Genomic DNA, 56,059 nt, shown 5'->3' on the forward strand with positions numbered 1-56,059 from the left:
GTGCGTCTCGTGCGCGGGTCACATATCGTGACCAAGCGGCTTTATGATCACGACAAATGCTATTTCTTCCAAGGAACGGACGGGCGCATCATTTTCGCCATTCCTTACGAGACGGACTACACCCTGATCGGCACAACCGATGCCGAACACGCGGACACGTCGGTAAAACCCCATTGCACAGATGAGGAGCGAGACTATCTGCTCCGCTTCATCAATGGCTACTTGTCCAAGGACATCACGGCGGAAGATGTTGTCTGGAGCTATTCCGGTGTGCGCCCTCTCTATGATGATGGGGCTTCGTCGGCGACGGCGGCCACGCGGGACTATACGTTGAAAGTCGATGCCAATGGCGCGCCGCTCCTGAACATCTTCGGGGGCAAGATCACGACCTATCGGCGTCTGGCCGAGAGCGCGCTGGAGAAGATCGGTGGGCATCTCAAGGTGGAAGCCCCGTGGACGGCCGGTGTGGCGCTGCCGGGGGGGGATTTCCCGGTGGATGGTGTCGACGCGCTGATCTCGGAACTGCAAGAGGCGCATCCCTTCCTGACCGATCGCTGGGCCCGCAGACTGATACGCGCCTATGGCACGGACGCAAAAACAGTCCTTGAAGGGTCAAGTGCTGCCGCGGATCTGGGCGAGGATTTCGGAGCAACCCTGACCGCGCGTGAGATCGACTATCTGATGGATGTGGAATACGCGCGCACGGCGGAAGACGTCATCTGGCGGCGCTCGAAACTTGGCCTGCGGCTGACGACGGCACAGGTCAGCGCTATCGAGGCCTACATGGATACGCGCCAGGCGCAAGCGGGAGCGGCCTAGTCAGGGCTGGTCAACCGCGCGACTTGCACGCAGATTGAGGGCAAACAGGGAGGGACACATGCGCTATATTCTGGCGATTGATCAGGGAACCACGTCGAGCCGGGCCATTTTGTTTGACGACAAAATGCGCGTGGCCGCCATGGCGCAGGAAGAATTCACGCAGCATTACCCGGACTCGGGCTGGGTTGAGCATGATTGCATGGATCTTTGGTCCACCACGGCGGCAACCTGCCGCGCGGCCATGGAAAAAGCGGGGCTCAAGGCCAGCGATATCGCGGGTATCGGGATTACAAACCAGCGTGAGACAACGCTTGTCTGGGATCGCAAGACCGGCAAACCGATCCACAACGCGATTGTCTGGCAAGACCGGCGGACCTCTGACCTCTGCCAGACGCTGAAAGCGGAGGGATATGAGCCGCAGGTCACGGAGAAGACAGGGCTTCTGCTCGATCCCTATTTCTCAGGCACCAAGGTTGCCTGGCTGTTGGACAATGTCGAGGGCGCGCGGGCGCGTGCGGAAGCGGGCGAGCTGATCTTCGGTACGGTGGACAGCTGGATCATCTGGCACCTGACCGGCGGCACAACCCATGTCACGGATGCCACAAATGCCGCGCGGACGCTCCTTTATGACATCCGTCAGGGCCGCTGGTCGTCCACCATGTGCAAGATGCTGGGCATTCCGATGTCCATGCTGCCCGAGGTCAAGGATTGCGCGGCAGACTTTGGCGAGACGCGGGCCGATCTCTTCGGCGCCCAGATACCGATTTTGGGCATTGCGGGCGATCAGCAGGCGGCCACGATTGGTCAGGCCTGTTTCAAACCCGGCATGCTCAAAAGCACCTACGGCACCGGCTGTTTTGCGCTTTTGAACACAGGCGACACGCCGGTTGTATCTGAAAACCGGCTGCTGACCACCATCGCCTACCAGATGGATGGCAAACCCACCTACGCGCTTGAAGGCTCGATTTTTATCGCGGGCGCAGTTGTGCAATGGCTGCGTGATGGGGTGCAGATGATCCGGCAGGCGCCCGAGACGCAGCCATTGGCGGAGACGGCGGATGCCAGCCAGAATGTCGTGATCGTTCCCGCCTTCACAGGGCTTGGCGCGCCATATTGGAATGCCGAATGCCGCGGGGCTGTCTTTGGTCTGACGCGTAACTCAGGGCCCGCCGAATTTGCCCGGGCGGCGCTGGAAAGCGTGGGCTATCAGACCCGCGACCTGCTGGAAGCGATGCAGGCTGATTGGGGCGCGTCCGGGGAGACCGCCTTGCGCGTTGATGGCGGGATGTCAGCGTCTGACTACACGATGCAGTTTCTCGCGGATATCCTCGGCGCTCAGGTGGATCGCCCCAAGGTTCTGGAGACAACCGCCATGGGCGCGGCGTGGCTCGCGGGCCAGCGTGTGGGGATCTATCCCGGTATGGATGAGTTCGCACAAACATGGGCTTTGGAGCGCAGTTTCGAGCCGGCGATGGATGGGGCCACGCGGGACGACAAGTATGCAGCGTGGAAGCGCGCGGTGTCAGCCACTTTGGCTTTTTGATGAAGGAGCCAGGGGCTCTGCCCCCGGACTCCCAGGATTTATTCAGCAAGAGGAGGAGGGCTATTGCGCGGCTGCGGGCACCAGTCCTGCAATCTCTTCGATCAAAGCCACGATATCATCCACGCCTTCGCCATGTTTCAGCGCGCTGAAGATAAAGGGTTTACCGCTGCGCATACGCGTGGCGTCGCGCTGCATGACATCGAGCGATGCACCCACATGGGGCGCGAGATCGGTTTTGTTGATGATCAACACATCTGATTTCGTTATTGCAGGGCCGCCTTTGCGCGGGATTTCCTCTCCGGCAGCCACGTCGATCACATAGAGCGTCAGATCGGCGAGTTCGGGGGAGAAGGTGGCAGACAGGTTGTCGCCCCCGCTTTCGATCAGGATGATCTCCAGATCAGGGTGGCGTGCGCGCATATCCGCGATGGCGGCGAGATTGATCGAGGCGTCTTCGCGGATCGCTGTGTGAGGACAGCCCCCCGTCTCCACACCCATCACACGGTCATCCGGCAGGATCTGGAGCCGCATCAGCGCTTCGGCATCTTCCTGCGTGTAGATGTCATTGGTGATCGCCGCGACGGAATATCTGGACTTCAGCGCGCTGCACAGCCGCGCTGTCAGCGTTGTTTTGCCTGCGCCCACGGGGCCGCCGATGCCAATCCGCAAAGGACCATTGAGAGCTGTCATGACCGAAACATCCTTGAATAGAGCGTGCTGTGTTGCATTGCGTGAATGTCAGAGACCAGAGGCGCCGTGCCCAGCGAGTGGCGCGTCGCGCCTTCGGTCTGCTGTGCGATGTCGAGACATAATGGATTCATGCCCTGCAATATCTTTTGCCCCTCGGTCTGGCCCAGCGGAATGAGGCGGATCGCAGCGGAGACGAGGTTGGCGGCAAAGCTGTGCAGCGCCATTTGAACCACTGGTGTGAGGGGCATGCGCGTTGCGCGCGCCGCTTGGCCCAGAGCAACCGGATAGGTCAGGCCCTGCGGCATCTCGGTCCAGACCGCAGCGATCGTCTGGCAGAGCGCGTCCCCCATTTTCTCTGTCTCAAGAAGGCGCGTCTCGGACGGCTGCAAGGCGCGGTTCAGCTCATCGAGCGGGCCGGGATCAACGGTGGCTGCCGCCAAGCGGATCATGACCGCATCATTGCGCCCTGCGCCATGGTGCAACACGCCTTCCAACCACCCGGCAAAGCTGGCGGCGTCCTGCACAGCCCCTCCCTGAACAGCGGCCTCCAGCCCATGGGAATAGGCAAAGGCGCCTACGGGAAAAGCGGGGGACATCCATTGGCTCAACGTGAGCAGCTGGTCTGATGTAAGCTCAGTGGGCATGGGAATGGGTGCGCCCATGCCCATAGGCGCCGCCCTCAGGCGTGAAGGGCTCGGTCACCTCGCGAAGCTCTGCCCCCAGTTTTGCCAGCATATCCTGAATGACGTGATCGCGCTGGATCAGCAGCCGCTCTGTCTCGATCTGGCAAGGGGTGTGGCGGTTGCCAATGTGCCATGCCAGACGCACGAGATCCTGTCCTTTGATTTCCAGCAAGGCCTCTGGTGCGGCCAAAATACCAACACGTGTCCCGCAGGGCAGTTCAACGGCATCGCCGTGATCCAGCGAGCTTGTTTGCGCCAGATCGACAATGAATTGCACGCCTTTGGCCGACGTCATCTTGCGCCGCCTCAGAAAGCGGTCGTCATACGTTAGAGACACGGTGTCCGAGACGTCATGGCAGTGCCGGATCAGCGTTTGGGTTGCGGGTAGGGGCGTGTCGCTCATCTTTAATCTTTCTTAACCATGCTGCGGCACGGTAGCGGCCATGTTTTTCGCTCGCAAGAAACGACAGGCCGCTTTGGCCGCAGCAATTGATGCTTTGGGTGACGTGCGCACAGAAATGAGGCGTTTGAAGTTGCAGGAGGAAGCCCTGCGCGCGGAAATCGAGAGCTACAGACCAGGCAAATACGTCATTGCAGGGCGCTACGAGCTGAGCCTGCAGACCCGTTCGAAGAAATGGTTCAATCGTCATGCCCTCCCCGAACATATCCGCGAGGACCCGGCCTATTGGAAAACGCTCAAGCTTGAGACGATGACGATCACGCCTCTGGACAGCTCCCAAATGGCGCCGGCAGAGGGTGAGATCGACGATACTTATGCGGACATCCCGATCCCTGATCCGACGCCCGGTGAAGCCGACTATGGTCGGCGGATGTCCGTGGATCCTGACAAGCGCGTGCCCCCTCCCACCGCGGACGATTTAGATTGGCGTGAAGCCGCAGAGCCGGCAGAGCCGTTCGACTGGGGCAAGAGGAGTTAGATTGGCCAGGTATTGCGTGTCCAGTCACTATCCTTCTCCCGCTTTCTCATTCTCGCTCAATCGATGGGCCTCAACCGTCTGACGAGCTACATCCAGGATCTCTTGGCAGATGCACACACATATATCGAAGTCAGGATACTGAATCGTGCCATGGCGCGGGTATCGAGCGGCATGACACCAGTCATTGACCTCTTCGCCGAATTCGAGCCGGTGTAGTTTGCTTTGTCCCAAAGCACCGAGAGTGAGAAACGCCTCATGGATCGTTTTTCGATCTATATGCAGACGCTCCGTTTCAATTGCGATTGCAGCCAGGGCGTGCTCGCTTGAACCATCGCTGAAGCGGTCTTTGATGCGCTTCATCTTTTGGGCTCGGGCCGTGTTCACGACAGCCCTACATCGTTCGAAATCAGCTTTGTTGGTCACGGACTTGAGCAGGGCATTTAGATCGTGACTGCGCTTGTGCGAGCCAAGCGTCCCACGCGCAAACCCGATCGCCTTCAAGCCGAGCTCGCAGCTGTGCAGCAGAAGAAAGAAGATCGTGTTTGGGTTTGCCCAGCCTTGCCACGGCTCGGTGGTCTGTTCTGCGTCGCGCAGAAGCTTTGCCGAACGCAAATACTCATCCGCTCTTTCGAGATACAAAGCGGATAAAGGGATATCGCTCAAAACATGAAATACCGCTGGGCCATGGGCAGCTCCTTGGCAGGCTCACAGGTGAGCAGCTCTCCATCGGCACGCACCTCATAGGTCTCGGGATGGACCTCTACATGCGGCGTGGCGTCGTTGAGTTTGAGGTGGCTCTTGCCGATACCACGGGTGTTCCGGACGGCCAACGTCTGCTTGGCCAGACCCAGTGTCTCCCTGATCCCCGCCGCCTGCGCGGCCTCGGAGACAAAGGTAACGGCGGAGTGCTCGACCGAGCGGCCATACGCGCCCCACATGGGCCGGGTATAGACGGGCTGCGGCGTGGGGATGGAGGCGTTTGGATCGCCCATCTGGGCGCAGACAATCGTGCCGCCCATCAACACCATCTCGGGCTTCACGCCGAAGAAAGCCGGGCTCCAGAGGCACAGATCGGCGCGTTTGCCTTCCTCGATGGAGCCGATCTCGTGGGAAATCCCGTGCGCGATGGCTGGGTTGATCGTGTATTTCGCGATGTAGCGGCGCACGCGGGCATTGTCATTGTCGCCGGTCTCTTCGGGGAGCGCGCCGCGTTGTTTCTTCATCTTGTCGGCCGTTTGCCAGGTCCGGATGATCACCTCACCGACGCGCCCCATGGCCTGAGAATCCGATGCGATTATGGAAAACGCGCCCATATCGTGCAGGATATCTTCGGCGGCAATCGTCTCGCGCCGGATGCGGCTTTCGGCAAAGGCCACATCCTCGGGGATCGATTTGTCGAGGTGGTGGCAGACCATAAGCATGTCGAGATGCTCTTCGAGCGTGTTGACTGTGAAGGGCCGCGTGGGGTTGGTGGAGGAGGGGAGCACATGCTCCTCGCCACAGATCTTAATGATGTCCGGCGCATGGCCGCCGCCCGCGCCTTCGGTGTGGAAGGCATGGATCGTTCGGCCCTTCATGGCGGCCACGGTGTTTTCCACAAAGCCGCTTTCATTGAGCGTATCGGTGTGGATCATCACCTGAACGTCCATGGCGTCAGCCACACTGAGGCAGCAATCAATCGCGCCGGGCGTCGTGCCCCAATCCTCGTGCAATTTGAGCGCGCAGGCGCCGCCGAGGATTTGTTCCTCAAGCGCTGCGGGAAGCGAGGCATTGCCCTTGCCCGCAAAGGCGAGGTTCATCGGGAAGGCATCGGCTGCCTGCAACATCCGCCCGATATGCCAGGGGCCGGGGGTGCAGGTGGTGGCCAGAGTGCCATGGGCGGGCCCGGTGCCGCCGCCGAGCATGGTCGTGAGCCCGGAGTGCAAGGCATCCTCGATCTGTTGCGGGCAAATGTAGTGAATATGGCTGTCAAACCCGCCTGCGGTCAGAATGCGGCCCTCGCCTGCAATGGCCTCGGTGCCCGGTCCTATGACGATATCAACACCGGGCTGTGTGTCAGGGTTGCCGGCCTTGCCGATCTTGTGGATGCGGCCCTCCTTGAGGCCCACATCCGCTTTGTAAATGCCCGTGTAGTCAACGATGAGCGCGTTGGTGATGACGGTATCAACCGCCCCCTCGGCGCGCGTCGCTTGAGATTGCCCCATCCCGTCACGGATGACCTTGCCGCCGCCGAACTTGACCTCTTCGCCGTAGATCTCGGCATTGGCCCCCACGCCACCGGTCTGGGCGCGCCCGACGGCCTGCGCCGTCAGGTCGTGCTCTACCTCGACGAAAAGCTCTGTATCTGCGAGGCGCAGCTTGTCCCCGGTGGTGGGGCCAAACATGGCGGCGTAGTCAGCGCGGGAAATCGTGGCAGGCATGGGGCCTCCTGAGGTCAGGTCAGTCGAGTTTGGTTTTGGGCTCCGGCATGGCAGGCGGGGTGGACGGGGTCTGCTTGCGACGGCGTTTGGCCGGGCTTGCGGTTGTTGTGTCCTGTGTTGCTGTAGCCGTGGCTGCCTTGGGTTTGGCAGTTTTTGGTGCGGCTGTGGTCTTTGGCGCCACGTTCGCTTTAGGTGCCGCTTTTGCCTTGGGGGCCGGTTTGGCCGCAGGGGCGGCGTTTGTCTTGGGGGCTGACTTGGCGGCAGGTGCTGCTTTTGCCTGTGGTGTCTTCACGACGGGCGCGGCTTTCCGGGCTGGCGCTTTGGTCTTGGGGGCCGCTTTGGTCGCAGGCTTGGTTGTCGTGTTGGCGACCTTGGCTTTGGGTGTCGCAGCAGGCGCGGGCGCAGCTTTCTTGGCGGCAGAGGCGGTATTCACGGCCTTGGCTTTGGGCTGTGCGGCCGGTGAGACGGCTTTGGCCGCTGGCTTGGGTTCTGCAGGTGCGGGTGTTGCGACAACGCGTTTGGCCTGTGTTGGTTTGGCCTGTGCTGGTTTGGCTGGGGCAGGTTTAACAAGGGCTGGCTGGGGCGCGGCTTTCGCCTTGGGCGCAGGCTTGGCTTTCACCGCTGCTTTTTTGGCCTTGGCCGCAGGCTTGCCCACTTTGGCAACGGTTTGCGCAGCGGCTGTAGTGCCGTGCCAATCGACGCGTGGACCGCGTGTCATGATCTGGGCGGCATCAAATCCGGCGCTCCACATCGTGTGGGCCAGGCGCATATTGTTTTCAAGCGCAGCATGGGCCATGCGCATGGCGGCAACTTGCATTTCTATTTGGTTCACGATCAAATTCACTGGTTCGGCTCCCTCTGGCAAACCATTGTCAAAAGTGAGCTGCGGCCCCTCTCAACCTTCCGCAACCCATGTGCCGGGGCACGCGTGTGCGCCGGGGGTTCTGTTCACTCGCTTGTGCGGGTGATGCCGCTTGTTCCGACGCGCATAAACGCGCGCCCTGAGACTCAGGCGGCGTCATAATACGCCCATGATTTCTTGGTTAAAGCCGTAAATTCGTCGCGCCCCGCTGACCGGGATCAATTGCACCTCACGACGTTGTCCGGGCTCAAACCGCACGGCGGTGCCGGCGGCGATATCGAGCCTGTGGCCGCGCGCTGCCGCGCGGTCAAACTCCAGCGCGGGATTGGCCTCGGCGAAATGGTAGTGGCTGCCCACTTGCACGGGCCTGTCGCCCGTGTTGGCGACCATCAGAGTTATCGCTGTTCGGTCCGAATTCAGCGCAATGTCGCCCGCAGCGGGGATGATTTCTCCTGGTATCATCGGGTGCTCCTGTCGCTATCTGTCCCAGTCCGCATGAGGCTATCGGATCGGCTGGTGTACGGTGACGAGCTTCGTGCCATCGGGGAAAGTGGCTTCGACCTGCACGTCATGGATCATCTCCGGGATGCCTTCCATGCAGTCTTCTCGTGAAATGACATGTGCGCCCGCCTGCATCAGATCTGCAACGGACCGCCCATCACGCGCGCCTTCAACGACGAAATCGGTGATCAGGGCAATGGCTTCCGGATGGTTGAGCTTCACGCCTCGGGCCAGCCGCTTGCGGGCGACCTCGGCAGCAAGGGAAATTAAGAGCTTGTCTTTTTCACGGGGGGTCAATTGCATGGCTCAGATCATCCATGTGCGGGGAAGGGGCGCCCCTGTCAGGGCGGTGAGGGCGGGGATCAGGCGGCATCGTAGATCAAACCCGTCCGGCGCGAGCAGCCGCGCAAACACAACGCCTGGCCGGATCAGGCTTGCCGCGCCCAGCGGTCCAAGCGTGTCGCGCAAGCGTTCCAGGCAAGCCTCGGAACGGCGCGACACAAACACAAGGCTCGCCATGGCCATGGCGCTGGCGCCGAAGCGCGCCATCATGTCCGCAACCTCGCCGCGAATGGTCAAGCGATCTGCGAAGACGAGCTGTCCGCCCCGGCGTATATTCCACCTGTCTTCAAACGCAGCTGCCACGCGGGTCTCTCCCATGGCGCTGCGGCCGAACACCAATGGCTCAACGGCGAGAAACTCGGCCGTTTCCTCCATTTCGACCCGGGATGCACGTAGCCCATGGGCGCCATCAAAGATCAGGGTTTCCTGCGGCAGCCAGTTCAGACGGGCCCCTGCGCCCAAGGTTATCTTGTTGGCCACGAGGCCGCGTTGCCCGGGTTGCGCGCGGTAAAACCGTTCTGCGGCTTGGGTTGTCAGGGCCGCGCGGGTCTGGGCCTCGAGATGCAGGCGCAGACGAAAGCGATCGCCGCCCGTGACGCCGCCAGACGTGTTGAGACTGACTGCGGTGGTGACAGCGGTGCGTGGAAACAGCAATTTGGACGAGCCCGAAAGCCGCAAATCTGCGATCCGGGTGTGGCCATCCACGCATTTGAGCCGCAGCGCAGCGGCGCCTCTGGCGCGCGGTTGCATGGAAAGATGTGGGTCAACAGGCACAGGGCGCGTGAATGTCTCGCTGATGGTCATGTCAGCCTCCGTTCACAGGCCTTGGGTTGCTGCGACACTCTCGCAGAGCGTTGCCAGGGCCAAGCGTTGAGGTTTCTCATGGCGCGCAGTCACATGACCGATGCACAAAATATGTGCGCGGTGCTTGCGAATTGATCGTTTGGTGATGTCGCGCCTCCCGCCCAGCATCTTATCCAATGCCAGTTTTGGCGTGTCTCTGTGGGATTGAGCGCTAGGTTTCAGACAACGACAAAGAACCTTGCGGAGAGCGCCATGTCCCCCCTGCGGATGATCTACCTTGCCCTTGCCATTTGGGGAGCGATCCACCCGATGTATTATTTCATCTCGTGGTTCAACGAGAACGGCTACGACATCATGGCGATGGTCGATGCATGGCATGTAAACGCCGCGACATCCGGCTTGGTTTGGGATCTGACGATCGCCGCTGTGACGCTGACGGTGTTCATTATCGCGGAGGTGGCCGTGCGGCGGAACTGGATCGCTCTTGTGGCAATCCCGGCAACCTTCTGCATCGGGGTCAGCTGCGGGTTGCCGCTCTACCTCTTTTTGCGCACAGCACCCGTCCGAGATACGGCGCGCGATTGATGGGCGGTGTTGCGCGCTGGGTTATTCCACAGTAGAGCCGCGGAATGGACCATTTTCTCTATCGAAACGGCAGTTTGCATGCCGAAGACGTGCCTGTAAGCGAGATTGCCGCTGCTGTGGGCGCGCCCTTTTATCTCTATTCGACGGCGACGCTTTTGCGTCATTTCCAGCTTTTTGATGACGCTTTGGAACCTATGCCGCATCTGGTGTGCTATGCGATGAAGGCGGCCTCCAATCAGGCCATTCTCAAAACACTGGGAGATGCGGGCGCGGGCATGGATGTCGTCTCTGGCGGCGAGTATCTGCGCGCGAAAGCTGCGGGTGTGGCTGGCGAGAAAATTGTGTTTTCGGGCGTCGGCAAAACACGTGACGAAGTCAGGCTCGCGCTCACAGGCGGCATTCGTCAGTTCAACGTTGAGAGCGAGCCCGAAATGCGCGTGATCTCCGAGGTTGCTGTGAGCTTGGGCGTTGATGCGCCAATCACGATCCGGGTCAATCCCGATGTGGATGCCAAGACGCACGCCAAGATCGCGACGGGAAAGTCGGAAAACAAGTTCGGCATTCCGATCTCGCGCGCGCGGGAGGTTTATGCTGAGGCGGCGAAGCTCCCCGGTCTCAAGGTCATCGGCATCGATGTGCACATCGGCTCGCAGCTGACAGAGCTCGCGCCGTTTGAGGCGGCTTATCTGAAGGTTGCGGAACTGACTGAGATCTTGCGCGCGGATGGCCATGACATCACGCGCCTTGATCTGGGCGGCGGTCTGGGGATCCCTTACACGCGGTCAAATGAAGCGCCCCCACTGCCCACGGATTATGGCGCGCTCATCCAGAGAACGGTTGGCCATCTGGGCTGTGAGATCGAGATCGAACCGGGCCGTCTGATTGCCGGAAACGCCGGTATTCTGGTGAGCCGGGTGATCTACGTCAAAGAAGGTGAGGATCGCAGGTTCCTCATCCTCGATGCGGCGATGAACGATCTGATCCGCCCGGCGATGTATGATGCCTATCACGATATCATCCCGGTTCAGGAGCCTGCAGCGGCCACCGAGCCTGCGACCTACGATATCGTCGGCCCGGTATGCGAATCGGGTGATACTTTTGCCAAAGGGCGCGAGATGCCCCCGGTTGGCGAGGGAGACCTCGTCGCGTTTCGGTCGGCAGGTGCTTATGGCGCCGTCATGTCGAGCGAGTACAATACGCGGCCATTGATCCCCGAGGTTATGGTCCATGGCGATCAATTCGCCGTCATTCGGCCACGTCCGACCTTTGACGAAATCATAAATCGCGATACCTTGCCTGCATGGCTGTGAGACTATCCCGTCTCGGAGCAGGCTATCCGGGAGACGTGTCATCGCCTCACCTCGCTATTCTGAGACCCGCGCGCGCATCCGTCCTGCGCTGAGACTGACGTATGTCGGAATGTGGGCCGAGCGCATCACGCGTGCGTTCTGGCCGTTCTGGTCCGTGGTTTTTGTGGCGCTGGGGCTTTTGATGCTGGGGCTTCAGGACTTTGCGCCGGTCGAAGCCGTCTGGGCGGGTGGTGTAGTCACTGTTGGTGCGGGTCTTTGGGCGCTTGTGTCCGGGCTGCGCCAGTTCCGGGCGCCGCTTGTGGACGAGGCCGAAGCACGGCTTGACGCGCGCCTCAAAGGGCGTCCGCTCCAGACATTGCGCGACGCTCAGGCAATCGGGGAAGCCGACCCGGCCTCCCGGGCGGTCTGGGAAGCGCATCAGGCGCGTATGGCAGCCCGCGCTGCGGGGGCCACTGCTGTCGCGCCGGATTTACGTGTGTCGCAGCGTGATCCGTTCGCCTTGCGCTATATCGCCGTTTTGCTTCTGGCGACGGCTCTCCTTTTTGGTTCCATCTGGCGCGTGGGATCCGTGACTGACGCCGCCGGCAATGGCGCGGCATTGGCGTCGGGGCCGACATGGGAAGGCTGGGTTGAGCCGCCTGCCTATACAGGCCTGCCAACGCTTTACCTTGCCGATCAAAGCGATCAGCTGGAGATACCGGAAGGCTCCCGGATCACCTTGCGGCTCTATGGCGAGGTTGGGGCGCTCACCATTGCCGAAACCGTATCGGGCCGCACGGAAGATCTGCCTGCGGCATCGGACCCTGCGCAGAGCTTTGACGTTGCAACAGATGGTCAACTGACGATTGACGGCCCGGGTGGCCGCAGTTTTGACGTTGCAGTCCTGCAAGACAACCCGCCGCTGGTGCAGGTCGCCGAAGGGCTGGAGGTGTCCGCCATGGGCGAAATGTCCTTCCCGTTCCGGGCGCAGGATGACTTTGGTATCCGCAGTGGCGAGGCGGTGATCTCGCTGGATCTCGCGGCTGTGGATCGCCGTTACGGCTTGGCGCGCGCGCCGGAAGAGCGCGAGGACATTGTTGTTCCCCTGCCGATGCCAATAACTGGCGCGCGGGAGGAATTCATCGAGACGCTGATCGAGAACTTCTCTGAGCATCCATGGTCAAACTTGCCGGTTCGTTTCACGCTGAAAGTGACCGATGATCTTGAGCAAAGCTCGGAGCCTGCCGAAGTCGAGATGGCTCTGCCCGGGCGCCGGTTCTTTGATCCGTTGGCCGCGAGCCTGATTGAACAGCGCCGCGCGCTTTTGTGGACCCGCGAGAATGCAGCCGATGTTGCGCAAGTGTTGCGGGCTGTGACTCATGATGCGGATAACGTGTTCCGCTCCGCCACGCAGTATCTCCGCATGCGCACGATCCAGCGCAGGCTGGAGACGTTTGCCGCCTTCGATATGACGGTGGAGCAGCGTGACGAGATCGCACAAGCGCTCTGGGATTTGGCGGTCATACTGGAAGATGGTGACATCAATGATGCGCTGGCGCGTCTTCAGCGCGCGCAGGATCGGCTGGAAGAGGCGATGCGCAATGGCGCCTCGGATCAGGAAATTGCCGAGTTGATGCAGGAATTGCGCGAAGCGACAGATGATTATCTGCGCCAGTTGACCCAGCAGGCCCAGAGGGACGCTGAACAAAACGGCCAGCAACAGGGCCAGCAGCAGAGCCCGGGCGAGCAGATGGAGATGTCGCAAAACGATCTGCAGGAGATGATGGACCGCATTCAGGAGCTTATGGAGCAGGGCCGCATGGCCGAGGCGCAGGAAGCCTTGCGTCAGCTTCAGGAGTTGATGGAGAACATGCAGGTCACCCAAGGCCAACAAGGTCAGGGCCAAGGCTCGCCCGGTCAGGAGGCCATGGAAGGGCTGGCGGAAACGCTCCGTGAGCAGCAAGGGTTGTCCGACCAGGCGTTCCGCGATTTGCAGGAGCAATTCAACCCCGGTGCAAATCAGGGCGAGAGCCAGGGCAATCAGGGCCGCAACGGGGGGCAAGGTCAGGGCGAAAGCCATGAAGGCCAGCAGGGTCAGGGCCAAGGCCAGAATTCTCAGGGTCAGCAAGGGCAACCGGGACAACCCGGTCAGCAAGGCCAGCAGGGTCAACAACAAGGCCAGGGTCAGGGCGAGCAAGGTCTTGAGGGCCAACTCGCGGATCGCCAGCAAGCGCTGCGTCAGGAGCTTGAACGCCAGCGCAATGGTCTGCCCGGTGCGGGCAGTGAAGCCGGTGATGCGGCACGCGAAGCCCTTGAAGAGGCGGATCGGGCGATGCGCGGCGCGGAAGATGCCCTGCGCCAGGACGATCTGCCCGAAGCGATTGACCGTCAGGCCGACGCGATGGATGCGTTGCGCGAAGGGATGCGCAACCTCGGTGAGATGATGGCGGAGCAGCAGCAAGGCCAAGGTGAGCAAGGCAATCAGCAAAGCGCGCAGAACCCGACAGGCAACGATCCGCTCGGTCGTACGCCGGGCTCCGAGGGCAACATGAGCTCAAACGAAAACCTTTTGCAGGGCGAGGATGTCTACCGCCGCGCCCGGGAACTGCTCGATGAAATCCGCCGTCGGACCGGCGATAGCGAACGCCCTGATATCGAACTGGAATATCTCGAGCGTCTGCTGGACCGCTTTTAAACCCGTTGGCTTACGATCCGTTGGCGGATGCCTCGTTTGAGAGCCCGTCCAGTGCGCCCATCAGGTTCAGTATGCGCTGGTCCAGCCAACCGCGCGCCATATCGACTGTCGCCACATAGGGCTCCAACACGGGCGCGGCCTGAGGCAGTGCCGCAGTGATTTGTGGTGCGGCCAGGTAAAGCGCGATGGCCACTGCGAAAAAAGCCAGCGTCCAGATGAAGCCTTTGCCAAAGCCTCCTTTGCGGCGCGGATCATCCCTGTGCTTGGCTTCGGTGCTTTGCGGTGAGCTGCGATCTTCATCGGCGCGCAAGGTGGAATTGATTTCCTCGATATCCGGCAGCAACCCCCGCCGCGTGCCTTCTGCGACGCTGGCCGCGGCGACTGCACCGGCTGCGACCGCCGCAGAGCTGTCCATGGGCGCCATTTCGGGGCTGGACGGCGCATTCTCTGCCTCAGGGGGCGCAGGCGTATCGCCGCGAATGCGGGCCATGCGCTCGCGAGCTTCACGCGCACGTTTGGCTGCTTCATCGGCCGTATCCATATCGTCGAGCCCCAGATCTGGCTGGGTTTCGAGAGTTTCCTGTTCAGCGGCGCGGGCCCGAGCCTCGCGCTCGGCCTCTTCCCGCAGGACTTCTTCCAAAGCCGGATCCAGCGTCCGGCGTTGCGGCATGTCGGGAGCCGGCGCAGGCGGTTCGGTGGTAGGCTCCTCGATCTCTTCGGGAGGTGGTGCGGCGCTGTCGTCAACCGTTTCCAGATCCTCTTCGTCTTCGAGAGGGTCTTGAGGATTGAAGAACCAAGTGCTGCTGCAATTGGAGCATTGCACATCGCGCCCGCCCTCCGGGATCACGTTGTCTGGCACTTCATATTGCGCGTCGCAATTTGGACAGATGAGCCGCATGGCCTTGGGTTCCTGCTCGTGTAAACCGCCTGTACCATCCACCATAAGCGGCGGAGCGCGCAAGGAAAAGCCGTCAGGCGATTGCGTCTCCTTGGCCCTTGCGGCTATGTGGTCCCAGTTGGGCAAGGCAAAGAAGAGAGGCCCCGCGTGATCGAGCTGGACAATGTGGCCTATTCCTATGGCGGTGGCGAATTGCTGACGGGGATGTCGTTGTCTCTCGCGCCGGGCTCGTTTCACTTTCTGACCGGACCTTCAGGCGCTGGAAAAACCACGTTTCTCAAGCTGTGTTACGGTGCGCTGGTGCCCACATCGGGTCAGATCCGTTTGTTCGATGCCGATGTGCGCACTTTAGATCGCGATGGCATCGCACATCTGCGGCGGCGTGTCGGCGTTGTGCATCAGGATTGCCAGTTCCTCGATCACTTGCCCGTTTCGGAGAATATCGCCCTGCCGCTGGCGGTGACGGGGCAGGATCAACGGAATGGTGAAAGCGACCTCGCCGAGCTGATGGGCTGGGTTGGGCTCGCGGAGCGCGCAGGTGCATTGCCGCCTGAGCTTTCAGGAGGGGAACGTCAACGCGCCGCCCTTGCACGCGCTTTGATCCTCTCGCCGGATGTGGTTTTGGCAGATGAGCCGACCGGCAATGTCGATTGGGATATGTCACAACGTCTGCTCAGACTGCTGGTGGAGTTGAACCGAATGGGCAAGACGATCCTGATCGCGACCCATGATCTCTCACTCATTCGGGCAGCTAAAGCGCATGTTCAGGCCCGCGTTCTGCGGATTTCCAATCGGCAGCTGCAACTGGCGGGGGCAGATCTGTGATGCGGGCCGCGCGTAGGGTTCTGGACTTTTTCGTCGGCGACGCGCAGGCGGACCGCGTTGTCCCGCCTACAGGATTCACGGCGCGTTTGACGCTTTTCACAGCGGCAGCCATGGCGTTTCTGGCAGTGTTTGCGCTGGCCCTATCGCTCGCGTCAGGCCGATTATCAGACAGCTGGCGCGATGCTTTGGCAGGGACATCGACCTTGCGGCTACAAGCGCCTGCCGCTGAACGCATTGCACAAACGGACCGCGCTCTGGCGATCTTGCAGCAAACGCCGGGGATCGAGACGGCCCGCGCGTTGACTGAAGCAGAGCAACAGGCGTTGCTCGCCCCGTGGTTTGGCGCAGAATTACCGCTGGCGCGCTTGCCTGTGCCGCAACTGATCGAAATCACGGGCACGGATTACGACGCTGATGGTTTGCGACTGAGGCTGCAGGCGGAGTTGCCGGGCGCGGTTCTTGATGATCACAGCCGCTGGCGCGCGCCGCTGGTTCGGGCGGCCACACGACTGCAAACGCTGGGGCTTTTGGCGATCTTGCTGATATTCGGGGCCATGGGCGCCATGATTACGCTTGCTGCCAATGCGGCTCTTGCAGCCAATGCGCAGGTTATTTCCGTGCTCCGGCTGGTGGGCGCGACGGATGCCTATATCGCCCAGGCCTTTGTGCGCCGCTTCACAATCCGCTCCCTCACGGGCGCCGCGATTGGAACGGGGCTTGGTCTGATTGCCGTGATGCTCTTGCCCGGGCGCAGCGCGCAAGCGGGCGTTTTGACGGGTCTCGGGTTTCAAGGGCTTGATTGGATTTGGCCACTTGTCGTCCCGTTTCTGGCGGGAGCTGTGGCTTATGGCGCGACGCAATGGGCCAGCCGCCGTGTTTTGGGAGATCTTCGCTGATGGTGCAATGGATACGCTCTTTGATCTTCGTCGCGCAGATCTACGCGATGATGATTGTCATCGGCTTGGGATTTTTGCCGTTTGCCGCGTTTTCCCGCCGTGCCGCGCGTCTGGCTTGCAAGACATATTCGCGTTGGGTGTTCTGGACCATGTCATGGATGGTCGGCATCAAGCATGAAGTGCGCGGCACGCCGCCTGAGGGTCAGGTTCTCATTGCCGCAAAGCACCAGTCTTTCCTTGATATCATGATGATCTTTACGGCCCTCCCGGAGGCGAAGTTCATCATGAAGAAGGAAATTCTCTGGACGCCCATTATTGGCCTTTACGCGATGCGACTTGATTGCGTTGCCGTTGATCGGGGCAAGCGCGGGGCTGCGATCGAGAAGATGTTGAAGGATGTCAGTACGGGAAAGGTCCATCCCGGGCAGCTGATCATCTACTCTCAAGGGACGCGCGTCGCGCCCGGTGTGCGGATGCCCTACAAGGTGGGCAGTCATGCGCTCTATGCGCAGTTACAGCAGCCTTGCGTTCCTGTCGCCACGAATGTGGGGCTGTTTTGGCCGCGCAAGGGCATTTGGCGCAAGCCAGGTGTCGCTGTCGTGGAATTCCTCGATCCCATTGCCCCCGGCAAAGACAAGGCGTCGTTCATGTCGGAGCTTGAGACCCGGGTCGAGGCGGCATCCAATGCACTCATGGCGGAGGCGGGCTTTGATGCGCAAAATCACCAATCTGGATGAGCTCCATGCGCTTTACGGCGCGCCGGTTCCGGCCGCTTTGCGCAAGGTGGTGACGGAATTGACGCCGCTCTATCGCGCCTGGATCGAGGGGGCCCGGTTTTGCATCCTGTCAACGGTCGGGCCGGAAGGCACAGACGGAAGCCCGAGGGGGGATGACGGCCCCGTTGTGCAGGTGCGCGATGGCAAAACGCTGCTGATGCCGGATTGGCGCGGAAACAATCGTCTTGATACCCTGCGTAATATCGTCCGCGATCCCCGGATCGCACTGCTGTTTTTAGTGTCCGGATCCAAAACAACCGTGCGCGTGAACGGGCGCGCATGGATTACCGATGACGAGGCGACACGACACAGATTTGAGCAGCGTGGCAAGCACCCCGCGTCGGTAATTGTGATCGAGATTGAAGAGATTTACTCGCAATGCGCCAAAGCGCTGATGAGGTCTGGTCTGTGGGATCGGGATGATCGCGACACTGTCCCGACGGTGGGGCAGATTCTGGCTGAGGTCACTGAGGGTGAGTATGGCGGCGGCGATTATGACGTCACTTACGAGGAAAAGGCACAGCCGCGGATGTGGTGAGCCTGCGTGGTTTCAGGCCAGGCTCTTGTTGCGTTTGCGCTCTGCGGCAGAGGTCAGAGCGCGCGTCAGGGCGGGAATGTTTGTCGCATAGTAGCTGTCGGCCACACGCCAGATGCCGTCTTGCAGTTTTTGTGTGCTGTGGGTCAGGACTTCGTTGCTCAAGACGTAGCCGGGCAGAACATATTGAGAAACGAATGTCGCTTGCACAACGTCCGGTGCGACAAACTCGGCTTCGATGGTCCGCCGGTTCATATCGATCACGCGTTCCCGGTCCAGATAGCCGCAAATTTCGTCAAATATCGCCAGAACATCTTGCCGCGTGGTGATCACCTGATCGCCGTCAAATGTCCCGATGCGTTGAGGCGTGATGAAACGCGCCGCAAAAGCGTCGGCATCCCGGTTCATATAGGCCGTGCGGGTGACTTCCAGAAGGTGCTGGCAAACGTCGAACGCGGACGCGAACACAGGATCTTTGGCTGAAGCGGCTTGGGTCGGGGCCGACGGCACGGATGAATTCAACGGTAGCTCCCTAGTCTTGGTAGCATATCGTCTGTCACTAATCCCCTTGAGCCATCTAGCAGGCGCGTTATTTTGTGGCAACCGCGTTTTGGGCAAGCTCTTGCCGATGTGTCGCAGGCGCATCGGCGTGCTTTGCACGAATGGGCCACCGCGATGTGTATCGCAGCGGTCGGCGTCTCATCGCGGCTTCGGGCGTGCCTTGGAGGGAAGGCGCGGCCCGAATTCAGTTACATGTGGATTGGCCCATCGCCGCAGGCCAGCGCGGCCTCGCGCACAGCTTCCGAGTAGGTCGGGTGCGCATGGCAGGTCAATGCGAGATCTTCCGCGGACGCGCCGAACTCCATGGCCACGCAAATCTCATGGATCAAATCGCCCGCCATGGGGCCAATGATATGCGCGCCGAGGATGCGATCGCTGGCTTTATCCGCCAAAATCTTGACAAAGCCGTCGGCGGCGAAATTGGCCTTGGCGCGACCATTGCCCATGAAGGAAAACTTGCCGACCTTATAATCAACGCCTGCGTCTTTCAGGCTCTGTTCGGTCTGTCCAACATTGGCGACTTCTGGATGCGTGTAGATCACGCCGGGGATCACCCCGTAATTCACGTGACCATGCTTGCCCGCGATCACTTCTGCGGCCGCCATGCCCTCATCTTCGGCCTTGTGCGCAAGCATCGGACCATCGATGCAATCGCCAATGGCGTAGATGCCGGGAATGTTCGTGCGCCAGTGCCCATCGGTCTTGATTTGACCACGATCGCTCATCTCAATGCCAAGCTCGCTCAGGCCAAGCCCATCAGTGAAAGGCTTGCGGCCCGTGGCGACCAACACGACATCTGCATCGGCCACATGCTCACTGTCATCCTTTCGCAGTTTGTAGGTGACTTTTGCCTTGGTTTTGGAGGCGTCCACTTTTTGAACAGCGGCGCCAAGAGTGAAGCCGATGCCCTGCTTCTGGAGCAGCTTCTGGAACGTTTTCTGGACCTCTGCATCCATACCCGGCGTGATCGCATCAAGAAATTCGATGACTTCAACGGATGTGCCGAGGCGCGCATAGACAGATCCAAGCTCGAGCCCGATGACGCCCGCACCGATCACAATCATTTTCTTGGGGATTTTGCCCAGCTCCAATGCGCCAGTGGAGGTGACCACGACTTTCTCATCGATCTCGATGCCCGGCAGGGCGGAGGCCTCTGAGCCGGATGCGATGATGATGTTCTTGGCGTCATGGATCTCATCGCCAACTTTGACCTTGCCCGCTTCAGGGATAGAGCCCCAGCCTTTCAGCCAATCAATCTTGTTCTTTTTGAAGAGAAACTCGATGCCTTTTGTATTCTGGGCAATGACCTCGTCCTTGTAGGCCAGCATTTGTTTCCAATCGACAGAAGGGCTTTTGCCCTTGAGGCCCATCTTGGCAAAGTTGTGCTCCGCTTCGTGCAATTGATGGGAGGCATGCAAAAGCGCCTTGGAGGGAATGCAGCCCACATTCAGGCAGGTGCCTCCGAGGGTGTCGCGCCCCTCTACGCATGCTGTCTTGAGGCCAAGCTGTGCGCAGCGGATGGCGGCCACATAGCCGCCGGGGCCTGAGCCGATAACGATGACGTCGTATTGTGCCATTTCGGTGGGTCCTTTTTGTGTGCCGGAGCGTAAGGGCGAGACGTCACGCGACCGGGATATTTGAAACCAGAGTTAGACGAGTGCCATGACAAGCATGGCGGTCGTCGCCCCAAAGCCCACCATCCAGATGAGCGAGCGCCAGGGCGCCCAGCCAAATGCGTAGGCCGGAATATAGAGAACGCGCGCCAGAACGTAGATCGCGGCGCAGGCGGCCGTGTATTTGTCCCCCTGATCAGAGAACGTGATGACGAGACAGGCGATTGCAAAAAGGATCAGCCCCTCAAAGTGATTGTTCATCGCGCGGGCCAACCGGGCGGTGCGCGGGGAGACTTGCTCCATGAGGGGGCCCGTGTCCCGTGGGGCGAGTGTGATCTTGGTGCCGAGTTCCAGATTGGCCGGGATGGAGACCAGGACAAACTGGATGACTTGTAGGAGGGCTGCGAGCGTAAGGGCTGTCAGTTCTGGGGTCATGTCGCACCGCCTGTCGTCAGAATTTTCTTCTGCCCTGCGCGTTTCGCACCGGCTGGAGATAGTGGAGAACCCTTTCCCAAAGGATCATGCATACAGTCGATTGCAGCCCCCATCGGCTTTGTGCCAATGAATGCTGCGCTCAGGAATATCCTGTCTTGTTGTATCACGGGGTTCTCCGGGACATGCGAAGAGGGATCACAAATCCATAAGCAAGCGACGGGGATCTTCCAGCGCTTCCTTCACGCGCACAAGGAACGTCACAGCGCCTTTGCCATCGACGATCCGGTGGTCATAGGACAGGGCGAGATACATCATGGGACGGATCTTGATTTCGCCATTGATGACCATGGGCCGATCCTGGATCTTGTGCATGCCCAGGATGCCCGATTGCGGCGGGTTCAGGATGGGCGACGACATCAGCGAGCCATAGACCCCGCCATTGGAGATAGTGAAGGTGCCGCCCTGCATCTCCGCCATGGAAAGCTTGCCATCGCGGGCGCGTTTGCCTTTCTCGGCAATCGCCTTTTCGATCTCCGCAAAGCTCATGCTGTCGGCGTCGCGGATCACTGGCACAACGAGGCCTGTCGGCGTGCCTGCCGCGATGCCCATATGGACGAAATTCTTGTAGACGATGTCTGTCCCGTCAATCTCGGCATTGACCTCGGGCACTTCCTTCAGCGCGTGGCAGCAGGCCTTGGTGAAGAAGGACATGAAGCCAAGGCGCGTGCCGTGTTTTTTCTCGAAGAGGTCTTTGTATTCCTTGCGCAGCGCCATCGTCTCGGTCATGTCCACCTCGTTGTAGGTGGTGAGCATGGCGGCAGTGTTCTGACTGTCCTTGAGGCGCTTGGCGATGGTTTGGCGCAAGCGCGTCATCTTCACGCGCTCCTCGCGGGAGGCATCCTCAGCCGCAACGGGCGCGCGCGGTGCGGCAGCGGGCGCAGGGCTGGGGGCTGCGCTTGCCGCTGTGACAGCTGCGGCCACGTCAGCCTTCGTGGCGCGACCGTCGCGACCTGTGCCGGTGACCTGATCACGGCTCAGGCCCGCTTCGGCCATGGCTTTTTCAGCGGCCGGGCCATCCTTGATGTCTTGCGTTTTGGCCGCCGGAGCCGGGCTCGCGGCGGGCGCAGGGGCTGCGGATGCGCTTGCAGCGTCACCAATCACGGCAAGTCTTGCAGTGGCTTCAACGGTGGAGCCTTCGGGCGCCAGAATTTCGGTCAGAACACCGGCGGCAGGGGCCGGGACTTCGACGGAAACCTTGTCGGTTTCCAATTCACACAGCATTTCATCCTGCGCGACGCTGTCGCCAACCTTTTTGAACCAGGTCGATACCGTTGCTTCAGAGACGGATTCCCCTAACGTAGGCACCATCACGTCCACCGAGGCGCCGCCCGATGAGGGCGCAGGGGCGCTGGCCGGAGCCTCGACTGGCGACGACGGCGCCGCAGTGCTTGCGCCCTCCGAGATGCTGGCCAGGAGGGCATCCACGCCCACGGTCTCTCCTTCAGCCGCAACGATTTCAGCCAGTGTTCCGGCAGCTGGCGAGGGCACTTCGACCGTTACCTTGTCGGTTTCCAGTTCGCACAGCATTTCGTCAACGGCCACGGGATCGCCCGGCTTTTTGAACCATGTGGCCACGGTGGCCTCTGTGACGGATTCACCCAGTGTGGGCACGCGTACTTCGGTGGTCATGACTTATTTTCCTTGGATCGTGAGCGCTTCATCAACGAGCGCGGCTTGTTGTGCCTTGTGCATGGAGGCGAGACCTGTGGCGGGCGATGCGGACGCGGACCGACCGGCATAGACGGGCCGGGTGTGTTTCGCTTTGATGCGGCCCAGAACCCATTCGAGATTGGGCTCCATAAAGGTCCAGGCGCCTTGGTTCTTGGGTTCTTCCTGACACCAGACCATTTCTGCATTCTTGAACCGCTCCAGTTCCTTGACCGCGGAGATGGCCGGGAACGGATAGAATTGTTCAAAACGGAGGAGGTAGACATCGTCGATGCCGCGGGCATCCCGCTCTTCCAACAGGTCGAAATACACCTTGCCGGAGCACATGACGACGCGTTTGATCTTGTCATCCGCAACGAGTTTGGTCTCAGAATGGCCCTTTTGTGCATCATCCCAAAGCACGCGGTGGAAGGACGACCCTTCCACGAAATCCGCGGCATCGGACACGCAAAGCTTGTGACGCAACAAGGATTTCGGCGTCATCAGGATGAGGGGCTTGCGGAAGGTCCGGTGGATCTGGCGGCGCAGGATGTGGAAATAATTGGCCGGAGTGGAACAATTGGCGACAATCCAGTTGTCCTGCCCGCACATCTGCAAGAAGCGCTCCAGACGCGCTGAGCTATGCTCGGGGCCCTGGCCTTCAAAGCCATGGGGCAGAAGGACTGTCAGGCCAGACATGCGCAGCCATTTGCTCTCACCTGATGAGATGAACTGGTCGAACATGATTTGGGCACCGTTCGCGAAATCGCCAAATTGCGCCTCCCAGAGCGTGAGCGCATTGGGCTCGGCCAGCGAGTAGCCATATTCGAACCCAAGGACGGCGTATTCCGACAGCGCTGAGTCGATGACCTCGTACTGCTTCTGGCCGGGACGAATATTGTTGAGCGGGTAGTAGCGTTCTTCCGTCTCTTGGTTGACGAGACCGGAATGGCGCTGGGAGAAGGTCCCGCGTGTGCAATCTTGCCCCGCGAGTCGCACGGGATAGCCTTCGGTGAGCAAGGAGCCAAACGCGAGCGCTTCTCCGGTCGCCCAGTCAAAGCCTTCGCCGGTATCAAACATCTTCTTGCGCGCGTCGAGGAGGCGCCCGACGGTTTTGTGCAAAGGATAGCCATCCGGCGCCTTGCTCAGCGCTGCGCCGACTTCGGCCAAAGTCTCGGATTTGATCGCCGTCTGTCCGCGCTGGTAGTCTTCTTTGTCCCGGTCCAGATGGGACCACTTGCCGTCAAGCCAATCAGCTTTGTTGGGCTTGAATTCCTTGCCTGCCTCAAACTCTTCATTGAGATGCGCCTGAAAGGCGGCCTTCATATCTTCAATTTCGCCCTCGGGGATGAGGCCGTCTTTCACAAGGCGTTCGGTGTATAGGCTCAGCGTCGTTTTGTGGCCCTTGATGCGTTTGTACATGACGGGGTTGGTGAACATGGGCTCATCGCCCTCGTTGTGTCCAAACCGGCGATAGCAGAAGATGTCGATCACGACATCTTTCTGGAACTTCTGGCGGAACTCTGTTGCCACCTTGGCCGCGTGCACCACGGCCTCGGGGTCATCGCCGTTCACGTGGAAAATCGGCGCTTCCACGACGAGCGCGTTGTCTGTCGGGTAGGGCGACGAGCGCGAGAAGTGCGGGGCGGTGGTAAAGCCGATCTGGTTGTTCACCACGATATGCATGGTGCCGCCGGTCTTGTGGCCCTTGAGGCCGGATAGCGCGAAGCATTCCGCCACGACGCCCTGACCCGCAAAGGCCGCATCACCATGCAACAGAACAGGCATGACGGCTGTGCGCGCGTCATCGCCCAACTGGTCCTGCTTGGCGCGGACCTTGCCCAGCACCACCGGGTTCACGGCCTCGAGATGCGACGGGTTGGCGGTCAGGCTGAGGTGGACCGAATTGCCGTCAAACTCGCGGTCAGACGAGGCGCCAAGGTGATATTTCACATCGCCTGAGCCATCCACATCTTCGGGTTTGAAACTGCCGCCCTGAAACTCGTTGAAAATCGCGCGATAGGGTTTGGCCATCACATTGGCCAGCACCGACAGGCGCCCCCGGTGTGGCATGCCGATGACGATTTCCTTCACGCCGAGATTGCCGCCGCGCTTGATGATCTGTTCCATCGCAGGGATCAGGCTCTCGCCGCCATCCAGACCAAAGCGCTTGGTGCCCATGTATTTGACATGGAGGAACTTCTCGAAACCTTCGGCTTCGACCATCTTGTTGAGGATCGCCTTGCGGCCTTCCCGTGTGAAGTTGATTTCCTTGCCAAACCCTTCGATGCGTTCTTTGAGCCACGCAGATTGTTCGGGATCGGAGATGTGCATGTATTGCAATGCGAAGGTGCCGCAATAGGTGCGTTTGACGATGTCAACGATCTGGCGCATCGAAGCGATCTGAAGGCCCAGCACGTTGTCGATAAAGATCGGGCGATCCATGTCGGCATCAGTAAAGCCGTATGTCTTGGGATCGAGTTCGGGATGGGGCTCCTGGCTGCGCATGCCAAGGGGGTCGAGGTCCGCCGCAAGGTGCCCCCGGATCCGGTAGGCACGAATGAGCATGAGGGCGCGGATACTGTCGAGCACCGCGCGTTGCACCTGATCATCGGTCAGTTCGACGCCTTTTTCGCGGGCTTTCGCAACGATTTTCTTGCCGGCGGCGTTGGCCTCGGCCGGCGGAGCGATGGGCCATTCTCCGGTCAGCGCAGCTGTTAGATCATCTTGCGGGGCCGGGGGCCAATCGCCGCGCGCCCAGGATGGACCAGCCGCTTCGCGTTTGACGCTGATCTCATCATCGCCCAGCTGCCGGAAGAATTCCTGCCAGGCTTGATCGACCGCATTGGGGTCCTGGGCGTAGCGCGCGTACATCTGTTCGAGATACTCCGCGTTGTGCCCCTGCATGAAAGAGGAGGCATGGAAGAGATCGTTTGGACTTTGGTCGGTCATTTTTTGTGTTCCCTCTCGACCCAAGATGAAAGCGGCAGGAAAACGGATCACGAGATCTGTCGTCGTGCAGCTTTGGCAGCGCGCGGGCCCAATGCAGGCCCACGCGCCATGTTGATTTAACCAATGGCTTCCAGCACGGCCTCGCCAAGGCTGGCGGGGCTCTCGGCGACAACGATCCCGGCGGCTTTCATCGCCTCGATCTTGTCTTCGGCGCCACCTTTGCCGCCTGCAACAATCGCACCGGCATGGCCCATGCGGCGGCCGGGAGGCGCGGTGCGGCCCGCGATGAACCCAGCCGTTGGCTTCCAGCGGCCCTTTTTCTTCTCATCGGCGAGGAACTGCGCTGCGTCTTCTTCGGCAGAGCCTCCGATCTCGCCGATCATGATGATGCTTTCGGTCTCATCATCGGCGAGGAACCATTCCAGCACATCGATATGCTCGGTCCCTTTAATAGGGTCGCCGCCGATGCCCACACAGGTGGATTGGCCGAGGCCAACATCGGTGGTTTGCTTGACGGCCTCGTAGGTCAGCGTGCCTGAGCGCGAGACGACACCCACCGATCCGCGGCGGTGGATATGGCCGGGCATGATGCCGATCTTGCAGGCATCCGGCGTGATGACACCGGGGCAGTTGGGGCCGATGAGCCGCGAGGAGGAATTCTCCAGCGCGCGTTGCACACGCATCATATCGAGCACCGGGATGCCTTCGGTAATGCAGACGATCACTTCCATCTCGGCATCAATCGCCTCGAGGATGGAGTCTGCGGCGAAGGGCGGGGGCACGTAGATCACGGAGGCATTGGCCTCAGTCACATGCTTGGCCTCATGCACACTGTCAAAGACTGGCAGGTCGAGATGCGTCTGCCCACCTTTGCCGGGTGTCACGCCGCCGACCATCTTGGTGCCATAGGCGATGGCCTGTTCAGTGTGAAATGTGCCCTGCGAGCCGGTTAGGCCCTGACAGATCACTTTGGTGTTTTCGTCGATGAGGACTGCCATGTTCGTGGCTCCTATTTTGCTTTATTCGCCATGGCGCTCGCGTTGTGAAACGCTGTTCGTCGCCAAGTCCATATGTGTGAAATTCGTGCGATCAATCACGGCAGCTTCCCAATCACCATGACGGTTTCCTTGTTGGAGGCTGACATGAAGTAAATCTCGTAGCTTTTCCCGCTGCGCGTGAAACGTCCGTCGGTGATGGTTTGCCTGTAGCCAAAATTCACGTTGCTGCGCCCCGTCCGAACAAAACCAGCGTTGGCGATGATTTGTTCGTAGGCCGCTTTGTGAGCCTTTTTGGTGGAGCGCCCGTTTGCGCCGACGACGCACATAGACGTAAACGGCCTGCGGCTGTTGAGTTGCGCATAGGCGACTACGCCCACGGCTCCGACAACCTCATTTCGGCTGGACCACTTGTCATTAAACAGGTTTACAACCCGCGCGCCGGCATCGGTCAGGCGTTGCGAGGCGCGATCCCGGGTTGTTGCCCAGTTGTTATGATCAAGCCGGTCGATCTCGCTGAAACAGACGGATGCAAAAGCATTTACGCCCTTTTGCAAGTCCGCTGCGGCGGTTTGCGCCGCAACAAAACAGGCAAATGCGCCAACCAGACGGGAAAGCATCCGCATCGATCTACCCTTTGACAGCTTTCACGATCTTCTGCGCGCCGTCCTTGAGGTCGTCCGCAGCGATCACGTCGAGGCCAGAGGTGTTGATGATCTCCTTGCCTTGCTCCACGTTTGTCCCTTCGAGACGCACAACGAGTGGTACTTGCAGACCAACCTCCTTGACGGCCGCCACAACGCCCTCGGCAATCACATCACATCGCATGATGCCGCCGAAGATGTTGACGAGGATGCCTTTGACTTGCGGATCAGAGGTGATGATCTTGAAAGCTTCAGTCACCTTCTCCTTCGTCGCGCCGCCGCCCACATCAAGGAAGTTGGCAGGCTCCGCGCCGTAGAGTTTGATGATGTCCATTGTGGCCATCGCCAGACCCGCGCCGTTGACCATGCAGCCAATCTCGCCGTCAAGCGCGATGTAGTTGAGGTCGTATTTGGAGGCTTCCAGTTCCTTGGGATCTTCCTCGGTCGTGTCGCGCAGCTCGGAGATGTCCGAGTGGCGATAGACAGCGTTGCCGTCAAAGCCGACTTTCGCATCGAGCACCTTGAGCGAGCCGGTGTCGGTCACGATCAGGGGGTTGATTTCGAGCATCTCCATGTCCTTCTCGACGAAGGCTTTATAGAGAATGCCCATCAGCGCCACGCATTCCTTGACTTGCTTGCCTTTCAGGCCCAGCGAGAAGGCGACACGGCGGCCATGGAAGGCTTGATATCCTGTTGCCGGATCCACGGAGAAGGACAGGATTTTCTCAGGCGTTGCTGCGGCCACCTCTTCGATATCCATGCCGCCTTCAGTGGAGCAGACAAAGGAGATGCGCGAGGTCTGACGATCCACGAGCAGAGCGAGGTACATCTCTGTCTCAATGCCCGATCCATCTTCGATATAGATGCGGTTGACCTGTTTCCCCGCAGGGCCGGTCTGGTGCGTGACCAATGTGCGGCCCAGCATCTTCTTGGCTTCTTCTGCGGCTTCTTCGACAGATTTGGCGAGGCGTACGCCGCCTTTGTCGCCGGCATCCGCCTCTTTGAAAGAGCCTTTGCCACGCCCGCCTGCATGGATCTGCGCTTTGACGACCCAGAGCGGTCCGTCCAGTGCGCCTGCTGCGGTTTTGGCGTCCTCAGCTTTGAGAACGACACGACCATCACTCACCGGCGCGCCATAGGAGCGCAGGAGTGCCTTGGCCTGATATTCATGGATATTCATCGACCTGTCCCATTTATGGATTGCGATTGGCAACGTCCGTGACACATGAACATCATGTTTCTAAACGCCAGATTGACGCAGTGGGGGTATTTCGCAGTATTTTTCAACATTTGTGATCACAGTGAGAAATCGTGTGATCACAAAATTTGTTTCCGCGCCGAAATCCCGCGTTGGAGTGATTCGTTCTGATGCAATTGGGAGAGGTTGTTGATCGGCTCCGCCCTTGTGCGCATTGTGTGCCCAAGGAAAGGAGCGGTCGGATGCGTCAGTCTTATGGTCTCGTGATGACCGTCATGGAGCCGCGGGCGCTTCTCTTGACCAACCTTGCTTGGCATCTGGGAACCGGCGCGTCAGAGATCCATGTCTATTTTGATGCACCGGATGATCCCGTCATTCCTGAAGTCGCCGCGCTTGAGCGGGTGCATGTTGTTGTCTGTGACGATGCGCATTGGCGGAAGACAGCGCCCATCCGGCGCAAACCTCCAACGATCCGGCGGCGGCAAGCGCTTAATGCAAACCACGCGCTGTCGCGCTGCACGTGCGATTGGCTCATACATCTGGATGCTGACGAGTTCCTGTTTCAGAGCCGCCCTCTGGAGATTGAGCTTGCGCATGTGGCGGAGCTGGATTGTGAAATTGTGTTTCCGGTGTTTGAGCGCATGTTGTTGCGGGACAGGCCCCAAACCAGCTTTTTTGATGGCAACTTCCGAAGCTCCACGAAGGGTTTGAACCGCCGTAATGATGGCATCAACGCCGACAAGGTTATTTTTGGCGATCACTATCCGCTGCTCGTTCATGGCATGTTGGGCCATTCCGCCGGCAAATGCGGCGTCCCTCGCAACAGCGATTTCGAGATTGGCATTCATTGGGCTTACAGAGGCCCTGAGCGGATCCGGGCCGCGCGCTATGCATCAACTTCGACACAGCTGCTGCATTTCGATGGGCTCACACGCCTGCACTGGTTGTCCAAGCTCTTGCGCTATGCCGATTATGACCCGGCAGTGCTGAACGTCGCGCCGCACAGGCGCGCGCAAATCGAGGTCTTGCTGGATGTCAAAGACGATGCCTCAGGCATCCTGGAGTTTCACCGCGAGGTGCAAGCGCCAGATGTTGCGCTGCAAGATCGCTTGCGTGCCTTTGGATTGTTGCATGACATAGCGTTTGATCCGAGCCCTGTGATTGCAGATGTCTTGGGAGAATTGCCGGATCTGGCTCCCCGCCCGTTTGATGAAACGCTCTTGGCGCAATACCCCGAAAGGCTTGCGATCCTGCGCAATCATCTGTCGGAATGAAAAAAGCCCCGCAGTGATTGCGGGGCTTTTGGCATTTGGTGATAGAGGCGTTCAGACGAGGCTGTCGTCGATACCCTTGCAAGCCTCGACGAGGCCTTTCACAGCATTCACTGACGTGTCGAACATCTCTTGCTCTTCTTTGTTGAGCTTGATGTTCACAATTTTCTCGATCCCGCCTGCGCCGATGATGGTCGGCACACCGACATACATGCCTTCGAGGCCAAACTCGCCATCGCAATAGGCAGCACAGGGAAGAACGCGCTTTTGGTCTTTCAGATAGGCCTCCGCCATCTCGACCGCGGACGTGGCGGGCGCGTAGAAGGCAGAGCCTGTTTTCAGAAGGCCAACGATTTCCGCGCCACCATCGCGCGTGCGCTGTACGATCGCGTCGAGTTTCTCTTGGGTTGTCCAGCCCATGTCGACGAGGTCTGGGAGCGGGATGCCCGCGACAGTGGAATACCGTACGGAGGGCACCATCGTGTCGCCATGGCCGCCCAAAACGAAGGCCGTGACATCTTTCATCGATACTTCAAATTCTTCCGCAAGGAAGTGACGGAAGCGTGCGCTGTCCAATACGCCAGCCATGCCGCACACTTTGTGTGCTGGAAGGCCCGAGAATTGCTGCAAAGCCCAAACCATCGCGTCCAGCGGGTTGGTGATGCAGATAACAAAAGCATCGGGAGCGTTGTCGCGAATGCCTTCGCCGACGGACTTCATGACCTTGAGGTTGATGCCCAGCAGATCATCGCGGCTCATGCCCGGCTTGCGCGGCACACCGGCCGTTACGATGCACACATCGGCGCCGGCAATATCCTCGTAGCTTTGGGTGCCCGACAGGCTTGCGTCAAAGCCTTCCGACGGGCCGGATTCTGCGATGTCGAGCGCTTTGCCCTCGGGTGTCCCTTCCGCGATGTCGAACAAAACGACATCTCCGAGTTCTTTGAGGGCGAGGAGGTGAGCGAGCGTGCCACCGATCTGACCTGCGCCGATGAGCGCGATCTTGGGTCTGGCCATGGAATTAATCTCCGGTCCGGTTTGTTTGGGAGGCTGGTTAAGCACTCGCGCGAGTTGACGCAAGTCCGCCGCGCTGCGGCGTGTGCGCGCGTGTGGCTGGTCGGACAGCGCATTTGCTCCTAAAAGCCGGGTCAAGACAGCCGCTTGGACAGCTCCGAATGATCGCTCTTGATACAAATTTTTTTCTGATTGCGGTGCCTGCGGTCATCTTCGCGGGCATCTCCAAGGCTGGATTTGGGTCGGGGGCCGCGTTTGCGTCTGCTTCGATTCTTGCGCTTGTACTGCCGCCCGGGCAGGCCCTGGGGATCATGCTGCCACTGCTTATGCTGGTGGATGTGTTTTCGTTAAAACCCTATTGGGGAAAGTGGGCCAAGCCCGAGGCGCGCGCGCTGATACTGGGCGGTTTGCCGGGTGTGGCGCTTGGGATTGCACTGTGGCGCGTGGCCAATGACGACATGCTTCGTTTCTTGATCGGAGCCGTATCGCTGGCCTTTGTTGCTTGGCAACTCGCGAAGGCGCGCGGATTGATCCGTATCCGTAAAGGCGCGGGATCTTCGTGGATTGGCTATCTGGCGGGGACGGTGGCTGGATTTACAAGCTTTGTAAGTCATGCGGGCGGTCCGCCCGCGGCGGTTTATTTGCTCTCGCGGGGGCTCGAAAAAACCACCTACCAAGCGACAACTGTGTTGGTGTTTTGGGTGATCAATGTCGCGAAATTCGTGCCGTATGCCTTTTTGGGCATCTTCACGGTCGAGACATTGATGATCGATCTATACCTGATACCCGCCGCGCTGGTCGGCACTTGGCTGGGGGTCTATGCGCATCGATTTGTCTCGGAGAGTGTATTCTTTGCGATCACTTATGTGCTTTTAAGCCTGACCGGCAGCAAACTGATCTGGGACGCGCTGACCTGATCGCAGCGCGCCCTCATGGCATCACGCGTCGTCACCACCAACAGGCAGGGATTCCGCAAGGGTTTCGTAGGCTTGCCCACTGGCGACCAGACAGGTCAGGCCCGCCGGCGAGGTCACAGTGATCGTCCAGCTCCCGGTTTCCTCGGATGCAAAAACCTCGATCACATGGTTGTTTGCGCCAAGGCCCATGGACTGGCGCGATTCACCATAGCCATCGGCAAGCCTTGTCAGGACCCGATCGCGAGGCCCACAATTCTGATTTTGTGCTGTAGCGTCGCTGGTAGTCAACGCGAGGGTCGCAAGTCCAGCGGCGCAGGTCAGAAGATAGTTCATCTCATTTCCCTTCTGGTTCGAGAGCCTGCCGGGTCATCCGCGAGTGTTGCGGACGGGCTGGCCCTGTAAGTTGCTTTCCGCGCCTGTCCCTTCCATTGTCTGTGTAGTGTGCGACATGGGTCTCCCGGTGAACGGCGTGATGTAAGCCTGTGGCACAAAGGTTAAAAAACGTCTTAAACCGACGTGCGTTGCTTTGGACGCGAAATTTTTTGCTGCAATGCGGCATATTGAGTCTTGTAGTATCTCGAAAAAAATGCCCCATTCCGCGCAAGAATATTGCGCAATACGACTCAAGAGGTCCCGACATGGACATGCAAGCACGCCCCTTCCGTTCTGTCCTATACATCCCGGGGTCGCGTCCTCGGGCGCTTGAGAAGGCCCGTGGGCTGCCTGTCGATGCGATCATTTTTGATCTCGAAGATGCCGTTTCGATCGATGAAAAGGAAAGCGCGCGCGAGACATTGGCCGAGGCGCTTCAAAACGACTACGGACCAAGGACGCGGATCGTCCGCATCAACGGGCTCGACACGCCGTGGGGGCGCGCCGATGCTGAGGCCGTCTCCAAAATGCAACCCGATGCCGTGCTCTTGCCGAAAGTGTCTGCTCCGCAAGATCTCGACAGTCTGGCTATAATCACCGGCGACTTGCCGCTTTGGGCCATGATGGAGACGCCGCTGGGCATGCTCAACGCGCCTCAGATTGCGGCGCACCCGAAGCTTGCCGGGTTGGTGATGGGCACAAACGATCTCGCCAAAGAGCTGCAATCGCGCTTCCGGCCGGATCGTCTGCCCATGCAAACGTCGCTAGGTTTGTGCCTGCTGGCGGCAAAAGCCCATGGCTGCAAGATCGTTGACGGTGTCTACAACGCGTTCAAGGATAGCGAAGGGCTGCGCGGCGAATGCGAACAGGGCCGCGACATGGGGTTTGATGGCAAGACGCTGATACACCCGGCACAGATTGACGTGGCCAATGAGGTGTTTGCACCGTCGCAAGAAGAGATTGACTTGGCCCGTCGTCAGATCGCAGCATTTGCGCAAGCTGAAGCTGAGGGGCAGGGGGTCGCTGTGGTGGACGGTCGTATTGTGGAAAACCTACACGTCGTGACCGCACGCGAAATCCTCGCTAAAGCCGATGCGATCCAACGAATTGCTGCGGAGTAGAACATGCTATTATTGATCATCGGTATCCTCCTCTGGGTGGCCGCGCATTACTTCAAGCGACTGGCGCCAGCGAAGAGGGCTGGCATGGGCGATGCCGGCAAAGGCGTTGTGACCGTCGGAATTCTCGCGGGCCTTGTGCTCATGATCCTAGGGTACCGATGGGCCGAGTTCATTCCCGTTTGGTCGCCACCCGGATTCATGGTGCATATCAACAACCTTCTGATGCTCGTGGGGGTTTTTGTCTTTGGTATGTCTGCCACTACGGGCCGTTTGCGTGGCAAGATGCGGCACCCGCAGCTGACCGCTGTAAAGATCTGGGCTGTGGCCCATCTCCTCGTAAACGGGGATCTGGCGTCAATTATCCTCTTCGGCAGCATGTTGGCCTGGGCTGTGGGTTCCGTGATCCTGATCAATCGGGCGGAGGACTGGCAACGGCCTGAACCGGGTGATGCGAAGAAAGACGTCCTGCTGATCGTCATCACCATTGTAGTATTTGCCCTCATGACAGGAGCGCACGCTCTCCTGGGCGTTTGGCCATTCCCGGGGTAACGCAATGAAATTATACCGTTTTTTGTCTGGCGACGATTCATCAGCGTTTTGCCACAAGGTTTCTGACGCTCTGTCCAAAGGGTGGGAGCTGTATGGTTCGCCAACCTATGCCTTTGATGCGGCCAATGGTGTCATGCGCTGCGGGCAGGCTGTCGTGAAAGAGGTCGATGGCAGCTATTCCGCCGATATCAAACTCGGAGATCACTAACTCATGGCGAAGACGAATGCGGGCCGCTTTTTTGAAGACTATCAGATCGGGCAGGTGATCCAGCACGCGGTGCCTCGGACGATCTCAGGCGGTGAGCGGGCACTCTACCACGCGATTTATCCAGCGCGTCACGCGCTTTATTCGTCGGATGAGTTCGCGCGGTCCTGCGGCTTACCTTCTTCTCCCATTGATGATCTTGTGGCGTTTCACGTCGTCTTCGGCAAATCGGTGCCTGATATTTCCCTCAACGCAGTGGCTAATCTGGGGTATGCGGAAGCCCGTTGGCTGCAGCCGGTCTACGCGGGCGATACGTTGCGCGCGTCCTCGGAAGTAATTGGCCTGAAGCAAAACTCGTCGGGCAAAACCGGTGTCGTCTATGTGCGCACAACGGGCTACAACCAAAACGATGCTGCGGTCATGTCGTTTGTGCGCTGGGTCATGGTGCGTAAGCGCGATTCTGAGGCTCCTGCGCCTGACACAATCGTTCCGCAGACCGCACCCCACGTTGCTGCCGCTGACCTCGTTGTGCCGGATGGTATGACTTTTGAGAATTATGACGTCGATCTGTCAGGCGAGAGCTACCGGCTTGGTGATTACGAGATTGGCGAGAAAATCGATCACGTGGACGGGGTGACCATCGAGGAAGCCGAGCACATGATGGTCACGCGATTGTGGCAAAATACGTCCAAAACGCATTTTGACGTGGGTCAACGGCCCGACGGCCGTCGCCTGATCTATGGTGGACATATTATTTCGATGGCCCGTGCGTTGAGTTTCAACGGGCTGGCCAATGCCCAAATGATGGTGGCGATCAACTCGGGCGCGCATGCCAACCCGTGTTTCTCCGGCGATACCGTTCGGGCCTGGAGCGAAGTGTTGGACAAGGCGGAGACGTCCGCGCCAGGCATTGGCGCGCTGCGCTTGCGATTGGTCGCGTATCGTTCGGGGGCGGCCTTCGAGTTGCGCGGAGAAGACGGCAAGTATCTCCCCGGTGTGTTGCTTGATCTTGACTACTGGGCGCTTGTTCCGACCTGATGGGGTGCTAGGCTAAGGAAGACCAAAAGAGGACCCCTTATGCGTCAATTCTCAAGCGTCTTCGTATTTCTTGCCAGCACATTGGCCGCTCAGGCCGACACCGAGCGGTTCGTCGAGTCCAATTTGCTTGGCATCCTGTACCATGAGTTGGGCCACGCTTTGATCGATCAAATGGGGCTTCCCGTTTTCGGTCAGGAGGAGGATGCCGCGGACGTTGCTTCGATTCTGTTGGTCAACGAATTGTTCGAAGAAGATCGCGCGCTGGAAATTGCATATGACGCGGCGTTCGGTTTTCTGGGCGAGGCGGATGCGTTGGAAGCGGAGGGAGAGGAACCCGCATGGTGGGACGTACACGGGCCTGACTTGCAGCGCTATTACAATCTCGTTTGCCTGTTCGTCGGCGCTGATATCGATGCGCGCGCGGATGTTGCAGAGGAGCTTGGCCTGCCTGAAGACCGCCTGGAAACTTGCGAAGAAGAATTCGATATCGCCATTGATAGTTGGGGACCTGTGTTTGATGAATTGGGCGAGGCGGCGCCGGGACAGTCGCTACGCTACGTGGGGGGCGATACAACGCTCACGGAAAAGCTGATTGGCGCGGAAGTTGCGGCTTTGAATGACGTGTTTGTTTTGCCCAATGAAATGCCTATCGTGGTTCAGTCCTGTGGAGAGCCCAACGCCTATTACGATCCCACGGCAGTGGAGATTGTTGTTTGTAGTGAGTTTGAGGCGTGGTTGGCGCGTATGGCCGTAGAGTGATCTGCGTCTGAGACGTGCTGAAACGCGAAGTCTCTGAAAGCTTTACATTTCGTTATTTGTGATCACAGGTTTGCGTGCTGTGATCACAATGGTGCAAAATCCGTCAAATTGCGCCAATTCACCGCGCCCGAGACGGCCTTCACCCCCGTGACAGATAGTCAAAATTCGCTAAGACAGACTGGAAGCTCATGAAGGGACAGACCATGGCCGATGTTAATCGGGGCAATCGCCCGCTTTCGCCGCATTTGACGATCTATCGTCCGCAACTGAATTCGATCACATCAATCTTGACCCGGATCACAGGAAACGCCCTCATCGTGGCGTCCTTGTTGATCGTTTGGTGGTTCCTCGCAGCTGCGACGAGCGCGGAATACTTCGCTGTCGCCAATGCGGTACTGACGTCATGGTTTGGAGATCTTGTGATGCTGCTGTCTATTTGGGCGTTGTGGTATCACACCTTGGCGGGAGTGCGGCACCTTATCTGGGACAATGCTATGATGCTGGAGATGGAGCAGGCCGAGGGCCTGAGCTGGATCGTCATCATCGGCTCCGCGATCCTGACAATCTTCACGATCATCGTTTTATAAGGAGCGTTGACATGGCTTTTTTGACTGATCGCAAACGCGCCGTCGGATGGGGTTCCGCAAAATCAGGAACAGAGCATTTCTGGGCGATGAAAGTCTCGTCTGTTGGGTTGCTGGTCCTGATCCCGCTCTTTGTGTTTACCTTCGGTGGCATCCTCGGCTCTGACTACGAAACCGTCACGGCGTATTTTGCCCGTCCTTTCCCGGCGATTGTGGCCGCACTTACGCTGGCTGTCGGGTTCATGCATTTCAAAAACGGAGTGCAGGTGCTTATCGAGGACTATGCCCATGGCCTGACCGCCAAGGTCCTCATCATTTTCACGATTTGCCTGTCTTATGGCGCCGCGGCCACTGGCCTCTTCGCCATTGCCAAATTGGCCCTCTGAGGCGCTGGAGAAACAAATGGCTGAATACACATACGAGACGCATGACTATGACGTCGTGGTGGTTGGTGCCGGCGGCGCAGGCCTGCGCGCAACGCTGGGCATGGCAGAGCAGGGGCTGCGCACGGCCTGTGTGACCAAGGTTTTCCCGACGCGGTCGCACACTGTCGCTGCGCAAGGCGGCATCGCGGCCTCGCTCTCCAACATGGGGCCGGATCACTGGCAATGGCACATGTATGACACGGTCAAAGGCTCTGACTGGCTGGGCGACACCGATGCGATGGAATATCTCGCGCGCGAGGCCCCCAAGGCGGTCTACGAGCTTGAACACTACGGGGTGCCTTTTTCCCGCACGGAAGAAGGCAAGATCTACCAGCGACCCTTCGGCGGCCACACGACGGAATTTGGCGAAGGCCCGCCCGTGCAGCGCACCTGCGCTGCGGCTGACCGGACAGGCCACGCCATCTTGCACACGCTGTATGGCCAGTCGCTCAAGAACAACGCGGAATTCTACATTGAGTATTTCGCTATTGATCTTCTGATGGGCGAAGACGGCGATTGTCAGGGCGTTTTGTGCTGGAAGCTGGACGACGGCACGATGCATGTCTTCAACGCCAAGATGGTCGTTCTGGCCACTGGCGGCTATGGGCGCGCGTATTTCTCGGCCACGTCTGCGCATACCTGCACCGGCGATGGCGGTGGCATGGTGGCGCGTGCGGGTCTGCCGCTGCAGGATATGGAATTTGTGCAATTCCATCCCACCGGCATTTACGGATCGGGATGTCTGATCACGGAAGGTGCGCGCGGTGAAGGCGGCTATCTGACCAATTCCGAGGGCGAGCGCTTCATGGAACGCTATGCGCCCAACTACAAAGATCTCGCGCCCAGGGACTATGTATCCCGCTCGATGACGATGGAGATCCGTGAAGGCCGTGGGGTTGGGGCGGAGGGCGATCACATTCACCTCAACCTCTCTCACTTGCCGCCCGAGGCCTTGGCTGAGAGACTGCCGGGCATTTCGGAGAGTGCGAAAATCTTCGCCGGTGTGGACGTGACCAAGGAACCGATCCCTGTTCTGCCCACCGTCCATTACAACATGGGTGGCATCCCTACGAATTATTGGGGCGAAGTCATCAATCCGACGGCGGATGATCCCAACAAGATTGTTCCTGGCCTGATGGCCGTCGGGGAGGCGGGCTGCGCTTCTGTGCACGGGGCGAACCGTCTTGGCTCCAATTCGTTGATCGACCTTGTGGTCTTTGGCCGTGCCGCGGCTATCCGGGCCGGGTCTGTTGTGGACCGAGCTGCTTCTGTGCCCACGGCGCCCAAAGCCCAGATCGACAAGGCGCTCGACCGTTTCGATGGCCTGCGACATGCGGGTGGCTCCATCGGTACAGCAGAGCTTCGCCTCGAGATGCAAAAAACCATGCAGGCTGATGCAGCTGTCTTCCGGACATCGAAGACCATGGCGGAGGGCGTTGAAAAAATGACGTCGATTGCCGGTAAGATGGACGATCTGAAAGTCACGGATCGTTCTCTGGTCTGGAACTCTGACCTGATGGAAACGCTGGAGCTGGCCAACCTGATGCCAAACGCGCTGGCGACGATCGTTGGCGCCGAGGCGCGCAAGGAAAGCCGAGGGGCGCATGCCCATGAAGATTACACCACACGAGACGACGATAACTGGCGGGTTCACACGATCGCTCGGGTTGAAGGCAGCCAGACCGACCTGAGTTACCGTCCAGTGGTGACGGATCCTTTGACGGGTGAAGAGCAAGGCGGCATTGCGCTCAAAAAAATTGCTCCGAAAGAACGTACGTTTTGACGCACGTCTCGGACGGAAACAAAGAAGGGCCGCATACGCGGCCTTTTTTTATGGTTCAACGCTGCCGCAGCATGTCCTCTGCAAGATCATCCCAATACGCTGTTAGCTTGCGAGCAAACACAGCCTTTCGATCCAGCAGCGTCGCGCGTGTTTCAGCTTGTTTGGCCTCGGATGCGAGATGTGTGTCGATGGCCGCCAGAAAGGCGTCATGGTCCCCTTGATAGAGCATGTCGGGGGTGCCGAATTGTTCCAGAAGCTCTGCGTATTTATGCGACCATCCGATGGCAAAGCTGGGCACGCCGCTCGATAGTCCATTTGCCAGGCCGTGAAAGCGCGCTGTGACAACGAGTTTTGCGTTCGCAATATAGGCTTTGATGTCCAGCGGATGATCCAGGGCAATAAGTTCTGTTCCGCTGGCTTTCGCGAGGCTGGACGAAAGCTCCAAGTCTGCCTGTGGCTCGTGCAAGACGATCTTGGGCGTCACACCTGAAGCCGCGATCCGTTCCAGCACGTTCTTATAAAGTGTGGTGAGCGCCTGTGCATCCAATGCGCCGGATTTCAGCAACATCGCATTCACGACAACAGCGGCAAAGGGTGTGTCTGGTGTCGGTACGTTTCTGTCTGATGCGGAAAGGCCCAGCGTTATATCGGGAATCAGGGGAATGTCCCGGCCTGTTTCCAAACCGTTCAGATGTTTGAGAGATTGCTCGTCCCTGGCTGAGATTTTGCGTGCGCCCAACACAATAGACTTCATGTGTTTGCGCAGTTTGGTATCCTCGAACGGCCCAAATGCTTGCGGCAGGAGATAGGTGGGAAGGCCGGATTCTATGTAAGCATGGGCACGTTTTCGCGCTTTTCGGGGCCCCCACGCATCTCCATAGGCAAAGCCAGACGCATCAATCACATGTGTGACACCCGGCCGCTCAGCGCGAAAGGCGCGGGGCTCCGCCAGCTTTGGAAAGGCTTGTTTTGCCCGATGCCAAAAGGTGTTCTCTCGGAGCGTAAAGGCATCCATGCCCAAAGCCGCGCGTGCTGCGTCGGGCCCTTGCCTAGGGGAGCAAAAGGTGATGCCGGGCAAGCGCGCACGCAGCTCCGAGATTGCTGTGATCGCCATCAATTCCGCGCCTTTGTTGGGCAGCCAGACACCGGCGATCTCGGCGTGTATCTTAGTCGATGACATGCAGAACCTCATGCACGGGGCGCTTCGCGGAGAACGGAATTTTACTCTCGGATTTGGGCCGCCCAATCCCGATCAACATCACGGGAACCTCATAGGGCGCCAGCCCTACGAGCTCCCGCAGAGCGTCGTGGTTCTCGGGAATGTCAGGCCAATTAATCGGCACGCTCCCAAGCCCCGCGGCGGTGAGACCTTGCATGAACGCCATAGATGCAAGCCCTGCGTCGATGAAAATCAGATGCCGGTCTCTGGGGTGGGCATACATGGAGAGGTTTCCAACCACGGCGACAACCATGGGGAGGGCCTCTCCAAAACCAGCCGTGCCCAAAGGCAGGTCGGTGATGCTTTTCACCATGTCGCGGGATTGAGCCGCGATGAAACGAAAGGGCTGACGGTTGCACGCGCTGGGGGCTTGGAGCGCGCAAGCGGCGGCTTCCTCGATGAGGTGCATCGGCACGGGTGCCTCTTCAAACCAACGCTGGGAGCGTCGCGCCCGGCAGAGCGCGTGATAGGCCTCCAAATCGGGCAGCTTCGACAATTCCGAGCCAACATATCCGGCAAGATCCTGGACAGCGTAAGGGGTGTAAGATGTCTGCGCGTCGAAGCTAAGGGGAGATGCGGCATCCCAGTCTGTTTTCGCCCGCTCAACGATCTCGGAGGAGGTGTCGACAACGTCAAAATAGGTTTGCAGAACGTCATGCGCCCATTTGAGCTCCTCCTTTTCTGCCGAGGGTTGGTGGCTCAGCATCCTGTAGAGCTTCGTGGTCTCTGCGATATATTTCTCGGCAAACACAGCTTTGCGCGGGCCCGGTATACACAGGCCCTTTTCGATCCGATGCACATTGCGTCGCAACAGCGCGGAGCTTTTCTTGGCATCATTTTGCTCGGCGCGAAACGCCGCCAAGCCTGCATCTACCGCAACGCGCTCTGCCGTCAGCGCGTCTTCCATGGCTTGGGCCATGCGCGCCGCTTGTTTTTCTTCTTTTGAACGCTTGGGTTTTTTGCGGCCCAAGAGTTTACGCAATGTGACCATGAGATCCCCATCTCCAAAGATCGCCGCCCAATGTCAAAAATCTTGACGCTCGTGATCTCTTCCGCATGTGCAATTAGGACAATTTGCCCTATTTTCTCAGCTGTCTACACTTTGTCAGCGCTCGCGCAAACATCTATACTCAGACCCAACTCAGACGATAAAGGAACGCCTGCTGATGGTACAGCTGACACTTCCCAAGAATTCGACGATCCGCACTGGTAAAACCTGGCCCAAGCCGGAAGGCGCTAACAATATTCGCAAATTCCAGATTTATCGCTGGAACCCCGATGACGGAGAAAATCCGCGGGTGGATACCTATTGGCTGGACATGGACAGCTGTGGGCCAATGGTGCTTGATGCGCTGATCAAAATCAAAAACGAGATTGATCCAACCCTGACGTTCCGCCGCTCTTGCCGCGAGGGCATCTGCGGATCCTGCGCGATGAATATCGATGGGATCAACACGCTGGCCTGTATCTACGGCATGGATGAGATCAAAGGCGATGTGAAAATCTACCCGTTGCCGCACATGCCCGTGGTGAAAGATCTTATTCCCGACCTGACGCATTTCTACGCGCAGCATGCCTCGATTATGCCGTGGCTCGAGACCAAGACCAACCGGCCCGCCAAGGAGTGGAAGCAATCCATCGAGGATCGCAAAAAGCTCGATGGACTTTACGAATGTGTCATGTGTGCATCATGCTCGACATCATGCCCGTCATATTGGTGGAACGGTGATCGGTATCTTGGACCAGCGGCCTTGTTGCATGCCTATCGTTGGATCATCGACAGCCGCGATGAAGCGACGGGTGAGCGTCTTGACGAATTGGAAGATCCTTTCAAGCTCTACCGTTGTCATACCATCATGAACTGCTCGAAGACATGCCCTAAGGGTTTGAACCCTGCAAAGGCCATTGCCGAAATCAAGAAAATGATGGTGGAACGGGCAGTTTAGGACTCGCTGCCTTAGAGGGCGCGCTCGGTCGGTTTTGTGTTCGGAACAAGCTCGACGGATAGCGCGCTCAGAAGGCCATGGCTCGACACGCATCGGGCTTTCATGTTGTGTAGATGCCATGAGTAAAGCACCAGATGATGCGGACGCACGGCGCGCAGTGGCGCCGGTGGTCTGCTATCCTGACGACACGTTGCAAAAACCCGATTTGCCGCTTTATCGCGCTGCTCTCGAAGCCGCGCGAGAGACCGAAACGGTAACCGCCGCGCCGCGCGATGCTGCGGCAGTTTTTGTACCCATGGGGTCATTCTTTCGCATTGCTTGTCGTGACGGTTCTCAGGTCGGAGACCTGAACCTTTGGAATGCGCATGATTTGTCGGAGCGGTTCTATTCTGGCAAGACCCGCGCGCTTCACGGAACGCACGTCAATATCGGGGATCGGCTTTGGTCGAGCTTCCCGCATATGCGACCTATGGCGACCATCGTTGAGGATAGTTTGTCCTGGTATGGGATCGATGGATTCGGAGGCTCGGTTCACGATGTGATCGGGACGCGATGCGATCCGTATACGGGGCGATTGTTGTCAGGGCATGACTATCACTACTGCTGCCATTCCAATTTGACGCGTGCGCTGGCGCGGTTTTGTGATCTGCCGCTGCATGTGGCGGAGACGCATGTCCATGATGTCTTGAATGTTTTCATGTGTACCGGCTTCACACGCGACACTGGCCAATATTTCATGAAAGCGAGCCCGGTGCGGCCAGGTGATTATCTGACCTTTTTCGCGGAAATAGATTTGATAGTTGCACTCAGCGCCTGTCCGGGTGGGGATTGCAGCTCGGAACACAGCTCCGATGTTGCCGCATGCTACCCGTTGGATATCACGATCCTGCAGCCGCAGGCGGGTGCGCTGGATGGCTGGCAGCCCCCCCCGCGCAACGCGTATGACCGCTCTCACGGTCTGGACTGACGTCAATCAAACGCAGCGTGCAAAGCAATGTCCACCATGTCGCCGAAACTGCGCTCGCGGTCTGCCGCGGGCAGGGCTTCATGGGTCAGCAAGTGGTCGGACACCGTCAAGACCGCCAGTGCTCTCGCGCCATGACGCGCTGCGACGGTATATAGCTCGGCGGCTTCCATCTCGACCGCGAGGATGCCGTGCCGCGTCATCTGTTCGTTCAAATCAGGGCGCTCATCGTAGAAAACGTCAGATGAATAAATTCCGCCGACATGCGGCGTGATCCCGCGTTGTTCCGCTGCTGCAACGGCATGGCTGAGCAAGTGCCAGTCTGCACAAGGTGCAAAGTTCAGCTCTTTGAAAAACCCCTGTGACGGCGTAGACAACGTGGAGGCTGTCATGGCGATGATGACATCGCGAATTTTGACGCTTTCCTGCATTGCGCCGCAGGATCCGATGCGGATCAGGGTCTTGGCACCATAGTCGCGGATCAGTTCATTGGCATAAATTGACAAGGACGGCATGCCCATGCCGGAGCCGTGAACCGTGACGCGGTGGCCCTGCCATGTCCCGGTAAACCCGAGCATTCCGCGCACTTCATTGATGCATGTGGCATCGCTCAAAAACGTCTCGGCGACCCATTTTGCCCTGTAGGGATCCCCCGGCATCAGGACTGTCTCCGCGATCTCACCTGCGGCGGCACCAATATGAATACTCATTTTCGTCTCTCCAAAGGGCTGCCTGTCAAAACATCAGCCCTAACTTTCTTTGCAACACCCTTTGTTGCTTGCTACGGTTGTGTCATCAGGCAGAATGCACGTAACGCGTGGGTGCCGAACATTGGGTTTCAGATGGATATTGCAAGTTTCTTGGTTGGTTTCGGTTTACTCGCCTTTGCATGCAGCATGGCGCTTGTTGCCCACCGTCGCAACCGTGCTTTGCGCGAAGAATTGCGGGGTATGCGACTGCGTCAAGCCGAACTGGTAGACATGGTCGAAATCGACGACCTGACGAGCGCCTATTCCCGCCGCTATGTCAGAGAGCTTTTCGAAAACGAGATCCAGAACGGTGACAATGCGCTTTTGTTCATCGATCTGGACAATTTCAAAAGCGTTAACGATGGCTACGGACACAAGTCCGGCGACGCGCTGCTGCGCTCCATAGCAAACCGACTGATGGCCCAGGCGCGCTCAAATGAGGTTGTTTTTCGCATCGGAGGAGATGAATTTGGAATTTATCTGCGCGGCGTTGGCATCGCCGCGGCAACCGAGCGGGCTGCGGAAATCCGCGAACTCATTGGCCAGATCTCGATTTTTGTTGATGGCGTATCTGTCAGCCGTACGGCGTCTGTCGGTGTGGCGCGGATTGAGAAGGGGCAGGATCTGGTTGGTGCGCTGTACTACGCGGATGAAGCGCAATATGCCGCCAAGGCCGAGGGGGGCAATGCCGTGCGCGCCAATACAGGTGCCACGCTCCGTTCCATGATTATGCGCCGCACCGGGCCGCGCGCCGAGGATCTCGCGGCGGCGATCGAGCGCAATGAAGTATTGTATCACGTCCAACCTATTTTTGACTCGCGCTCTGGCCGCGCCATAGGTGTCGAAGCGTTGATGCGTTGGCAGCGTGCAGATGGCCGCGTCTTTCTGCCCGATCAATTCATGTCGGCCCTCACGGGCAATTACAACGCGCGTGTGACAGCTCCATTGGAAAAGGCGCGGGAAATTTCGGAAATCTTCAGCGGCAGTGCGCACGGTCTGTTTTGCTCGTTCAACATCACCTCCAGTTTTCTGGACCGCAAAGTCAGTCAGACCGACACCTGGCTGGAAGACTTGTTGAATGTGGTGGAGCCCAAGAGCACGGTTTTCGAGATCGTGGAGCAAGCTGTTATCAAAGATACGGAACATACCCGTCATGTGCTCAATCGTTTGCGCTCCCAGGGCGTGCGCGTGGCACTGGATGATTTCGGAACGGGCTTTTCAAATCTTGAGCGGCTGCATGAGTTGAATGTGGATATCGTCAAGATTGATCGCCGTTTTGTACGCGGGATCAATCACCCGGACGCGGATCTCGGTATCTTGCGTGCCTTGCGTGAAATGTCAGAAACCATGGGTTTCAGCATCATTGCCGAAGGCGTCGAAACCCAAGCCGAGCTTGAAACACTCAAGGTCCTCGGCATCTACAACACGCAAGGGTACCATTTGGGCCGGCCTGCGGATCCTGCGTTTTGGGCGCGCAAACTGGGTTTGGCGCCCATCGCGGTCTAGCGCTCGCTGCTATTCCGCAGCGACAGCCGCCGGATCTGCGAGTTGAACGATGTCGGACATGATGACATTGAGTTCGAAGTCTTTCGGCGTGTAGACGCGCGCGACGCCCATGGCGCGCAGCCGCTCGGCATCTTCGTCCGGGATGATACCACCCACAATGACAGGGACATCGGCCAAACCAACCGCGCGCATACGCGCCATGACATCCTCAACCAATGGAATATGGCTGCCTGACAGGATCGACAGCCCAACGACATGGGCTTCATCCTCAAGGGCGGCGTTGACGATTTGCTCGGGTGTCAGACGGATCCCTTCATAGGCGATATCCATGCCACAATCGCGCGCGCGGAAAGCGATTTGCTCTGCGCCGTTGGAATGCCCATCAAGGCCGGGCTTGCCCATCAGGAACTTCAGGCGACGCCCCAGTTTATCGGACACGGCATCCACGGACGCGCGCAGATCTTCGAGGCCTTCAGTCTTGTTGGACACAGAGCCCGAGACGCCGGTCGGTCCGCGATACTCGCCGTAGACCTTACGCATTTCTGCGGCCCATTCGCCCGTCGTGACACCTGCCTTCGCGGCCTCAATGGACGGGGCCATGATGTTGCGCCCCTCTTTTGCTGCGTCGCGAAGGGCATCCAGCGCGGATTTTACAGCCGCGTCGTCGCGCTGATCGCGCCAGTCGTTCAGGCGCCCAATTTGCTCCTGCTCCACGGCGGGATCCACAACCATGATGCCGCCATCTTCGGTCATCAGGGGAGAGGGCTCCGTTTCCGTCCAGCGGTTCACACCGACAACGGTCGTTTCCTGACGCTCGATGCGGCCGAGGCGCTCGGCATTGGAATCGACCAAGCGCGCTTTCATGTATTCGATTGCGGCGACAGCGCCGCCCATCGAATCCAGATTGCTCAATTCCGCGCGTGCGCCTTCCTTCAACGCCTCGACTTTGCGGTCTACAGCGGGATTTCCATCAAAGAGATCATCGAATTCCAGAAGATCCGTCTCATAGGCCAGGATCTGTTGCATCCGCATCGACCATTGCTGATCCCAAGGCCGGGGCAAGCCGAGCGCTTCGTTCCACGCTGGCAATTGCACTGCGCGCGCGCGGGCTTTTTTGGACAATGTCACCGCCAGCATTTCGATCAGGATGCGGTAGACGTTGTTCTCGGGTTGTTGTTCGGTCAGGCCCAGAGAATTGACCTGAACCCCATAGCGGAAGCGGCGCTGTTTGGGGTCTGAGACGCCGTAGCGTGTTTCGCAGATTTCGTCCCACAGATCGACAAAGGCGCGCATTTTGCACATCTCGGTGACGAAGCGAATGCCTGCATTGACGAAAAACGAGATGCGCTGGACCATGGCCGGGAAGTCCTCGGCCGGGACGCGCGGACGCAATTCGTCCAGTACGGCAGTGGCAGTGGCCAAGGCGAAAGCCAGCTCCTGTTCCGGTGTCGCGCCCGCCTCTTGAAGATGATAGGAGCAGACATTCATCGGGTTCCATTTCGGGACGTTGGAATAGCAGTATTCCGCGACATCTGCGATCATCTTGAGGCTTGGTTTGGGCGGGCAAATGTAAGTGCCGCGGCTCAGATACTCCTTGATCAGGTCATTCTGGACCGTGCCTTGCAGCTTTGTTGTGTCGGCGCCTTGTTCTTCGGCCACGGCAATGTAGAGCGCGAGCAGCCATGGTGCCGTCGCGTTGATCGTCATCGAAGTGTTCATTTCCTCGAGCGGAATGTCGTCAAACAACGTGCGCATATCACCCAGATGGCAAACCGGCACACCGACCTTGCCAACTTCGCCCCCGGCAAGGACATGATCACTGTCATAGCCTGTCTGCGTGGGGAGATCGAAAGCAACAGAGAGACCCGTTTGACCCTTGGCCAGATTGCTACGGTAGAGCGCATTGGAGGCTTTGGCGGTGGAGTGACCAGCGTAGGTCCGGATGAGCCAGGGGCGGTCTCTATGTGCATCTGTCATGTCGTCTCTCCAGATCGGCCATTTTCGGGCAACAATATTTCGCTGCACACGCACTATGCGAAAGAAAATGGCTTTGTCAATTCGCTGCAGCGCGGCGTCGAGCTGATTGAGCACAAAAATGTCGCCGTGCTCGGACATGGCTTTTTTCAGATTTGAGGGGGCGAGGCTATGCGGCCTTGCGACGCCGTGCCAAGCCTTGCGCGGCAAGCCCGGACGGGATCAACAAACCACCGGCGGGAAGCGGCACGGCGCTGTCACGGAGACGAATGTAGAGTTGTCGAAGATGACGTTGCTCTGATCGTCGATGTGACACCTGCGCGGTTCAGCTTTCGGTCGGGTGCTGGCGCTCATAGGCGTATTGTACCCAGGAACGGTTTGCAGGAGCCGTTTGCGCCGGAGCGCCTTAACGCTTAGTGTTGCGAAAAGGCGCGAGTTTGAAATGTTCGACACAGTGACGATGCCGGTTTGGCTGCTGACGCTGATCCTGCTTTTTGCCGCGGTCACGTTCGCCTCGCATTTCCTGTTTCCCTCTGTGCGCTGGTTTTTGCGGCGACGCATGGAGCGGGCTGTTTCGCGGCTCAATGAACGGCTCGAGCGCCCGATTGAACCCTTCAAGCTGACCCGGCGTACCGACACGATCCAGCGTTTGATCTACGATCCTGAGGTGACGCACGCAGTTGTGGAACATGCGCGTGAAACCGGTGTGCGCGAAGACGTCGCCTTTGAGCAAGCCAAACGCTATGCGCGGGAGATCGTGCCGTCTTTTTCTGCGGGCCTCTATTTTGGTTTTGCCATCCGGGCCGCGCGGTTCATCTCCAACGCGCTCTACCGCGTGCGCCTCGGGTATCATGCGGAGGACGCGCTGACATCTATTGAGCCAGACGCCACAGTGGTTTTTGTCATGAACCACCGATCCAACATGGATTATGTTCTAGTGACCTATCTCGCGGCGGAGCGGTCGGCGCTGTCATATGCTGTGGGAGAGTGGGCGCGGATTTGGCCCATCTCCCGATTGATCCGGGCGATGGGGGCTTATTTCATTCGGCGTAGATCCCGTAATGCACTCTATCGCAAAGTGCTGGCGCGCTACGTTGCGATGGCCACGCAGAATGGCGTGGCGCAAGCGATGTTTCCCGAAGGTGGGCTCAGCCTGAATGGCGCCCTCGCCGCGCCCCGCGTGGGGTTGCTCAAATACATCGTCGATGGCTGGGATCCTGAGGGGCATGACGTGGTCTTTGTGCCGGTGGCGATCAACTATGACCGCGTGCTTGAAGACAGGGTTCTCATGGCGGCTGACCGTTCGGGGGAACGTCGTTTCGCGGCGCCCTTTGGCGATATCTTTCGGTTTTGGGTGAAACAATTGTCTCTGCGCATTCGGGGGAAGTTTCATCGCTTTGGCTATGCCGCGGTGAGCTTTGGTGCGCCGGTGTCGTTGCGCGCGAGCCCGAAAGATCCTGAGGTGCTGGCCAGTCTGTTGGTGGACCGCATTGGCGATGTGGTTCCAGTTCTGCCGGTCCCACTCGTTGCCGCGATTCTCCTGGAGCAAGGGCCAAGCACACGTGCGCAGATTGAAAAGTCCTATGCGGACCGCGCCGCTGCTTTGCCGGGCGCCTTTGTCCACATACCGCGAGATGATATGGCCTACGCTGTTGAAACCGGGCTGCGCATGTTGCTGGAGAGAGGTTTCATCACCGATGACGACGGCCTGTTTGTTCCTGTCCCGGATGAAGCGCAAGCTCTCTCGTTTTACGCCAATTCAATTGTGCATCTCACGGCTAGGGATGCTGCGGCGCAATAGACTTTCTGCATATGCTCGGTCATAAAATTACAAAACTAAGCTCTTGAGAGTTGCAATATTACTTTTCCGGCTATATCCATTGCTGAAACCGACGATTCTGCATCGCGGCAAACATTCAGCAAGGAGGCAATGATGGCTCTAGATACACATGGCGGGATTGCGCAGTATGACGCCCCGATGAAAGATCTCTACGAGATGGGTGAAATGCCTCCGCTGGGCCATGTCCCCAAGCAAATGTACGCTTGGGCCATTCGCCGCGAACGGCATGGTGAGCCGACGACGGCGATGTTGCAGGAGGTGGTGGAGACACCGCAGCTCGATAGCAACGAAGTGCTGGTGCTCGTGATGGCCGCCGGTGTCAACTACAATGGCGTTTGGGCCGCGCTGGGCGAGCCAATCTCGCCGTTCGACGGACACAAACAACCCTATCATATTGCTGGCTCTGATGCGTCCGGCATTGTCTGGGCTGTCGGGGATAAGGTGAAGCGTTGGAAAGTGGGTGATGAAGTTGTCATTCATTGCAATCAGGATGACGGCGACGATGAGGAATGCAACGGTGGTGACCCGATGTATTCTCCCACCCAACGTATCTGGGGTTATGAGACGCCGGACGGCTCATTTAGCCAGTTCACACGCGTGCAAGCGCAGCAGCTTATGCCGCGCCCTCAACATCTGACGTGGGAAGAGGCCGCCTGCTATACGCTCACGCTTGCGACGGCATATCGGATGCTCTTTGGTCATGAGCCGCACGATCTCAAGCCGGGTCAGAATGTGCTCGTTTGGGGCGCGTCAGGCGGTCTGGGGTCCTACGCCATCCAGTTGATCAATACTGCCGGGGCCAACGCCATCGGTGTGATCTCGGATGAGGACAAGCGCGATTTCGTCATGGGGCTTGGCGCCAAAGGCGTTATCAACCGTCGCGATTTCAAATGTTGGGGCCAGCTTCCCAAGGTTAACACACCGGAATACGCAGAGTGGTTTAAAGAAGCGCGCCGCTTCGGCAAGGCCATCTGGGACATCACTGGCAAAGGCAACAACGTCGACATGGTGTTTGAACATCCCGGCGAAAGCACGTTCCCGGTATCGACGTTTGTGTGCAAAAAAGGCGGCATGGTCGTCATTTGCGCGGGTACAACCGGCTTCAATTGCACATTCGACGTCCGCTACATGTGGATGCACCAGAAGCGTTTGCAGGGCTCTCACTTTGCGCACCTCAAGCAGGCCGCATCGGCGAACAAGCTGATGTTGGAACGTCGTTTGGATCCCTGCATGTCAGAAGTGTTCGAATGGAATGACTTGCCCGAAGCGCACATGAAGATGCTGCGTAACGAGCACAAGCCCGGCAACATGGCTGTTCTGGTCCAGTCGCCGCGCACAGGCTTGCGGACTTTTGAGGATGCTCTGGAAGCAGGCCCCAAGGCCTAACTCAACCCGGACAAGGTTCTCAAACGCCCGCGAATCGCAATGAGATCGCGGGCGTTTTGAGTCTCAAAGTCATAATGTTGTAGCTCAAGAGGTTAGGAATTTACGCCCTCACTATTTCTGGGGAGGGGAAATTCGCGAATATTTAAACAAACCGCCAGATGCTATAGTTTTGTTAACCTTTCGTTAACCGCCAAAAAAGAGAGTTAACATGCAACACGACTGGATTTTAGACGTACTGGCCGATCTCAAGACCTACGCGCAAACCAATGGTCTATCGCAAGTTGCAGAGCAACTCGAAGACACGCGTATTGTAGCAATGGCGGAGATCGCCTCCGAATTGGAAGGGCAGGATTTTGGTCTTGGCGCAGACGACGCCTCAGCTCGAGCCTTTGCTTCTCCAATTGGAGCAAGCCGAAGGGCATGAACAACTGCAATCCATCGCCGAGGCGTTTCGCGACGCGCTCGAGGTGGATCACCTTGTCTATCACTGGGTTTCAAGCACAGGAGAAAACTATGGCGTCGGCACATATTCCGACGCGTGGATCGCGAGATACCTAGAATGCGGCTACCTTCGCATCGATCCTGTCATACTGGGCTGTTTCCAGAGGTTTCACCCGGTTGAGTGGAAACGTTTAGATTGGTCCGGCAAATCGGCGAGGGAGTTCAGGAAAGACGCGGTGGCCTATGGCGTCGGGAACCAGGGCTTCTCGATCCCGATCCGGGGCCCTAACGGTCAATTCGCTTTGTTTACCGTGTCGCACAATTGCCCGGATGAGGAATGGGAAAGCTACACGAAGGAAAACCGGGATCAGCTGATCCTTGTGGCCCATTACTTCAATCAAAAGGCGCTGGAATTCGAGCCGGTCAAACAACCTGAACCCGGTCAGTCGCTTTCACCACGAGAAGCCGACGCGATGACGCTCCTCGCTGCTGGTTTCAGCAGGGCTCAAGCGGCGGAGAAGCTGGACATTTCTGAGCATACGCTCCGTGTCTATATCGAAAGTGCGCGCTTCAAATTGGGCGCCATGAACACGACGCATGCCGTCGCCCGGGCTTTGAGCCGGGGGTTGATCGTTGTCTGAAAGTTAACGCCTCGCGCGCATTAGTGCGAAGGCGTTAATCATGTTGCCCAAATCTTGTTGTCAACGAACGACAGGAGTACCCAACATGATCCGCTACCTTTACGCAGACCAACTCGCCGATTTCCCCAAACTCGCAGAAACCATGTTCCGCGACCGTGCTTGCCAGTTCAAGGAGCGGCTCGGCTGGGATGTAGAGGTCGACGACAACGGTTTTGAGCGCGATCAATATGATGATCTCAAGCCGCTCTATGTCATCTGGGAAAATGCAGACGGGACCCACGGCGGCTCTTACCGGCTTCTGCCGACGACCGGGAATTGCATGGTGAATGATCATTTCACTCATGTGATGGATGGGAGCGCCATCCGCAGCCCGTTTATCTGGGAATGCACGCGGTTTTGCCTGTCAAAAGGCGCCCCCAGCCATGTTGCGGCTGCGCTTGTGCTCGCCGGTGCGCCGTTCGTTCAGGAATTTGGGATACGCCATGTTGTTGGTGTCTTCGATGCGCGCATGGTCCGCATTTACCGCATGATCGGGTCCTCGCCCGAAGTGTTGGGCTCGATCGGCGAAGGCCGGGATCAAATCAGCGTAGGGCTCTGGGAATTTGCACAAGACGCGGAGGGGCGCGTTTCCAAGGTTGCGGGTATTTCGCCCGAGCAGATCCGCCACTGGTTCGATCTTTCCTTCGGTTCAAAAGGGGCAGACATGGAGCCGCTCGCAATGACGGCCTAAGCCCACTGGTGCGTCGCACCTCTCAAGGGTAGGGTCGGCCCATGACCCTACCCGCATTTGCATTTTCAGACGATCAGGCCGAGGCGCACGATGCCATCGCTGAGGCTTTGCGGGGCGCGGGCATCGATCTGGACAATGCAACGACCATGCCGGCCCGGGCGGGCAAAACGCGGATCATGGCCGTGACCGGCAAAGCCGGGTCTGGCAAAACACTGCTGCTTGCGGAGTTGGTGAAAGCCCTCAGGGACTGTGGGATCGATGTCGTCTCCGGTGATTATGAGGGCCGTAAACGCAAAGATCGCCGCACATTGGCCATTCTGGCCCCGACAAACAAAGCGGCCTCTGTCTTGCGTATGCGTGGTGTGCCTGCGACGACAATCCACCGGATCCTCTATACACCTGTCTACGACCCCGAATATGAGCGGATCGCCGAATGGCTTGCAGGCAATGGCGAGCGCCCCGACATCGAAGGCCTGGGCGACGCAGCCCTCGATCGCGCGCAAGCGTTTTACGCCTCAAACGCCTCCATACCTGGCGCTCTCGCGGCTGCAGGGCTGCGAGGGTCTGATTTCATCACCGGGTGGAAACGCCGCGAAGATCCTCTCGATGTTGGCTTTATTGATGAAGCCTCGATGCTGGATGATCGACAATTCGAGGATCTTTGCGAGATTTTTCCCACGCTCTTGTTGTTCGGAGACCCGGCGCAATTGGCGCCTGTCAACCAATCGGGGGCCATGGTCTTTGATCGGCTGGCTGAGACGCAGGTTCATCACCTGTCTCGCATTCACCGGCAGGCGGCGGATAACCCGATCCTTGATCTGGCCCATGCATTGGCTGACCCCCAATTGGAGTTTCAGGATTTTGAAGCCATGGTGGCGGAAAAGGCCAAGGCGGATGATCGCGTGATTTGGGGTCAACGTGTCGAGGTTGATCTGATGGCGCGCAGCCCTGTGCTGGTCTGGCGCAACGCAACACGCATCCGTTTGATCAACGCCTTCCGGTCAGTCCATGGGGCCCCTGAGGATATGTTGCTCGAAGGCGAGCCGCTTATTTGCGACGGTATCGAATTGCCGCTTAAACATCGAAAGAAGCGCCTCGATCTTGAGGCGCGCGGCCTGATCAAAGGGGCGCAGGTGATCTATCTCGGCGCCGGGCGCAAAACCGGTTTTTCGCGATTGCACGTTATGGGGGCCGAAGATCCGCGCGTGTCTGCCGCGTCAATTGTAAAGATCGAGAAGCCGGATGAGGAAGAACCCTTCATTCCGCACGCGGCCCGCATGGGCGCCACGTTTCTTCACGGCGCCGCCGTGACGATCCACAAGGCACAGGGATCACAATGGGAAAACGTGCAGGTTTTCGCGCCCGATCTTTTCGTCGCCGCCCGCATGGGTCGGGTCGAAGCGGGACAACCGCTCTGGAAGCGATTGGCCTATGTGGCTATCACGCGTGCGCAATCCCGCTTGTATTGGATCGTACGGAACAGACTGGCCAAGCCGACCTATGCCTTGCGGATTGATGATCTGGACGTCCCAGCACCTGTGCTGAAACTGGAAGAGGAAACGAGCCCATGAAACGTATACTCGTGACAGGGGCAAGCTCCGGCATCGGAGCGGAGGTAGCACGTCATTTTCTGGACAATGGTTGGCACGTTGGGCTGATGGCTCGTCGGAGGGACGCCCTCGAACGCGTGGCACAGGACCATGAAAATGCCGATGTCCTTGTGGCGGATGTGACGCGCGAGGGAGAGGTCAAGGCGGCCTTCGATGCGTTCGGTGAGATTGATGTTCTCTTCAATAACGCCGGCACCTTTGGTGTGCCGGGCTGTATTGATGAAATTCCGCTGGAGACATGGCACGAGGTGGTGGCGGTGAATTTGACCGGTATGTTTCTGTGTGCCCGTGAGGCATTTGCCCGGATGCGAGCTCAGGGCGGGCGCATAATCAACAATGGCAGCATCTCGGCCCATGTGCCGCGTGAGAATGCGGTGTGCTACACGACGACCAAACATGCGATCACAGGGCTGACAAAACAGCTGTCGCTCGATGGGCGGGCGCTGGGGATTGCATGCGGACAGATCGACATTGGCAATGCGCGTACGGAATTGCTGGAAGAGCTCGCAGCGCGGACAGGTGTGCCGCAGCCCATGATGCAGGTCGGTGATGTCGCGAAGGGCGTGATGTACATGGCCAGCTTGCCACCCGAGGCCAACGTGCAATTCATGACGGTCATGGCCCGCGAAATGCCCTATATCGGGCGCGGTTAGGCTCTATCGCAGCGCGGCGGTGATCGTTCTTGTATCGATGGGTGTGCCTTGGCGCACCAGCGTGATGTCACCTGTGTAAGTGCCCGGAGGCCATCCTTCGGCAGGCGCGCGTTTTCCGCCCGCACGAAAGAATTGGGCCCTGTTGCGGTCTAGCTCGGCTTCAGTTTCGAAAACGAGGCCGCGGGGTCCTGTAATGGATAGTCGCATCACGTCACCGATCTGCGCGCCGAACCCAAAGCCAAAAAGGACCAATGGGGCGTCTCGGGCGATCTGCTGTGCGGCAAGGCCTGATTTGACATCATCATACTCCGGGACTGAGCGCGAGAACCCGATATCCAGAAGTCCGCCCGCTTTGTATTGGACGTCGCCAGCCCAAAGCGTTTGATCCGATGGGCCACAGGTCTGAGCCCCGTCGGGCCTGAACGGATCCACGACCTCATCGTCTTTACGGATTGAGAGATGCAAATGTGCAAATTCGGTACGTCCTGAGAGACCAATGTCGCCCAATGGGTCACCAGCCGCAACGGACGCGCCTTGCGCAACAGTGACGGAGCCTTTGCGCAGATGACAATATTGCGTGACCCACCCATCCGCATGGGTCACGACCACGCCATTCCCGCAGTCACGTCCCTCAAGGTCACCGCCCCGATAGACGTCGTCCGCCATCCCGTCGCGCACCCCGGTGACAATGCCCGGCGCGGCGGCTCTCACGGAAACACGGTCTTCAATGCTATTGCGAAGCGGCAGGGCGATGTCGGTGCCTTTGTGCCCGTCATAGCTCAGGGCGCCGCACATGAAGTCTTGCCAGCCCGGACCCGGGTCCGTGTCGACGTAATTCTGTATGTAACAGGTGTCGCCCAACTTGCAGTCGACGGGCCACTCAAGCAAAACCTCCGCCGAAGCACTGGCTGCGGCGGAGATCAGGATCATAGCCGTTAGGCTGCGTTTCATTCTGCTGTGAGAAGAGGCGGCTTCTTTTTGGAGGACAGGCGCGGATTGTCCGGACCGGACAAGCTCAAGTCCAACTCGCCGTCCTTCACGGCAACCTTCACAACACCGCCTTTGGCAAGCGTGCCAAACAGCAATTCCTCTGCCAGCGGCTTCTTGATGTGCTCTTGGATCACACGACCCAACGGGCGGGCGCCCATCTTGTCGTCATAGCCCTTGTCGGCAAGCCATTCCGCCGCCGGCTTGGTCAATTCAATCGTCACATTACGATCCATGAGCTGAGCTTCCAGCTGGAGCACGAACTTCTCGACCACACGCAATATGACCGACTTCGGCAAGGGTGCGAAGGAGATCACCGCGTCCAGACGGTTGCGGAATTCCGGCGTGAACGTCCGCTCGATTGCGGCTGTGTCTTCGCCTTCACGGCGATCCCGGCCAAACCCGATTGCCGCTTTGGCTTGCTCGGCTGCCCCGGCGTTGGAGGTCATGATCAAAATGACATTGCGGAAATCAACCGTGCGGCCATTGTGATCGGTCAGGGACCCATGATCCATAACTTGGAGCAGGATGTTGTAGACGTCCGGGTGTGCTTTCTCCATCTCGTCGAGCAATAGCACGCAGTGCGGATGCTGATCCACGCCATCTGTCAATTGGCCGCCCTGGTCAAAACCGACATAGCCGGGAGGTGCGCCGATGAGCCGTGAGACGGCGTGTTTTTCCATGTATTCAGACATGTCAAAACGCAGCAGCTCAACACCCAAAGTCGCTGCCAGCTGTTTCGCAACTTCAGTTTTGCCGACGCCGGTTGGACCTGCGAAGAGGTAGTTTCCGATTGGCTTCTCAGGCTCGCGCAGACCGGCACGCGCCAGCTTGATCGCGGAGGAGAGGGCCACGATGGCATCGTCTTGTCCGAAGACCACGCGTTTGAGCGACTTCTCGAGATCTTTGAGCACCGCGGCATCGTCTTTCGAGACGTTCTTCGGAGGAATACGGGCAATTTTCGCCACGACGGCTTCGATTTCCTTGGTCCCGATTGTCTTTTTGCGCTTGCTCTCCGCCAGCAGGTGCTGGGCCGCACCCGCTTCGTCGATGACGTCGATGGCTTTGTCGGGCAATTTACGGTCGTTGATATAGCGCGAGGACAATTCAACGGCGGTTTTGACAGCATCGGCCGTATATTTCACACCATGGTGCTCTTCGAAGTAGGG

Annotated in this window: 57 protein-coding genes (2 of these 57 only partly in view); 30 read left to right on the forward strand and 27 right to left on the reverse strand. The window is 58.8% G+C overall.

What is annotated here, in order from left to right; genetic code table 11:
* Positions 1-819, forward strand: partial view of a glycerol-3-phosphate dehydrogenase gene (glpD, locus tag ACP15S_RS16655; protein WP_425040753.1) — the 3' portion only. 756 nt of this gene lie to the left of the window's left edge; the window shows 819 of its 1,575 coding nt (coding positions 757-1,575); the start codon falls outside the window, past its left edge; the stop codon is at positions 817-819.
* 58 nt (positions 820-877) lie between these two features.
* Positions 878-2,362, forward strand: coding sequence for a glycerol kinase GlpK (gene glpK, locus ACP15S_RS16660; protein ID WP_425040754.1), 1,485 nt, complete (start codon positions 878-880; stop codon positions 2,360-2,362).
* A gap of 60 nt (positions 2,363-2,422) precedes the next feature.
* Here the strand turns inward: glpK and ureG are convergent, their stop codons facing one another.
* From ureG to ACP15S_RS16675, 3 genes are read right to left on the reverse strand one after another with little or no spacing between them, the layout of a single operon-like run.
* A complete protein-coding gene (ureG, locus tag ACP15S_RS16665) occupies positions 2,423-3,052 on the reverse strand; it encodes an urease accessory protein UreG (RefSeq protein ID WP_425040755.1) in 630 nt (209 codons plus the stop codon).
* Positions 3,049-3,696, reverse strand: coding sequence for an urease accessory protein UreF (locus tag ACP15S_RS16670; protein ID WP_425040756.1), 648 nt, complete (start codon positions 3,694-3,696; stop codon positions 3,049-3,051). Before ACP15S_RS16670 ends, ureG begins: the two co-directional genes overlap by 4 nt.
* Positions 3,686-4,138 (reverse strand): urease accessory protein UreE, encoded by a 453-nt coding sequence (locus ACP15S_RS16675; protein ID WP_425040757.1) that lies wholly within the window; start codon positions 4,136-4,138, stop codon positions 3,686-3,688. The genes ACP15S_RS16670 and ACP15S_RS16675 overlap by 11 nt, the downstream gene beginning before the upstream one ends.
* Before the next feature lie 40 nt (positions 4,139-4,178).
* On the opposite strand from ACP15S_RS16675, the gene ACP15S_RS16680 reads away from it, so the two are divergent.
* On the forward strand, positions 4,179-4,673 hold the full coding sequence (locus tag ACP15S_RS16680; RefSeq protein ID WP_425040758.1) for a hypothetical protein: 495 nt from the start codon (positions 4,179-4,181) through the stop codon (positions 4,671-4,673).
* A 27-nt stretch (positions 4,674-4,700) separates the two neighbouring features.
* Here ACP15S_RS16680 and ACP15S_RS16685 read toward each other — a convergent pair whose 3' ends face one another.
* The 6 genes from ACP15S_RS16685 to ACP15S_RS16710 all read right to left on the reverse strand — a co-directional run bounded on the left by ACP15S_RS16685 (position 4,701) and on the right by ACP15S_RS16710 (position 9,602).
* A complete protein-coding gene (locus ACP15S_RS16685; RefSeq protein WP_425040759.1) occupies positions 4,701-5,336 on the reverse strand; it encodes a hypothetical protein in 636 nt (211 codons plus the stop codon).
* Complete coding sequence (gene ureC, locus ACP15S_RS16690; protein WP_425040760.1) at positions 5,333-7,093, reverse strand: urease subunit alpha; 1,761 nt, start codon at positions 7,091-7,093, stop codon at positions 5,333-5,335. The genes ACP15S_RS16685 and ureC overlap by 4 nt, the downstream gene beginning before the upstream one ends.
* A 19-nt stretch (positions 7,094-7,112) precedes the next feature.
* Positions 7,113-7,925: a hypothetical protein gene (locus ACP15S_RS16695; RefSeq protein ID WP_425040761.1), complete on the reverse strand. Its 813-nt coding sequence runs from the start codon at positions 7,923-7,925 to the stop codon at positions 7,113-7,115.
* 186 nt (positions 7,926-8,111) lie between these two features.
* Positions 8,112-8,417 carry an urease subunit beta gene (locus ACP15S_RS16700; protein ID WP_425040762.1) on the reverse strand — a complete coding sequence of 102 codons (306 nt, stop codon included), beginning with the start codon at positions 8,415-8,417 and terminating at the stop codon, positions 8,112-8,114.
* Between the two features lie 39 nt (positions 8,418-8,456).
* Positions 8,457-8,759: an urease subunit gamma gene (locus tag ACP15S_RS16705; protein WP_425040763.1), complete on the reverse strand. Its 303-nt coding sequence runs from the start codon at positions 8,757-8,759 to the stop codon at positions 8,457-8,459.
* Between the two features lie 3 nt (positions 8,760-8,762).
* The gene (locus ACP15S_RS16710) at positions 8,763-9,602 is read right to left on the reverse strand and encodes an urease accessory protein UreD (RefSeq protein WP_425040764.1); all 840 of its coding nucleotides are present in this window, start codon (positions 9,600-9,602) and stop codon (positions 8,763-8,765) included.
* A gap of 252 nt (positions 9,603-9,854) precedes the next feature.
* Between ACP15S_RS16710 and ACP15S_RS16715 the strand changes: the two genes are divergently transcribed.
* From ACP15S_RS16715 to ACP15S_RS16725, 3 genes are read left to right on the forward strand one after another with little or no spacing between them, the layout of a single operon-like run.
* The gene (locus ACP15S_RS16715) at positions 9,855-10,187 is read left to right on the forward strand and encodes a DUF2834 domain-containing protein (protein ID WP_425040765.1); all 333 of its coding nucleotides are present in this window, start codon (positions 9,855-9,857) and stop codon (positions 10,185-10,187) included.
* Positions 10,188-10,231: 44 nt separating this feature from the next.
* Positions 10,232-11,497 carry a diaminopimelate decarboxylase gene (gene lysA / locus ACP15S_RS16720; protein WP_425040766.1) on the forward strand — a complete coding sequence of 422 codons (1,266 nt, stop codon included), beginning with the start codon at positions 10,232-10,234 and terminating at the stop codon, positions 11,495-11,497.
* Positions 11,498-11,537: 40 nt separating this feature from the next.
* On the forward strand, positions 11,538-14,171 hold the full coding sequence (locus ACP15S_RS16725) for a TIGR02302 family protein (RefSeq protein ID WP_425040928.1): 2,634 nt from the start codon (positions 11,538-11,540) through the stop codon (positions 14,169-14,171).
* A 10-nt stretch (positions 14,172-14,181) separates the two neighbouring features.
* On the opposite strand, the gene ACP15S_RS16730 is transcribed toward ACP15S_RS16725, so the two are convergent.
* On the reverse strand, positions 14,182-15,069 hold the full coding sequence (locus ACP15S_RS16730) for a zinc-ribbon domain-containing protein (RefSeq protein ID WP_425040929.1): 888 nt from the start codon (positions 15,067-15,069) through the stop codon (positions 14,182-14,184).
* A gap of 147 nt (positions 15,070-15,216) precedes the next feature.
* Between ACP15S_RS16730 and ACP15S_RS16735 the strand changes: the two genes are divergently transcribed.
* Genes ACP15S_RS16735 through ACP15S_RS16750 form a run of 4 tightly spaced genes read left to right on the forward strand, consistent with a single transcriptional unit; the run spans position 15,217 to position 18,104 of the window.
* Positions 15,217-15,894, forward strand: coding sequence for a cell division ATP-binding protein FtsE (locus ACP15S_RS16735; protein WP_425040767.1), 678 nt, complete (start codon positions 15,217-15,219; stop codon positions 15,892-15,894).
* On the forward strand, positions 15,894-16,790 hold the full coding sequence (locus ACP15S_RS16740; RefSeq protein WP_425040768.1) for a cell division protein FtsX: 897 nt from the start codon (positions 15,894-15,896) through the stop codon (positions 16,788-16,790). Before ACP15S_RS16735 ends, ACP15S_RS16740 begins: the two co-directional genes overlap by 1 nt.
* Positions 16,790-17,527, forward strand: coding sequence for a lysophospholipid acyltransferase family protein (locus ACP15S_RS16745; RefSeq protein ID WP_425040769.1), 738 nt, complete (start codon positions 16,790-16,792; stop codon positions 17,525-17,527). Before ACP15S_RS16740 ends, ACP15S_RS16745 begins: the two co-directional genes overlap by 1 nt.
* Positions 17,502-18,104, forward strand: coding sequence for a pyridoxamine 5'-phosphate oxidase family protein (locus tag ACP15S_RS16750; RefSeq protein ID WP_425040770.1), 603 nt, complete (start codon positions 17,502-17,504; stop codon positions 18,102-18,104). Before ACP15S_RS16745 ends, ACP15S_RS16750 begins: the two co-directional genes overlap by 26 nt.
* 12 nt (positions 18,105-18,116) lie before the next feature.
* On the opposite strand, the gene ACP15S_RS16755 is transcribed toward ACP15S_RS16750, so the two are convergent.
* The 8 genes from ACP15S_RS16755 to sucC form a co-directional block, all read right to left on the reverse strand.
* A complete protein-coding gene (locus ACP15S_RS16755; RefSeq protein ID WP_425040771.1) occupies positions 18,117-18,623 on the reverse strand; it encodes a hypothetical protein in 507 nt (168 codons plus the stop codon).
* A gap of 227 nt (positions 18,624-18,850) precedes the next feature.
* Positions 18,851-20,239: a dihydrolipoyl dehydrogenase gene (lpdA, locus tag ACP15S_RS16760; protein WP_425040772.1), complete on the reverse strand. Its 1,389-nt coding sequence runs from the start codon at positions 20,237-20,239 to the stop codon at positions 18,851-18,853.
* A 72-nt stretch (positions 20,240-20,311) separates the two neighbouring features.
* Positions 20,312-20,710 carry an MAPEG family protein gene (locus tag ACP15S_RS16765; protein ID WP_425040773.1) on the reverse strand — a complete coding sequence of 133 codons (399 nt, stop codon included), beginning with the start codon at positions 20,708-20,710 and terminating at the stop codon, positions 20,312-20,314.
* A gap of 195 nt (positions 20,711-20,905) precedes the next feature.
* Entirely contained in the window at positions 20,906-22,399 is a 1,494-nt protein-coding gene (gene odhB / locus ACP15S_RS16770; protein WP_425040774.1) for a 2-oxoglutarate dehydrogenase complex dihydrolipoyllysine-residue succinyltransferase, read from the reverse strand.
* A 3-nt stretch (positions 22,400-22,402) separates the two neighbouring features.
* Positions 22,403-25,369 carry a 2-oxoglutarate dehydrogenase E1 component gene (locus ACP15S_RS16775; protein ID WP_425040775.1) on the reverse strand — a complete coding sequence of 989 codons (2,967 nt, stop codon included), beginning with the start codon at positions 25,367-25,369 and terminating at the stop codon, positions 22,403-22,405.
* 116 nt (positions 25,370-25,485) lie between these two features.
* Positions 25,486-26,367: a succinate--CoA ligase subunit alpha gene (gene sucD / locus ACP15S_RS16780; protein WP_425040776.1), complete on the reverse strand. Its 882-nt coding sequence runs from the start codon at positions 26,365-26,367 to the stop codon at positions 25,486-25,488.
* A gap of 95 nt (positions 26,368-26,462) precedes the next feature.
* Entirely contained in the window at positions 26,463-26,921 is a 459-nt protein-coding gene (locus ACP15S_RS16785) for a hypothetical protein (RefSeq protein WP_425040777.1), read from the reverse strand.
* A gap of 73 nt (positions 26,922-26,994) precedes the next feature.
* On the reverse strand, positions 26,995-28,188 hold the full coding sequence (gene sucC, locus ACP15S_RS16790; protein ID WP_425040778.1) for an ADP-forming succinate--CoA ligase subunit beta: 1,194 nt from the start codon (positions 28,186-28,188) through the stop codon (positions 26,995-26,997).
* Between the two features lie 260 nt (positions 28,189-28,448).
* Between sucC and ACP15S_RS16795 the strand changes: the two genes are divergently transcribed.
* Positions 28,449-29,480 carry a glycosyltransferase family 2 protein gene (locus ACP15S_RS16795; RefSeq protein WP_425040779.1) on the forward strand — a complete coding sequence of 344 codons (1,032 nt, stop codon included), beginning with the start codon at positions 28,449-28,451 and terminating at the stop codon, positions 29,478-29,480.
* A 51-nt stretch (positions 29,481-29,531) separates the two neighbouring features.
* Here ACP15S_RS16795 and mdh read toward each other — a convergent pair whose 3' ends face one another.
* Positions 29,532-30,494 (reverse strand): malate dehydrogenase, encoded by a 963-nt coding sequence (gene mdh, locus ACP15S_RS16800; protein WP_425040780.1) that lies wholly within the window; start codon positions 30,492-30,494, stop codon positions 29,532-29,534.
* Positions 30,495-30,652: 158 nt separating this feature from the next.
* Between mdh and ACP15S_RS16805 the strand changes: the two genes are divergently transcribed.
* Positions 30,653-31,408, forward strand: a complete 756-nt coding sequence (locus ACP15S_RS16805; protein WP_425040781.1) for a sulfite exporter TauE/SafE family protein — start codon at positions 30,653-30,655, stop codon at positions 31,406-31,408.
* A gap of 21 nt (positions 31,409-31,429) precedes the next feature.
* Here the strand turns inward: ACP15S_RS16805 and ACP15S_RS16810 are convergent, their stop codons facing one another.
* Positions 31,430-31,741 carry a hypothetical protein gene (locus ACP15S_RS16810; RefSeq protein ID WP_425040782.1) on the reverse strand — a complete coding sequence of 104 codons (312 nt, stop codon included), beginning with the start codon at positions 31,739-31,741 and terminating at the stop codon, positions 31,430-31,432.
* 305 nt (positions 31,742-32,046) lie between these two features.
* Here ACP15S_RS16810 and ACP15S_RS16815 point away from each other — a divergent pair, with 305 nt between their 5' ends.
* From ACP15S_RS16815 to sdhA, 8 genes are all read left to right on the forward strand, one after another.
* Positions 32,047-32,901: an HpcH/HpaI aldolase/citrate lyase family protein gene (locus ACP15S_RS16815; protein WP_425040783.1), complete on the forward strand. Its 855-nt coding sequence runs from the start codon at positions 32,047-32,049 to the stop codon at positions 32,899-32,901.
* A 3-nt stretch (positions 32,902-32,904) separates the two neighbouring features.
* Positions 32,905-33,450 carry an NnrU family protein gene (locus ACP15S_RS16820; protein WP_425040784.1) on the forward strand — a complete coding sequence of 182 codons (546 nt, stop codon included), beginning with the start codon at positions 32,905-32,907 and terminating at the stop codon, positions 33,448-33,450.
* A gap of 4 nt (positions 33,451-33,454) precedes the next feature.
* The gene (locus tag ACP15S_RS16825; RefSeq protein WP_425040785.1) at positions 33,455-33,658 is read left to right on the forward strand and encodes a DUF1737 domain-containing protein; all 204 of its coding nucleotides are present in this window, start codon (positions 33,455-33,457) and stop codon (positions 33,656-33,658) included.
* A 3-nt stretch (positions 33,659-33,661) separates the two neighbouring features.
* A complete protein-coding gene (locus ACP15S_RS16830) occupies positions 33,662-34,693 on the forward strand; it encodes a MaoC family dehydratase (RefSeq protein ID WP_425040786.1) in 1,032 nt (343 codons plus the stop codon).
* A 39-nt stretch (positions 34,694-34,732) separates the two neighbouring features.
* Entirely contained in the window at positions 34,733-35,452 is a 720-nt protein-coding gene (locus ACP15S_RS16835; protein ID WP_425040787.1) for a DUF4344 domain-containing metallopeptidase, read from the forward strand.
* A gap of 203 nt (positions 35,453-35,655) precedes the next feature.
* Positions 35,656-36,039, forward strand: coding sequence for a succinate dehydrogenase, cytochrome b556 subunit (sdhC, locus tag ACP15S_RS16840; RefSeq protein WP_425040788.1), 384 nt, complete (start codon positions 35,656-35,658; stop codon positions 36,037-36,039).
* A gap of 11 nt (positions 36,040-36,050) precedes the next feature.
* Positions 36,051-36,422, forward strand: coding sequence for a succinate dehydrogenase, hydrophobic membrane anchor protein (gene sdhD, locus ACP15S_RS16845; protein ID WP_425040789.1), 372 nt, complete (start codon positions 36,051-36,053; stop codon positions 36,420-36,422).
* A 16-nt stretch (positions 36,423-36,438) separates the two neighbouring features.
* The gene (gene sdhA, locus ACP15S_RS16850; RefSeq protein WP_425040790.1) at positions 36,439-38,244 is read left to right on the forward strand and encodes a succinate dehydrogenase flavoprotein subunit; all 1,806 of its coding nucleotides are present in this window, start codon (positions 36,439-36,441) and stop codon (positions 38,242-38,244) included.
* A 55-nt stretch (positions 38,245-38,299) separates the two neighbouring features.
* Here the strand turns inward: sdhA and ACP15S_RS16855 are convergent, their stop codons facing one another.
* The gene (locus ACP15S_RS16855) at positions 38,300-39,424 is read right to left on the reverse strand and encodes a polysaccharide pyruvyl transferase family protein (RefSeq protein WP_425040791.1); all 1,125 of its coding nucleotides are present in this window, start codon (positions 39,422-39,424) and stop codon (positions 38,300-38,302) included.
* Positions 39,411-40,454, reverse strand: a complete 1,044-nt coding sequence (locus tag ACP15S_RS16860) for a nitroreductase family protein (RefSeq protein ID WP_425040792.1) — start codon at positions 40,452-40,454, stop codon at positions 39,411-39,413. The genes ACP15S_RS16855 and ACP15S_RS16860 overlap by 14 nt, the downstream gene beginning before the upstream one ends.
* A gap of 175 nt (positions 40,455-40,629) precedes the next feature.
* Here ACP15S_RS16860 and ACP15S_RS16865 point away from each other — a divergent pair, with 175 nt between their 5' ends.
* Positions 40,630-41,409, forward strand: a complete 780-nt coding sequence (locus ACP15S_RS16865) for a succinate dehydrogenase iron-sulfur subunit (RefSeq protein WP_425040793.1) — start codon at positions 40,630-40,632, stop codon at positions 41,407-41,409.
* A 118-nt stretch (positions 41,410-41,527) separates the two neighbouring features.
* The gene (locus ACP15S_RS16870; protein WP_425040794.1) at positions 41,528-42,376 is read left to right on the forward strand and encodes an urea carboxylase-associated family protein; all 849 of its coding nucleotides are present in this window, start codon (positions 41,528-41,530) and stop codon (positions 42,374-42,376) included.
* A gap of 2 nt (positions 42,377-42,378) precedes the next feature.
* On the opposite strand, the gene deoD is transcribed toward ACP15S_RS16870, so the two are convergent.
* The gene (gene deoD, locus ACP15S_RS16875; protein ID WP_425040795.1) at positions 42,379-43,083 is read right to left on the reverse strand and encodes a purine-nucleoside phosphorylase; all 705 of its coding nucleotides are present in this window, start codon (positions 43,081-43,083) and stop codon (positions 42,379-42,381) included.
* A 270-nt stretch (positions 43,084-43,353) separates the two neighbouring features.
* On the opposite strand from deoD, the gene ACP15S_RS16880 reads away from it, so the two are divergent.
* Positions 43,354-44,628, forward strand: a complete 1,275-nt coding sequence (locus ACP15S_RS16880) for an EAL domain-containing protein (protein WP_425040930.1) — start codon at positions 43,354-43,356, stop codon at positions 44,626-44,628.
* 9 nt (positions 44,629-44,637) lie between these two features.
* On the opposite strand, the gene ACP15S_RS16885 is transcribed toward ACP15S_RS16880, so the two are convergent.
* Both ACP15S_RS16885 and ACP15S_RS16890 read right to left on the reverse strand, forming a co-directional pair.
* Positions 44,638-46,743, reverse strand: coding sequence for a methylmalonyl-CoA mutase family protein (locus tag ACP15S_RS16885; protein ID WP_425040796.1), 2,106 nt, complete (start codon positions 46,741-46,743; stop codon positions 44,638-44,640).
* Positions 46,744-46,771: 28 nt separating this feature from the next.
* Positions 46,772-46,918: a VPLPA-CTERM sorting domain-containing protein gene (locus tag ACP15S_RS16890; protein WP_425040797.1), complete on the reverse strand. Its 147-nt coding sequence runs from the start codon at positions 46,916-46,918 to the stop codon at positions 46,772-46,774.
* Positions 46,919-47,044: 126 nt separating this feature from the next.
* On the opposite strand from ACP15S_RS16890, the gene ACP15S_RS16895 reads away from it, so the two are divergent.
* The 7 genes from ACP15S_RS16895 to ACP15S_RS16925 all read left to right on the forward strand — a co-directional run bounded on the left by ACP15S_RS16895 (position 47,045) and on the right by ACP15S_RS16925 (position 53,903).
* Complete coding sequence (locus tag ACP15S_RS16895; RefSeq protein WP_425040798.1) at positions 47,045-48,403, forward strand: 1-acyl-sn-glycerol-3-phosphate acyltransferase; 1,359 nt, start codon at positions 47,045-47,047, stop codon at positions 48,401-48,403.
* A gap of 132 nt (positions 48,404-48,535) precedes the next feature.
* The gene (gene ccrA, locus ACP15S_RS16900) at positions 48,536-49,828 is read left to right on the forward strand and encodes a crotonyl-CoA carboxylase/reductase (protein ID WP_425040799.1); all 1,293 of its coding nucleotides are present in this window, start codon (positions 48,536-48,538) and stop codon (positions 49,826-49,828) included.
* A 208-nt stretch (positions 49,829-50,036) separates the two neighbouring features.
* On the forward strand, positions 50,037-50,252 hold the full coding sequence (locus tag ACP15S_RS16905) for a hypothetical protein (RefSeq protein WP_425040800.1): 216 nt from the start codon (positions 50,037-50,039) through the stop codon (positions 50,250-50,252).
* Complete coding sequence (locus ACP15S_RS16910) at positions 50,218-50,910, forward strand: helix-turn-helix transcriptional regulator (RefSeq protein WP_425040801.1); 693 nt, start codon at positions 50,218-50,220, stop codon at positions 50,908-50,910. The genes ACP15S_RS16905 and ACP15S_RS16910 overlap by 35 nt, the downstream gene beginning before the upstream one ends.
* An 85-nt stretch (positions 50,911-50,995) precedes the next feature.
* Complete coding sequence (locus ACP15S_RS16915; protein WP_425040802.1) at positions 50,996-51,640, forward strand: acyl-homoserine-lactone synthase; 645 nt, start codon at positions 50,996-50,998, stop codon at positions 51,638-51,640.
* Positions 51,641-51,681: 41 nt separating this feature from the next.
* The gene (locus tag ACP15S_RS16920; RefSeq protein WP_425040803.1) at positions 51,682-53,211 is read left to right on the forward strand and encodes an ATP-dependent DNA helicase; all 1,530 of its coding nucleotides are present in this window, start codon (positions 51,682-51,684) and stop codon (positions 53,209-53,211) included.
* Entirely contained in the window at positions 53,208-53,903 is a 696-nt protein-coding gene (locus ACP15S_RS16925) for an SDR family oxidoreductase (RefSeq protein WP_425040804.1), read from the forward strand. The genes ACP15S_RS16920 and ACP15S_RS16925 overlap by 4 nt, the downstream gene beginning before the upstream one ends.
* Positions 53,904-53,906: 3 nt before the next feature.
* Here ACP15S_RS16925 and ACP15S_RS16930 read toward each other — a convergent pair whose 3' ends face one another.
* Positions 53,907-54,854, reverse strand: coding sequence for a M23 family metallopeptidase (locus ACP15S_RS16930; RefSeq protein ID WP_425040805.1), 948 nt, complete (start codon positions 54,852-54,854; stop codon positions 53,907-53,909).
* Positions 54,851-56,059, reverse strand: the 3' portion of a protein-coding gene (gene clpA / locus ACP15S_RS16935; RefSeq protein WP_425040806.1) for an ATP-dependent Clp protease ATP-binding subunit ClpA. Its footprint extends 1,113 nt past the window's final position; the window shows 1,209 of its 2,322 coding nt (coding positions 1,114-2,322); its start codon lies beyond the right edge, outside the window; it ends in the stop codon at positions 54,851-54,853. Before clpA ends, ACP15S_RS16930 begins: the two co-directional genes overlap by 4 nt.

This window comes from Primorskyibacter sp. S187A, from assembly GCF_049800955.1.
GTDB lineage: Bacteria > Pseudomonadota > Alphaproteobacteria > Rhodobacterales > Rhodobacteraceae > JAKVBH01.

Excerpts from the sequence above, each read along its gene's own strand:
- ACP15S_RS16920 (WP_425040803.1), top strand. The coding sequence starts at position 51,682 with ATGACCCTACCCGCATTTGCATTTTCAGACGATCAGGCCGAGGCGCAC.
- ACP15S_RS16860 (WP_425040792.1), bottom strand. The coding sequence starts at position 40,454 with ATGGTCACATTGCGTAAACTCTTGGGCCGCAAAAAACCCAAGCGTTCA.
- lysA (WP_425040766.1), top strand. The coding sequence starts at position 10,232 with ATGGACCATTTTCTCTATCGAAACGGCAGTTTGCATGCCGAAGACGTG.
- sdhC (WP_425040788.1), top strand. The coding sequence starts at position 35,656 with ATGGCCGATGTTAATCGGGGCAATCGCCCGCTTTCGCCGCATTTGACG.
- ACP15S_RS16815 (WP_425040783.1), top strand. The coding sequence starts at position 32,047 with ATGGACATGCAAGCACGCCCCTTCCGTTCTGTCCTATACATCCCGGGG.
- ACP15S_RS16795 (WP_425040779.1), top strand. The coding sequence starts at position 28,449 with ATGCGTCAGTCTTATGGTCTCGTGATGACCGTCATGGAGCCGCGGGCG.
- ureC (WP_425040760.1), bottom strand. The coding sequence starts at position 7,093 with ATGCCTGCCACGATTTCCCGCGCTGACTACGCCGCCATGTTTGGCCCC.
- ACP15S_RS16830 (WP_425040786.1), top strand. The coding sequence starts at position 33,662 with ATGGCGAAGACGAATGCGGGCCGCTTTTTTGAAGACTATCAGATCGGG.
- ACP15S_RS16905 (WP_425040800.1), top strand. The coding sequence starts at position 50,037 with ATGCAACACGACTGGATTTTAGACGTACTGGCCGATCTCAAGACCTAC.
- sdhA (WP_425040790.1), top strand. The coding sequence starts at position 36,439 with ATGGCTGAATACACATACGAGACGCATGACTATGACGTCGTGGTGGTT.
- ACP15S_RS16835 (WP_425040787.1), top strand. The coding sequence starts at position 34,733 with ATGCGTCAATTCTCAAGCGTCTTCGTATTTCTTGCCAGCACATTGGCC.
- ACP15S_RS16710 (WP_425040764.1), bottom strand. The coding sequence starts at position 9,602 with ATGACCATCAGCGAGACATTCACGCGCCCTGTGCCTGTTGACCCACAT.
- ACP15S_RS16915 (WP_425040802.1), top strand. The coding sequence starts at position 50,996 with ATGATCCGCTACCTTTACGCAGACCAACTCGCCGATTTCCCCAAACTC.
- ACP15S_RS16925 (WP_425040804.1), top strand. The coding sequence starts at position 53,208 with ATGAAACGTATACTCGTGACAGGGGCAAGCTCCGGCATCGGAGCGGAG.
- ACP15S_RS16930 (WP_425040805.1), bottom strand. The coding sequence starts at position 54,854 with ATGAAACGCAGCCTAACGGCTATGATCCTGATCTCCGCCGCAGCCAGT.
- ACP15S_RS16715 (WP_425040765.1), top strand. The coding sequence starts at position 9,855 with ATGTCCCCCCTGCGGATGATCTACCTTGCCCTTGCCATTTGGGGAGCG.
- ccrA (WP_425040799.1), top strand. The coding sequence starts at position 48,536 with ATGGCTCTAGATACACATGGCGGGATTGCGCAGTATGACGCCCCGATG.
- ACP15S_RS16675 (WP_425040757.1), bottom strand. The coding sequence starts at position 4,138 with ATGAGCGACACGCCCCTACCCGCAACCCAAACGCTGATCCGGCACTGC.
- ACP15S_RS16670 (WP_425040756.1), bottom strand. The coding sequence starts at position 3,696 with ATGCCCACTGAGCTTACATCAGACCAGCTGCTCACGTTGAGCCAATGG.
- ACP15S_RS16730 (WP_425040929.1), bottom strand. The coding sequence starts at position 15,069 with ATGCGGCTCATCTGTCCAAATTGCGACGCGCAATATGAAGTGCCAGAC.
- mdh (WP_425040780.1), bottom strand. The coding sequence starts at position 30,494 with ATGGCCAGACCCAAGATCGCGCTCATCGGCGCAGGTCAGATCGGTGGC.
- ACP15S_RS16810 (WP_425040782.1), bottom strand. The coding sequence starts at position 31,741 with ATGAACTATCTTCTGACCTGCGCCGCTGGACTTGCGACCCTCGCGTTG.
- ACP15S_RS16805 (WP_425040781.1), top strand. The coding sequence starts at position 30,653 with ATGATCGCTCTTGATACAAATTTTTTTCTGATTGCGGTGCCTGCGGTC.
- ACP15S_RS16825 (WP_425040785.1), top strand. The coding sequence starts at position 33,455 with ATGAAATTATACCGTTTTTTGTCTGGCGACGATTCATCAGCGTTTTGC.
- ACP15S_RS16765 (WP_425040773.1), bottom strand. The coding sequence starts at position 20,710 with ATGACCCCAGAACTGACAGCCCTTACGCTCGCAGCCCTCCTACAAGTC.
- ACP15S_RS16745 (WP_425040769.1), top strand. The coding sequence starts at position 16,790 with ATGGTGCAATGGATACGCTCTTTGATCTTCGTCGCGCAGATCTACGCG.
- deoD (WP_425040795.1), bottom strand. The coding sequence starts at position 43,083 with ATGAGTATTCATATTGGTGCCGCCGCAGGTGAGATCGCGGAGACAGTC.
- ACP15S_RS16870 (WP_425040794.1), top strand. The coding sequence starts at position 41,528 with ATGAGTAAAGCACCAGATGATGCGGACGCACGGCGCGCAGTGGCGCCG.
- sdhD (WP_425040789.1), top strand. The coding sequence starts at position 36,051 with ATGGCTTTTTTGACTGATCGCAAACGCGCCGTCGGATGGGGTTCCGCA.
- ACP15S_RS16885 (WP_425040796.1), bottom strand. The coding sequence starts at position 46,743 with ATGTCCGAGCACGGCGACATTTTTGTGCTCAATCAGCTCGACGCCGCG.
- ACP15S_RS16700 (WP_425040762.1), bottom strand. The coding sequence starts at position 8,417 with ATGATACCAGGAGAAATCATCCCCGCTGCGGGCGACATTGCGCTGAAT.
- lpdA (WP_425040772.1), bottom strand. The coding sequence starts at position 20,239 with ATGGCACAATACGACGTCATCGTTATCGGCTCAGGCCCCGGCGGCTAT.
- ACP15S_RS16740 (WP_425040768.1), top strand. The coding sequence starts at position 15,894 with ATGCGGGCCGCGCGTAGGGTTCTGGACTTTTTCGTCGGCGACGCGCAG.
- ACP15S_RS16855 (WP_425040791.1), bottom strand. The coding sequence starts at position 39,424 with ATGTCATCGACTAAGATACACGCCGAGATCGCCGGTGTCTGGCTGCCC.
- ACP15S_RS16895 (WP_425040798.1), top strand. The coding sequence starts at position 47,045 with ATGTTCGACACAGTGACGATGCCGGTTTGGCTGCTGACGCTGATCCTG.
- ACP15S_RS16705 (WP_425040763.1), bottom strand. The coding sequence starts at position 8,759 with ATGCAATTGACCCCCCGTGAAAAAGACAAGCTCTTAATTTCCCTTGCT.
- ACP15S_RS16880 (WP_425040930.1), top strand. The coding sequence starts at position 43,354 with ATGGTCGAAATCGACGACCTGACGAGCGCCTATTCCCGCCGCTATGTC.
- ACP15S_RS16775 (WP_425040775.1), bottom strand. The coding sequence starts at position 25,369 with ATGACCGACCAAAGTCCAAACGATCTCTTCCATGCCTCCTCTTTCATG.
- ACP15S_RS16680 (WP_425040758.1), top strand. The coding sequence starts at position 4,179 with ATGTTTTTCGCTCGCAAGAAACGACAGGCCGCTTTGGCCGCAGCAATT.
- ACP15S_RS16865 (WP_425040793.1), top strand. The coding sequence starts at position 40,630 with ATGGTACAGCTGACACTTCCCAAGAATTCGACGATCCGCACTGGTAAA.
- ACP15S_RS16750 (WP_425040770.1), top strand. The coding sequence starts at position 17,502 with ATGCGCAAAATCACCAATCTGGATGAGCTCCATGCGCTTTACGGCGCG.
- glpK (WP_425040754.1), top strand. The coding sequence starts at position 878 with ATGCGCTATATTCTGGCGATTGATCAGGGAACCACGTCGAGCCGGGCC.
- odhB (WP_425040774.1), bottom strand. The coding sequence starts at position 22,399 with ATGACCACCGAAGTACGCGTGCCCACACTGGGTGAATCCGTCACAGAG.
- ACP15S_RS16820 (WP_425040784.1), top strand. The coding sequence starts at position 32,905 with ATGCTATTATTGATCATCGGTATCCTCCTCTGGGTGGCCGCGCATTAC.
- sucC (WP_425040778.1), bottom strand. The coding sequence starts at position 28,188 with ATGAATATCCATGAATATCAGGCCAAGGCACTCCTGCGCTCCTATGGC.
- sucD (WP_425040776.1), bottom strand. The coding sequence starts at position 26,367 with ATGGCAGTCCTCATCGACGAAAACACCAAAGTGATCTGTCAGGGCCTA.
- ureG (WP_425040755.1), bottom strand. The coding sequence starts at position 3,052 with ATGACAGCTCTCAATGGTCCTTTGCGGATTGGCATCGGCGGCCCCGTG.